The sequence below is a fragment of the Mycobacterium sp. IDUB_21 genome, assembly GCF_055419425.1.
In genome coordinates, this window is sequence record NZ_JBVAXQ010000010.1 from 55621 (window position 1) to 111091 (window position 55471).

Below are 55471 nucleotides of genomic sequence, written 5' to 3' on the forward strand. Positions count from 1 at the left end.
GGTCGCGACCAGCTGAGCGTTCGAGCCCAGCAGAGGCGGCCGCTTGAAGCCGTAGCGGCGCACACCCAGCAAGAACAGCGCCGCCCCACCGATGGCTAGGCGCAGCACGTCGGTGTTGCGGACATCAGCCGACCGCGGGGTGCGCGCGGGAATCAGCTCGGCGGCAACATGCTCGGCGTCGTGGATCCCCGCCAGGATCGCCGCACGGTCACAGCGCTTCGGTGAATACCACACCACCACCGACCCGGTGAGCGGATATGCATGCACCACCCGCACCCCGGCCCGGCGGCCCACCGACTCTTCGACCGCCACCGCACGACGCGAATCCGACCGCACCCACGACACCTGCACCCGCATCCGCCCGGCCGCATCCGAAACCACCACCAGGTCAGAATCACCCGGCGCAGGATCGGCGGCACCCGTATCCGACACCACCACCAGGGCAGCACGATTTGCCACAGTCACGTCAGGCGCGATCAGTGGTCGTGGTCGTGAACGTCCGCGGCGGCCGGCATCGGCGCCTCCTCACCAAGGCGCTCCCGCGCCTCGGCGACCACGTCGCCGACCTTCAACCGCGCCGACTCCGCCACCGTCTCGGCCCGCCGAGTACCACGCAAACCCAACTCCGTCGCGGCCACCGCGGTCCGGCGGACCGGCGCCGAACCGGCCACCTTGCGCAACAGCTCATAGGCGCTCACCCCAACCACCCCGGTAAGAACCATCGTGCCCGCCTTCGCGAACAACGCGTTCGGAATCATCGTCTAACTTCCTTCCAGTCTTGCCCTGCCGGCACCCATTCGGCCGGCCGGCGTGCGATCACGTCAACCAATGACGAGACTAACATAGTGATATTGCTATATCAACATATCAACGTGCCGCACCTGCCTTGAGCGCGTGGCCGGTGGTGGCGCCTCACTGATTTTGAGCGCGTGGCCCGGGAGGCTTGCCTGATGTGGAAGGCGAGATCGACATGGCTGCGAGGCGGCAGGTAACCAACAAACTGCAAGGTTTAGTACCGCAAGGCGCCGAAGGCGGATAAGGGCGAGATTCTGGAGTGGGCGATGTCGACGACCGGGATGGGTCGCTCGACGGCTCGGCGGATGCTGACCGGCCCGAGACTGCCGGACCCGGCCGAGCAGGTCGAACGGTCGCACGCTGCCTTGATGGGCATGCCGTGCGGCAAGTGTGCGCCCTTGCGTGGCTAGCGTTCGGCACAAGACCGCGCCAAGCGTGCGGCGAAATAGCCCCCGCGCCGTGGAACGCCACTACCGCATCGACAAAGTGCGGCGGATCAGCGAAGAGCGGCCCGCCCGGGTGGGCCGAAAACAAGCGGCCCGGCGGATCCACAACGACGGGCCGCCGCCCTTCTGACCGGCCTCGAGGTCCAGCCGGCGCAGCCTGAGCGCGCCGGCCCGACCGTCGATATCTCGCCGACCCCCGCGACGGCGGACGATGCCATGCGACCAAACCAAGTCCCCAGACCTCAGCGACAGTGCAGAATCGGACGGTGACGTTTTGGTCCAGTCGGTTGTCGACCGCGATCACCATCGCCATGCTGACAGCAGCGGCGGGAGTACCGCACGCTGGCGCCGACCCGGACCCCGGGTTTGGCGATAACGGCCAAGACTGCGAAAGTGACCCGGTCGGGACATTGTTCTGCGACGGCCCGGTCGAAGCCGACGGCAGCTGGACTCGCTGTGTGGAACTACCGCCCGTATTTTGGGAAGATCGGCCAATCAACCCGACCCCCATCTGCCAGGACTACGGTCCAGAAAATCCGCCCGGCCCCGGTCAGCCGTCCCGGCACATCGGGGACAGCCGGTGATTCCGGCACTAGGGTCTTGCATCCTGCGTGCGCAGCCCTCGCTGGCCGCTCATCCGCCGGCCGGTGTACGGGCGGTGAGGGATTTGGTGGGGATGCCGTCATTGGTGGGGACCCCGTAACTGGGATGGTCCGCGTAGTCGCCGCCAGCATCTCCGGTTGCGCGGTCACAAAAGACATGACGATCCTCCTCTATGGAGTGGCGACCGCGTATCGAGCCGAATTCGGCTCGAGGTGAAATACACCCGGTGGTGCGATGCGCCAGCGTGTGCGTGAAAAATGACTTCAGGTAAGCTGACTCAGGCTGTTTCGTGGCCGAGGTGGAACGAAACAGTTGTCGGTTCGAATAGGGACTATCGCCACTGCCGACTGAACTGCGTTCTCACCTCCCTCCTTGTTGCCGGGACATGCGGGGATGTCCACCAAGATGTACGCAGGGTGAGGCGCGCGGCGGTCGGCCGCACGCAGCACCCCTCTCGTCTTCGCGCAGTGTCGATCGTCACCTGCACCTCGCTGCCGTCGTCCAGACAAATCCAGGCCGTGTCAGCGGTGCCGCGCAACAGATCCGAGATGGCCCGCCGGGTCCGGCGCAGGGTCAGATCCTGCAGGTACTCACCGATGTTGAGCAACCACAACACGGTCAACGCGACCACGTTCTCGCGCAACAACAGGCTGGCCACGATCGCGGCCGTCACCAAGGTATCGGTGCCGGCGCGCCCAGAGCGCAGCGAGCGCAGCGCCCCGCGGAAGAACGGATAGCCCATGAACACCGTCGCGCCGGTGGCGCGATCAGTGGTCGTGGTCGTGAACGTCCGCGGCGGCCGGCGTCGGCGCCTCCTCACCAAGGCGCTCCCGCGCCTCGGCGACCACGTCGCCGACCTTCAACCGCGCCGACTCCGCGACCGTCTCGGCCCGCCGAGCCCCACGCAAACCCACCTCCGTCGCGGCCACCGCGGTCCAGCGGACCGGCGCCGAACCGGCCACCTTGCGCAACAGCTCATAGGCGCTCACGCCGACCACCCCGGTAAGAACCATCGTGGCCGCCTTCGCGAACAACACGTGCGGAATCATCTGTAACTTCCTTCCAGTCTTGCCCTGCCGGCACCCATTTGGGCCGGCGGGCATCCGATCACGTCAACCAATGACGAGGCTAACATAGTGATATTGCAATATCAACATATACTGATCGGATCAGTGGTGTCAGGCGTTACTTGTTGCGACCCGACAACAGCTCACCTCCCGCGACCGTATGCGACCGCTCAGAAAGAGGATTCATGCAGCAGTTCATCGTCAGCTTCGGGCTTATCGCGGTCTTTGTGCTGATGGTGGCCGAGTCGGCCGGTATCCCGATTTCCTCCGAGGTCACCATGCTGCTCGGTGGGGCGTTGGCCGGCGGCGCCGTGGCGGGCGTACACATGGACCTCCCGCTGGTGATCGCGGCCGGCACCGTCGGCAACCTGGTCGGCAGCTATCTGGGCTGGGCGGTGGGCCGCTACGGCGGCCGGGCCGCGCTACGCCGCTGGGGCCACCACTGGTGGCTAAACGAAACTCACCTCGACCGAGCGCAGCGGTGGTTTGCCCAGCACGGTGCCGCGTCGGTATTCTTCGGGCGCCTGCTGCCGGTGATCCGCAGCTTTATTTCGCTGCCGGCCGGGCTCGCCGGCATGCGGCCGGTCCGTTTCGGTGTCTACACCCTGCTCGGGTGCCTGCCCTGGAGCGCGGCACTGGCCGCAACCGGCTATGCCATCGGGGCGAACTGGCGGACCGCGGCTCACGCCTTGCACTCGCCAACCGCCCTCATCATCGCCGGGGCCAGCGCCGTGCTCCTCGCGGTCGCGGCAGTGTTCGTCATCCGCCGCCGCTCTCGCCCACACAGAGAGTGAACGCTCGACACTGCTGGTTGAACCGACCAGCCGTCGCTGCACCAGTGAGTACCGCCCGAGGGACTGTGGAAATAACGGTGTTTCCGGCACTGACACGCTGAGCGATGCTCGGCGAGAAAGGTGCCGTGATGACGACACTGGAAGATGTGCTCAATTGCCTTGACCTCGCCCACCCCGATCAGGAATATCGAGGCATCAGCATCGGCTTCACCGGCAGGACGGAGTAGCCCAGGGCCATCACGTAGTCCCTGGTCGCCACCATTGCTGCCGCCGACCCTCACCGCTGGACCCCTGCCGACCTGCTCGCCCTGGCCGGCGAAAACCTCCGCCGCGGTGGCGGCCGACCCCGGCTGGACTGCTGGTTGTCTGGGGTCAGGTCACCGGCACTGGAACGCGCAAGAGTCGATTCCGGAACGCGCCACTGGGCCGGATGCTGGGTCGAACTGGTTCACAGCATGTGCAATACGGGGTGACCTCATCCGTAATCGCATCAGTCCGTTCCCACGTCTGCCTTGGAATATCACCTCGGTCGGCAGCTGAAAAAGGCGGGGGCAGAGAAGCCGGGCATCGCGATGTAACCGCGGTAGGCCATCCCGAACAGCCGATGGTGGTCAAGGTGCAATAGCTGCCACCGACAACTATGCCGGCCCCGCCGCCGAGCACCATCGTGTTGTCGGCCAATGCGGTGATGTTCAGCAGGCCGGTGAGGGCCAGCAACGTGGCAACACTCGCGGCGATCGTCACACGGGGTCAGGCCCCGAGTTCCCGGGTCGAGCGCACTGGCAAGTGCTTTTCCGAGCCCGGATACCAAGCGCCGCGCGGCCGATACGCTCACAACGATTCTGAACCTGTCGGACCGGTCGTCTCGGTCTGTTGCCCAGAGCCGTTCGGCCATCCACCGAGGCCGCCCCTCACTCACGACCGCGGTCGGGCCAATCGACTGCTGACGACTCGATCCGAACTCGCCAACGTTTGCTGAACAACGTGCGCGGCTACGACGTGCTGGCCTGCCTCGACCACCACACCTCCAACGGACCCACCGAGGCCATCAACGGCCGCCTCGAAGCCCTGCGTCGTAACGTCCGCGGCTTTGCGGCAACCTCACCCAGCGGATCGACACACTCTAAAACCGGAAGAGCCGGATTTCCCGCTTCAGGACTGGTCGATCGTGGTCCGGGTGAGTTTGCGTAGCGGGCCGCCGAAGAACCGCGTCGACTCCGCCGGCGGCTGCGGGAGCATCGTCTGGCCCCGTGCGTTGGCGTGCGTCGAGCTGCGGCCGGCCACTCGGACCAGCATGACGATGCCGCTGCGCTACGGGCATCGGGGCGCCCTACTGAGCTACTCCGGTGGATTGAATCTTTCGAAAGACTGTGCCGTGTATGTCGTTTTGGCGTTGCCGCCTGGCGTGGTTTCGACTTTCATGATGGCCTCGATGCGGATGCGGTCACCGACGGCGAGCCCTTTGATCTGGCCGGAGCCGATGCGGCCGAGTTTGACGGTGATGACCTCGCCGTCATCTTGTTGGATAAGCCAGGATGCGACTGAGCTGACGGTGAGGTACTCGCCGGTGATGGTGACGGGTTGTTCGTCGAGGTTGGCGTGTTCGACGACGGTGGCGATGTAGCCGGCGGTGGCCGCAGTGACCTGGACGTGGCGGGTGGCGTGTGCGGGTTGTTGCCAGTTGATGTCGATGTCGAAGCGTGCGCGATCGAGTGTTCTGGCCAGGTCGCGGATGGCAGCGGCGGCGCGGGGCCCCATGGTGGTGAGTTGGCCGACGAAGTCGGAGTCATCAGGGTTGGGGCCGATCTCGTTGCCGGCGGTGAGGACGTCGATGGTGGTGCCGATAGCGGTGTCGAGCATCTGATTGCCGGTTTCGAGTTCCTCGATCATGCCGGGCTGTCCGACCTCGTCAACGGGGGCGACGGCGGGGGTGACGGTCAGGACGATCGACCCAACGCTCGGGGCGGCGGTCAGCAGCAGATCGGTGCGGCGTGACACGTGGGCGTTGGGCTTCTTGCCGAGGGTTTTGTCGCCTGTGTGTGCGGCGCCGACGGCGGTGGTCAGGCGTTGAAATCCAGTCATGACGTGGGCAACTTCGCTGACCCGCGCTGACGATCCGGTGACGCCGTCGCCGGTGATGCGGATGTTTCCATGCGACGCCAGCCGCCGGCCGAACGGATCGGGGTCCAGTAGCGCTTCGATACCGATGCGGGTGAGGTCCTCGGCGCAAGACCAGTCGGGGATCTGATCGGTGGTGGCCGGGTTGTTCATCGCGGCCAAGATCACCGATTCCAACCGGTCGAGTTCGTCGTCAGGTGTAGTCATCGATGATCACTTCCACGTAGCCGCGTTGCGGCCAGGCATCCGCCCGGGTTGCAACCCCAGTGGTTACGGTGCGCTGCAGCAGGTCGTCCATAGTGCCGCGGTGCTGGGTGTATCGGTCGTAGCGGTCGTCGCGGGCCTTCAGATCGGGTTGGCAGTGCCAGGCGGCCACGTGGGTGTCGACCTTGAGCCCGGTGAGGCGGCGAATGTGACCGGGTACCGCGAAGACGCGCAGGAACCGTGCGGCAGTGGCATCCAGGAAGGCTTTGTCGAGTTCGACGTCTTCGGCCCAGTACAGGCAGTTCACCGTCTGAGGCTGCGCGGCCGTCGACAGGAACGGCCCGTAGAGCCAGGCGGCGTTGAGATGCACGTAGCGGCCCAGCAAATTGGTCGCCGACGTCCAGTCACGCCACAACAGCGCACGCATCGGGTCATGTCCGTCGACGAATCGAGTGTGCAGTTCGTCGCGGGTGGCACGGTAGCGCCCGGGTGGCAGTGTCTCGTCGGGCCCGATCTGCGGTATCACCATCCACCCCCACTGTCGGCTGCTGCGACGTATCGGCTGTCCTCGGCAGCCCCGGCCGGTATCAGGTGGCGGCGAGTGCCGCCGCTGCCACATCGCCCGGCGGCGGCCACAGTTGATCGCTGGTCATCGCATCAGCACCGGTATCAGCGTCTGCGTTGCTGAACAGTGCGGTGGTGGTGTCGTCGATCGCGGTGATCACCGCGCGTGCCGCCTCAAGTAGCGGCCCACTTCGGTCGTCAGCACGATCGAGTGCGGCCGCGAGCTTGTCGCGTGCCGCCAGCAGCGCACCCATGCTTGCCGGTGTAGGCGGTAGCTGTTCGGTGACGAATGCGCGCAGCAGCTCATCCAGAGCGCGACGCTGCCGGGTGCTCATGCGCTGCGCATCGACAGGCAACCGATATTGCTCAGCACCAGGAGGCCGCACACCGGCTGCCGCGAACGCTGCCGTTTCGGGCACCTCCGCCAGGTAGGCGATGGCCCGCAGGGATGCGTCGGTGGGCCGCGACACATAAGCGCCTTGGCGAAGCCGATTAAGGGTCGTGTGCGAGATGTCGTGGCCGGCGCGCTGCGCCAGATCGGCAAGCCTGCGCGCCGATGCGCCGTCGTGGCGTTGCATGGCGACGTCGATCAGATCCACTAGCGATTTGTCGCGGTTACCCATCACCACACCCACCTTGCGTCATCGCCTCGAGGCACGCCCACGTGCTGCCCATTCTTATGGAACATGGAACATGAATCAAGCGTGACTTTTGGCGTGTCGCTGCAATGCAACCCTGTTCCACGGTTCGTATCGTGACACACGTGACACGTTCCAAAATGGGTTTCAGGAAGTCACTCCCTCAGGGCCGGCCCCGGCCACAGCGGGCGGTCCAGGCCGCGATCGAGGCTGGCCAGGGTTCCGATGTCACACAGCACGGTGCCGGCCAGGATGCGGCCGATGGTGGTGTGGGCGAACCCGGTGGCCGTGGCCAGGGCGCGTTGCCCGATCCCGGTCTCGATCATTGCCGCCTGCAGCGCACGCGCCAGGCACTGAGCCGCGAGCGCCGAGGCCGGGGCGTCGGGAAACAACTGCCCATCGGGCCATGCTCCGGCGGCCAGGTATCCGACAGGCGAGCGATCACCGTGACTGCGCGGCATGAGCCGACGATATCGCGCACCGACCACCCGGGCATCGGCAAAACGCAGCCCCCCCACCATTCTGGTGCACGTATGCACCACGATGGAAGGGTCCGCAACGGTGAATCACGTCTCGACGTGGGCAGATTATGAGTACAGCACAGTTGGTGTTGGCGTTGCCGTGGGGTCCGGCCATGGCTGAGAGCAGCCTGGTGAGCGCGGTGGACACCGTGGTGGCGGCGTGGAGCGTCGACGGGGCGATGTCGGATCAGACACTGGACAAGTTCGCGCTGCTGGCGCGCCGCTTCACCCGGTTCGCCGCCGCCTACGACGTCACCACTCTCGCCGGCGCCGACTACGAGCTGGTGACCAAATTCGTTGCCGCCAAGGGGCGCTCCCGCCACGGCACGGTCACCTCGGCTGCGGTGGCCACCATGCACAATCGGCGCGCAGCCCTGCGGGCCTTCTTCCGCACCGCGCGCCGCCTGGGACTGGCCCTCGATGATCCAACCAGCCAGATCGACCTGCCTGAGCGGGAAGCCACCTCGGTGCGGCCGCTGCGCGACGACGAGGCGGCGCTGGTGCGGTTGTTCGCTGAGCACGCCACCCCCACCCGGCACGCTGCAACCGTCGCCCTGCTGCTGGCCGGCGCCCACACCAGCGAGCTGGGCTATATCCGCATCGCCGACGTCGACACCACCGGCAACACCGTGTGGGCACACGGGTCGAGCAAACACCGGCCTCGCCGGCTTGACCTGGACGCCTGGGCACGTCGCGTTGTCTCCCAACGCATCACCTACTTGGCCGAGCAGGGGGCTGGCCCGGATGCGATCGTGTGCACCGGTTCAGAAGGATCCGATGCCCAACGCCAAGCACGGGTCTGCGTCACCGTCCGCGACGTGCTAACCCGCTCCGGGCTGACTGGAACCGCCGGCATCAAACCCTCCTCGCTGACCGCGCATGCAGGACGACAGGTTTTCGACGACACCGGACGCGTCGAAGCCGCTGCCCGCCTTCTCGGATCGAACTCGCTCGACGGTGTGGCCGCCCTCATCGGCCACCAGTGGAACGCTGGCGACTGAACAGTCCCATGTCCAGCACGCACCGTCTCCCGCCTCGGCGCCGGCGTGCCGATGCCCACGGTGCGCACCGCATCAACCAACACAGCGTTCACTCCCGCCCGACCCCTGGTGACGACAACACGCTGCTGGAGATCGACAAGGTCCGCGCCGTCGCCGCCTATAGCGCGTTGTATGCGATCAGCGACCTGATCCCCGATCGACTCGCCAACACCCCCGGGCGTCCGGCCCACTACCCCGGATGGGTGTCAGTCATCCACAAAGTGCTGCACGGGGCGTTCGGCAGCGCCAATTATGCAGCCCGGATCATGGCCAATCCGCAGTACTGGCAGATCATCTGTGAGCACGCCGCCGCGTGCGGCAAAGCCGCGCGCGCCACACCACCGAGACGTCACCACCACACCTACGCTCAACACCGACTCGAGACCCACGTCGATGACCTGCATCGGGGCCTGCTCGACACCGCAGCCACCCTGGCCCGCCAACTCGACTGCCTCAACCCGAACATTCGAGCATCGCGCACTGACCCCGCCCGCGGCCAGTTCATCGTCGGGGACGGCACCGTCGTCGCCGCCCCTGAGCGTAAGTCGACCATCGAACGTAAAACCGCCGCCGGCGGTCGCCGCGTCAATGCGCATCTGGAAGTCCAAAATGGTGACGGCGCACCAGAATTCCGCTACGGCACCAAATTCGCCATCATGAGCACCCGCCCCGACAACACCCGCAACCTACGCGTCGTCCTCGACACCACTCCCGTGCCACCCGGCAAAGGCTACAAAGGCGAAGCCGGCATCGCCCTGGCCATGCTCGACCGCCTCACCAACCGACCCGACGTGCGCGTCGACGGTATCTGCTACGACGGCGCCTTCCGCGGCACCCACATCAACCACGCCATGAAAGCCGGCCTCACCGTCCTGGCCCCACCGCACTCCGGCACCGCCGTACCGACCCCGTTCACCACCATCAACTGCCGCTGCGGCGACACCCACACCCTCTGGACTGCCAGCGGGCGCCTGCACGAGCGGACCATCCTCGACACCGGCGAAACCCACCTCCAACCCCTACCCATCGCCAAGGTCTACTCCCGGCGCAACCCCGCCGGAACCCACCGCTGGTACATCGACTTCGCCACCACCTGCGGCACCGTCCAACACGAACGACTCGACATCACCGACGACGACACCGCCAAGGGCTACAACCGCACCGAACACCTACGTCAGCACACCAAAACCGACACCGGCGACAGCCTCTACGACCGCTGCTATGGCTGGCGCGAAGACGCCGAATCCCTCAACAACACCCTCGACCGCACCCTCTACGGCGGCCGCATGACCGCACACACCGCCACCCGACAGCACGCCGTCATGATCGGATTCGCCCTCGGCCGCAACGCAATCGCCAACTACATCCACCAACGACAAGCCCAACCCGCCACCGTCTGACGCCCACCACACCGGACCAGTCTGCCCGCAGGCCAGTCCCATCCGCCCCGCGAAGCACCGTGGACTCACAGGCATCGCCAGCACCATCGCAACACGCCGCCAAACACTCGGACCGACCGCGCACCATGCGCCCGCGGGCATCCACTAGTGTTTTCAACACCTATTCCTACAGGTCCCCCGCCCCCGTAGCTCAGGGGATAGAGCACGGCTCTCCTAAAGCCGGTGTCGCATGTTCGAATCATGCCGGGGGCACCAAGTCCGAAATTGTTGCGTGCCTCCCGGCGAACCCGGGTTCAGCCCCCGAACAGGTCGCTGAGGTCGAAGCTCGGTGTGGTCGCGATCAGGTCCGCCATGTTCGCCCACTGCTGGGCCGCCTGCTCCCCCAGTTCGGTCGGCCAGGCGTTGGTGGCGGTCAAGATCACCGTCGCCAGGTCGTCACGGGCGTTGAGCAACCCGGACAGGATGCTGGTGTTCGGATCGAACAGCGCCCCGTTGATGGCCGGGATCAGCAGCTGGGGCATCACCACCGACAGCGCGGTCTGGGCCAGCGCCAGCGTGATGGGTAGGTTGATGTCGCTGGCCAGCAGCGGCAGGTTGTTCCACACCGCCGTCAGGCTTTCCATCGGGTGCTGCAACACGCTGTTCATGACGGCGTCCCAGTTCGGACTCAACGCATCGGTGAACCGCAGCGCGATCGGGGTGAACGGCTCACTGCCGAACACCGCGTCGTAATTCTCGTTGCCCATCACGCCCTGCAGCCCGTTCATCAGCAGATGCTGAATCACCCAGTCGGGTTGGGCGCTCATCCGGGACACGTTCAAGGCGTAGTCGTAGGAGAACACCCGCTGGGCCATGTCGGCGGCGAATTCCTCCGGGCTGACGGTGGGCGTGTCGGTCGGCAGGTAGGCGCCCAAATCTTCAATCGGCACCACGTGCGCCGTCACCCCCTGCCCGATCGCGGCGTCGGGGTCGGTGACGTTCTCGAACCGGGCGAAGATCTCACCCCGGGTGAGGCCACCGGTGTCCAGCCAGTTCGCCACACCCGGATTCGTCGCGCTGACAACGTAATAGGTGTAGCCGTCGGCGTCCTGGTAGGTGCTGGTGTGGTTGAGCGTGGTCTGCGCCATCACGTACGGCAGCGCGCCGCCGTAGACGTTCATCAGCTCGATGCCGCTGTAGGCCGCATCCACGGTGGGCACCTTGATGACCAGCGCCTCACCGGGATCCAGATCGAAATTGCCGCCGGTGACGACCGCACTCGCCAAGCCGGCCCCGTAACTCGTCTCCGGACCCAAGTCGTGCATGGTGTTGGCGGGAATGTTCATGCCCACCGACGCCCCGCCCTCGATGCTCCGCTGATTGAACGGGCCGATGATCTGGGCGAAGGCACTGAACAACGTGGTGAGCATCGAATCGACCGAGGTGATGCCGCCGGATCCCCCGACCGCCGCCGCCACCGGGTCGTCGCTGGGGAAGAACCCGCCCTCCGGGATGGCGAAGAACGGCGGGCAGTCGGAGACGCATTGCAGGGAGACGCTGCCGGGTCCCTTCGCCCAGTCACCCATCATGTCCCGGATCAGCAGGGACGCGGCTCCGCCGACGGTGGCGTCGGTGGAATCCATGAAGTTGAGGGCGCCGGCCGGCGCCTCCGGCCCGATATAGATGGTGAACGTGCCGTCGGGATTGAGCACCAGGCCGTGGCCGAGTTCCAGGTCCTCGACGGTCTGCGCGGAGCCGCCGGTGATGGCCTGGGTGCTGACGGTGAAGTGCTCGGTCCCCCCGCCCAGGGTCCCGTGCAGCGCATAGGTCGCGCCGGGAGCCAGGCCCGCGGTCACGTGGTAGTAGATGTCGGGGGTGAAGTAGTCGAAATACTGCCGGGGGTCGGCGGCATTGCCCGCAATCGCCTCGGGCGATTGAAAAAAGACTCCGTTGAACAGTTCGGTGACCCTCGATAACCCGGCGCTGAGCAATTGGTAGTTGGTGTTCTGCAGCATCGTCATCAGGTTGTCTTCGCTGCCGGCCACGGCATACGGCAGTGCCATGTCATAGTCGACGGCCTGCTTCATGGCGGCGATCAGCTCATCGATTGCCGGCTGGAACCCATCCGTCGACGTCAACGCCACCGCGGGCGCGGTTCGAGCGGTGACCGCCGGGGCGCCCACCACGATTGACAGCGCGGTGCCCAGTGCTGCTGCGACGAGCCCGTACCGCCTGACCTGGCCGGAACGGTCGCATTCGACACTCCCGGTCATGCGCACGGCCGCCCCCTTGGTTTGGGTCTCTAATCATTCGCTCATCGAATTAATGGCAAACTCTCATTCGGGACCATACGTCGGGAGCCTGGGGCGTGCAATGACTTCACCTGAATTCCGCTACCCGTGTCGCGAAACCTTTTGCCGACATCGACCGGTGCCGACAGGTAGGTTGCGCTGCATGTCGAAGCGATGGCTCGCTGCGTTCGGCGTGGCGACTGCGGCGTTGACCCTCTCCGGATGTGGGCTGACGGTGACGAAGGCCGGCCCGGACCCACTGGCGCACCAGGCACCACGCAGCACCCCCAACGGCATGGTCTTGGTATCGCCGGACAACTTCGTGCGGGCCGTGACCGACCAGGAATTCACCAACGTCGTCAACGAGAACGGTTTCGGCCGCTTCTTCCACATGCGTGAGCTCACTCCGATCGACCGGCAACTGGTGGTGCGATCCAACCGGGACACCCTGTATTCGGCGGCCGTATTCGACCTGCAGGCGGGTCCGGTGACGATCACGCTGCCGGATCCGGGTGAGCGGTACATGTCGGCGCAGGTGCTCAACCAGGACGAGTACGTCACCGACACGTTCTACGGCAGCGGCGAGCACACCCTCGACCAGCAGCAGGTCGGCACCCGCTACGTCATGGTCGTCGTCCGCGTCCTGGCCGACGCCACGGATCCGGCCGATCTGGCCACCGCACGCCACTTGCAGGACCAGATCACAGCAGCCCAGGAGGACTCCGGCAGCTTCGAGGTGCCCCGGTGGGATCCGGTCAGCCAGAAGAAGGTCAACGACGCGTTGCTGGTCCTGGCCGAGACCATCCCAGACACCCGGGGCATGTTCGGCACCCTGGCGGACACCGACCCGGTTCGGCATCTGATCGGAGCCGCTGCGGCTTGGGGCGGCAACCCGGAGACCGAAGCGCTGTACCTGAATGTCACCCCGGCCCGCAACGACGGCAACACCGTGTATCGGCTGACCGTCAAAGACGTTCCGGTGGACGCTTTCTGGTCGGTCAGTGTCTACAACAAGAACGGCTACTTCACCGAGAACCCGCAACAGGCCTACTCACTCAACGACATCACCGCGACGAAGTCCGACGACGGATCGGTGACCGTGCAGTTCGGCGGATGTTCGGCCACCGCCGTCAACTGCCTGCCGATCACGCCGGGTTGGAACTATCTGGTCCGGCTGTACCGGCCAGAACCGGACATCCTCTCCGGGAAGTGGGTCTTCCCGGCGGCGCAACCGGAGGAGACGGCCGCCGTCGACACCCGCCCGCCTCCGCCGGCCACGTACCCGACGCGTCCGCCGCGCTGAGGAACATCGACGCACAACCCGACCCGACCGCCGTTAGTCTGCTGATTGTGGTGTTCAACTGGCAGACGCCGGGCTAAGTGCCGCTGACACGGCATGCCTACTTCGCGTACGGGTCCAACCTGTGCGCACAGCAGATGGCGCGCCGCTGCCCCGAGGCGTCGGACCCCCGCCCGGCGACGCTGGCCGACCATGACTGGCTGATCAACCAGCGCGGCGTGGCCACCGTCGAGCCCTTCCCTGGTTCGCGCGTGCACGGGGTGCTGTGGCGAGTGTCCGATCGCGACCTGGCCGCATTGGACAGCGCCGAGGGTGTTCCGGTGCGCTATCACCGGGATCGGCTGACGGTGCACACCACCGACGGATCGGCGCCGGCCTGGGTGTATATCGACCACCGGGTACAGCCAGGTGCCCCGCGCAACGGCTACCTGGAGCGCATTGTCGGCGCCGCCGTCCAGCACGGGCTGCCCCAGGCATGGATCGAGTTTCTGCGCCGCTGGGATCCGGTCCAGTGGCCGTTGCGCACACCTCCGGCAAAGGATGCGGTGCCGCAATCGCTTTCGGAATTGCTGGCCGACCCCGACGTCATCGAGGAGATCCGGTTGCGATCGCGGTTCGGCTTCCTGGCCATTCACGGCGGGGGCCTGGAGCAGATGACCGATGTGATCGCCGAACGCGCCGCCGAAGCCGCCGGCGCATCGGTGTATCTGGTGCGGCATGCGGGTAGATGTCCGAGACACCTGCCATCGGCGCGCTACCTCGCAGCGGAGTCGCCGCGGCTTGCCGAATTTCTCGACCACGTCGACGTCGTGGTGTCGCTGCACGGGTACGGCCGGATCGGACGCAGCACCCAACTGCTGGCCGGGGGCCGCAACCGCAGACTTGCCGCGCACCTCTCCCGATGCCTTGATCTGCCGGGCTATCAGGTGATCACCGATCTGGACGCGATCCCGGCGGGTCTGCGGGGCCTGCACCCGGCGAATCCGGTGAATCAGGCCCGCGGCGGCGGGACCCAGCTGGAACTGTCGCCGCGGGTCCGCGGCATCAGCCCTCGCAGTCAGCCGCCCGGCCGGGACGGTCTGTCACCGGCCACAGCGGCACTGGTGCGCGGCCTGGCGGCCGCGGCCCAATCCTGGGATATTTAGGAGGTTGTTGGTGGACAAGCAGTTTCGCTTCGGCGTGGGTCTGCACACGATCGGGTCTGCGGCCCTGCTGGCCGAGACCGCACGGCGGATGGAGGGCTTCGGGTTCGACGTTCTCAACGTGCCCGATCACCTCGGTGCCCCGGCTCCCTTCCCCGCCTTGGTCGCGGCCGCCGCGGCCACTACGACGATCCGGCTGGGCACCTACGTGCTCAACGCCTGCTTCTACAAACCGGCGCTGCTGACCCGCGACATCGCCGACGTGGACCTGCTGTCCGGTGGCCGATTGGAGGTCGGTCTGGGCGCCGGCTATGTCCGCGCGGAATTCGAGGCCGCCGAACTGCCGTTCCCGACCGCCGCCCGCCGCATCGAGTACCTGGAACACCTGACGACGTATGTGGCCACACATCAACCGCGGGTGCCCATCCTGATCGCCGGCAGCGGCGACCGGCTGCTGACAGTGGCGGCCCGGCACGCCGGCATCATCGGACTGACCGGCGCGCTGGTGGCCGGCGCGGATGACCCGCTGGCCGAGCGCGTCGCCTTCGTCCGCGCCGCGGCCGGCGACCGGTTCGAGGATCTGGAACTGAATCTGGCCATCACGGCGGTGCCGACCGATGACTCCGGGATGCCCAACCTGTCGCTGACCCGCCAGTTCGCGCCGACACTGTCGGATCAGGAGTTGCTGGCCATGCCCACCGTGCTGTCCGGATCTCCGCACGAAATAGCCGATACGCTGCGGGAATACCGCCGACGGTACGGATTGAGCTATCTCACCGTCCAGCAGAACCACGCCGAAGCGTTCGCGAAGGTCATTGCCGCGCTGCGGTGATCAGAGCCCACACCGAGCAGACCAGCGCGCCGACCACGCTGACGGCGCCGATGTACAGTCCGTAGCCGGCGGTGATCGGCGCAACGACGTTCAGCCGGTAGTACCAGACGCCCAGCCCGGCGATGCCCGATGACATCACCAGTGCGGCAACCGAGGCCAGCCGGCTGAAGAGTCCGCGACCGATCATCGCGCCGGCCACCAGCAGAGCGGCCGCCAGCAGCGCGATCAACTGGCTGACGCCGAAGCGGGGCGGCAACGCGATGGCACCGACGCTGCCGCCGATGGCACTGGCATGCCCGCCGCCGTTGGCCGAGGTGGTCAGCCACGGCAGCCACACGCTGACCGACAGGATCACGGCGAACAGCGCGACGAGCCAGCCGGGGTGTAGGCGAGTCATGTTGTGACACTAGCTCGCATCGACGAGTTCGCCGCTGCGCGGCATCGTCAACGTCCTGGTCAGGCCGAGCCGGGCCAGGAAGTCGTCGTCGTGACTGACCACGATGAACGCTCCGCGGTAGCTGCTCAGTGCCTCGACGAGCTGACCGACGCTGGCCAGGTCGAGATTATTGGTCGGTTCGTCGAGCAGTAGTAGCTGCGGTGGCGGGTCGGCGAGCAGCAGCTGGGCCAGTGCGACGCGGAACCGCTCACCACCGGACAGGCTGCCGATCGGCCGGGCCACACAATCGGCGTCCAGCAGAAACCGGGCCAGTTGGGCGCGCACCGCCCGCGGTTCGCTGCCGGAGATCGCCGACACGGCGTCGAACGCGGACACCGTGTCGTCGAGATGATCCAGTCGCTGCGGAAGATAGCCAACCCGGTCGGTCAACAGCCGGCCGCCCGCACCGGTCCGCAGCGCTTCGAGCAGTGAGGTCTTGCCGACGCCGTTCGCGCCGTCCAGCGCGATGCGTTCCGGCCCCTGCACGATGATCGGCCCGCCGCTGCCGGGCAGTTCGGCCAGCCGGCGGCCCGACGGTACATCCGGGTCCGGTAGGTCGACGCGGATGTGTTCCTCGTGGCGGACCCGGGCGGATGCGGCGTCGGAGCCGGCTTGCGCGTCACGTACCCGCGCGTCAAGGTGTCCGCGCAGCCGGCCCGCCGAAACCTGTGCGTTGGAAGCGTTCTGGTTCATCACGATTTTCGCGGCGCGCTTGTTCTGATACGAGGTCCGGGCGGCGCTGCTGCGGCGGGCGAGCTTGGTCTCAGCCTCTAAGCGCTGCCGCTTTTCGACCTTGACCACCTGTTCGGCGGCGCGGGCTACCGACCGGGCGGCAGCCTGCTCGACGTCCAGGTGCGCCCGCCACGCGCTGTAGGGACCACTGAAGGTGGCCAGCCGCCCATCGTGCAGTTCGGCGATGCTGTCCATCTGCTCCAGTAACGCGGTGTCATGGCTGGCCACGATGAGCGCCCCCGGCCAGGCTCCGACGAGCTGCGCGAATCGCTCGCGGGCGGTTCGGTCGAGATTGTTGGTCGGTTCGTCGAGCAGGGTGATCGGGGCGGCCTTCAGGCGCAGACCGGTCAGCGCCACCAGCATCGCCTCACCTCCGGACAACTCGCCGGCTCGCCGATCGAGGTCGCTCGACCCCAGCCCGATGGGTCGCAGCACCGCGTCGGCCCGGGATTCGATGTCCCAATCGTCGCCGATCACCTCGAAGTGGGCTTCGTCGGCAGCACCGCTTTCGATCGCGCGCAGCGCGGCGATTTGCCCAGCGACGCCGAGCAATTCGGCGATCGACGCACCGATGTCGAGGGTGAGCAACTGCGGCAGGTAGGCGACCTCGCCGACCGTGGTGATGCACCCGGTTGTGGCAGTCAGTTCACCGGCGATGAGTCGCAGCAGCGTGGATTTTCCAGCGCCGTTGACGCCGACCAGGCCGGTGCGCCCGGCGCCGAACGAGCCGGTGACACCGGCCAGCGCGGTACCGCCGTCGGGCCAGGTCAAACCGGTATCGGTGAGGGTGACAACGGAACTGAGGTCAGAAAAGGGCTTGGACATGAGGTCTCCGGGAAAGTCAGCGGTGCGCTGACAACCGGGACGCGACTATGGCGATTCGTCGGTGATCAGCGCGCGAACAGCGGCGCGAGACCGGCGATGCCTGTCATTCTCCAGACCTCCTGTGAAGGGACTCCGCCACCCTAGCCATGGGTTAGCGTGGCGCGCAACCGGTCAGGACGGTGCGAAAACCGTGACGAACTTGCGCAGCGACTCGTTGATGTCGCTCTTCAGCGCGGCGGCCACCAGCATGCCGATCGGCCCGAACAACGCCGGCCCGCCCAAATGTATGTCGAAACTGACCGTGGAGCCCTCGCCGGCCGGGGTCACCTTGGCGAGCAGCTTGATCTTGACCCCGCCCTTGCCGGCGCCGTTGAGCGTCATGCCGCTGGGCGGCTTGTAGCTCACAATCGTCCAGTTGATCTTGTTGGGCATGCCTTTGACCTCGACGATGGACTCCAGCGTGGTGCCCTTGTCGAGGGTCTCGGGCAGCACGCTGCGCCATACCCGGTGAATGGTCAGCCACTCCTTGTAGCGCGACAGATCCGCGGCATGCTCCCAGGCGTGCTCAGGAGGCAGTGGGACGTCGATGGATCCGGAGATCTTGGCCATGGATTCTCTTCCCCTCACACCCGTTTCTATGCCGTTATCGCTGGACCATTTTGGCCGTTGCCGGTTCCTGCCACAACTTCGGGCGCTCACCGAGCATGGCACCCCGCACCCACCACATCACCTCGAGAGCAACAGCACCCAGGGCCCCGATACCGAGCGCCATGGACGTCAGCGCGACGTTGGAGGGGTCCAGCAGGAATTTTTCCCGCGCCAGCGGTATCGCGAAGATCGCCACATAGGCCAGACCGCAACAGATCACCAGTGTCAGCCGCCACCACTGATAGGGCCGCGCCACCACGGCCAGCACCCAGCACGCGGTGGTCAGCAAGGTGATCAGGGCGGTGGTGGAGGCCTGGATCTGCTGCACCGCGGTGGCGTCGCTGCCGCGGTAGGCCAGCAGGTAGGAGGTAAAGGTGGCAATACCCACCACGAGACCGGCCGGCAACGCCCCGCTCATCACCCGCCGGACGAATCCGGGTTGCGCCCGTTCGTTGTTCGGCGCGAGCGACAGGATGAATGACGGGATGCCGATGGTGAACCAAGCGGCGATCGTGACGTGGATCGGCTGGAACGGGTACAGCAGCGGCTTGGTGCCGAACAGCGCCGAAGCCAACCCGACCAGGCCGACCAGCAGAGCGAGCAGCACCGAGTAGACCGTCTTGGTCAAGAACAGGTTCGCCACCCGTTCGATGTTGCCGATCACCCGGCGACCTTCGCCCACCACATACGGCAGCGTGGCGAACTTGTTGTCCAGCAACACGATCTGCGCTACCGAGCGAGCCGCCGAGCTGCCCGCGCCCATCGCGACACCGATATCGGCGTCCTTGAGCGCCAGCACGTCATTGACGCCGTCGCCGGTCATGGCCACCGTGTGGTCACGCGCTTGCAGAGCCTGCACCATGGCCCGCTTCTGATCCGGGCGCACCCGGCCGAACACGGTGTGGCCCTCCAGTGCATCGGCCAGCTGGTCCGGCTCGGTCGGCAACTCGCGGGCGTCCATCGCGTCCCCGGACAGCCCAAGCGCGCCGGCCACCGCGCCCACCGACACCGCGTTGTCGCCGGAGATCACCTTCACCGAGACATCCTGTGCAGCAAAATAATCCAAGGTATCGCGGGCGTCGGGCCGGATCTTCTGCTCCAGCACCACCAGCGCCACCGGGGTGACCTGCCCGGGTGCGTCCGGGTGGTCGACGGGCCGGTCGCCGGAACCCAGCAGCAGCACGCGCAACCCCTGCGACCCGATCTGCTCGGCCTGTTCGGCCGCCTCCGATGACGGTTCGAGCAGCACATCGGGAGCCCCGATCACCCAGTTGCCGTGCTCGCCGTACGAGACGCCGCTCCACTTGGTAGCCGACTTGAACGGGGCGCACGCGCTCGACGTCCAACCCGGCGACGTCGGGAACGCCTCGACGATGGCCTGAATGCTGGCGTTGGGGCGGGCATCGTCGGCGGCCAACGCGGCCAGCGCCTGGTGTACCGGAAGGCCTTCGGCGCCATCGAGTTCGACGACCTCGGACACTCGCATGCCGTTCTCGGTGAGGGTGCCGGTCTTATCGGCGCAGACGACGTCGACGCGGGCCAGCCCTTCGATCGCGGGCAGTTCCTGCACCAGACACTGCCGCCGCCCCAGCCGCACCACCCCGACCGCGAACGCCAACGACGTCATCAGCACCAGGCCCTCGGGAACCATCGGCACCAGCGCGCCGACCATCGCCAGCACCGATGCCCGCCAGCCCACGTCGGTGGTGAACAACTGCGTGTAGATGATCAGCAGTCCGGCCGGGATGAGCAGGTAGGTGATGAATTTCAGGATCTGGTTGATGCCGTTACGCAGTTCGGATTTCACCAGAGTGAACTTGCTGGCCTCCTCGGCCAGCTTGGCCGCGTACGCCTCGGCGCCGACCCGGGCGGCCCGGTAGGCGCCGCTGCCGGAGATCACGAAACTGCCCGACATCACGTGGTCACCGATGCCTTTGCCGATCGGGTCGGCTTCACCGGTCAGCAGGGACTCGTCGACCTCCAGATCGGACACCTCGACGACATCGCCGTCGACGACGATCTGGTCGCCCGGGCCGAGCTCGATGACGTCGTCGAGAACCACTTCGCGGGCCGCCAGCGCCACTGTCCCGGATTGCCTGCGCACCAAGGGTTTCGCCTGACCGACGATGGCAAGCTTGTCCAGCGTCTGCTTGGCCCGGATCTCCTGCACCATGCCGATGACACTGTTGAACACGATCAGCAGTCCGAACAGCCCGTTGATCAGTGATCCGGTGGTGACAACGATGGCCAGCAGCACGCCCAGGATCGCGTTGATCCGGGTGAACACATTCGCCCGGATGATCTCGCGCACACTGCGCGCGGCACGCACCGGGATGTCGTTCGTCTGGCCCTCGGCGACCCGCTCGGCGACTTCGGCGTCGGTGAGTCCGACGGTCCACACTGTCAACGGGTGAACCTTCCCAGCTTGTCGTGATCGAAATACTCCAGGGTCAAGGTGTCCTTGGCGAACGTGGCCTTGGAGATCGTCCCGTCCGCCGCGTTCTCGCCCTGCAGCCCGAAGGTGAAGGTGTCATCGTCGAAGTGGGTCAACCGGAATCGTTGGTGTTGCGGACCGAGAACCAGCTCCAGTGCACCGTGGTCCTCGGTGACGGTGGCCTCGCCCCAATAGGGGTTCGTGTACTGGCCGATGTAGTCGGGCAACGACCGGGAGGGCGCCGGCTGGGCCGGCGGCGCCGTATCGCGCAGCGTCCCTTCGGGTTGCGACATCGGCGCCAGCGCCTGTCGATACAACCCGGCCCAGTCCTCGCGGATCTCGCCGTACTGGACGAGATCCAGGAATTGGGCGATCAAGGTCTCGGGAACGCCGATCGGAGTGGCGTTGGTCAGCACGATGATCCCGAGATCCAGTGAAGGCAGTGCCGAGAACGCTGTAGCCGCGCCCAACAGGAATGCGCCCGAGTGTCCGTACTGAGTGCGTCCCGACGACCCGATCGACACGTTGAATCCCTCGCCGTAGAGCCCCGGCCGGGCGGCGCCGACATCGGCGGGGGCGCTGATCACCTGCGGTGTGATCGCTGGGAGCAATGCCTCCGGAGCGAGGATCCGGGTGCCTTCGTAGCTGCCGTTGGCCAACACCATGGTCAGCCAGCGCGCTATATCGTTCACCGATGAGCTGACCCCGCCGGCCGGCGACTGGGCGTCGGGATTGCGTTGGTATCGCGGCTGGTAGCTGCCGTCGACCTTGACGTGGGTGTCCGCGCGGTTGGGCCGACCGATGAAATCGGCGTAGCGGGAACTGGTCGCAGTCATACCGAGCGGCCGATATAGCGCATCGGCCGAGAGCTGCTCCCACGAGACGCCGGCGGCGGCAGCGACGGCCTCGGCGGCGGCGGTCACCCCGAAGTTGGTGTAGTCGTAGCTGCTGCGAAAAGGGGCCAGTGGCAGATATTTGAGCCGTTGCAACACTTCCCGGCGGCTGTAGCCGAGGTCTTCGAGCCGATCGCCGGCGTGGTCGGGCAACCCGGATCGGTGCGCGTACAGGTCAGCGATGGTGACGTGCTCGGTGACGTACGGGTCGGACAGGGCGAACCACGGCAGCTGCTTCACCACCGGGGTGTCCCAGGCGATGGTGCCCGCGCCGACCTGATGGGCGACCACGGTGGCTCCGACCGATTTGGACACCGAGGCCAGCTGAAACACCGTCTCGGCGTTCACCGCGTTATCAGAGCCGTCGCCATCCCGTGTGCTTCGAACACCGAAGCCTTTGGCGTACAGCGTTCTCCCGCCGTGTACGACGGCGACGGCCAAGCCGGGTATTCCGGTGCTGTCCATCAGATCCCGTGCGAGACCATCGAGTCGGGCCACCGCCTCATCGACGCGCCCGGAGGGGACCTCCACCCCGGCCACCTGGTTGGGCGGCGCGTCGGACAGCGCGGGCGGTGAGGGCGGAGACGCCGCCGGAGCACACGCGCTCAACTCGGCGGCCAACAGCGCGGCCGCGGCCATTGCCGCCAGCCTGGTCATGGCGCTAGGGCCTCCACCAGGGTGCTCTGGCGGAGACGCCGGGTTCGACACGGCCACCGGGCTTGTGCACCGCCACCGGCACCCCTGCGGCGTCGGCGGCGACCAGCAGCCGTTCCACCGGTTCGTCCCAGCGGTGCGGCGCCAGCCGGAATGTGCACCAGTGGATCGGCACCAGCATCCCACCGCCGCCATCGTTGAGATCCAGATGCGCCCGGACCGCCTCCTCGGGGTTCATGTGGACGTCCGGCCAGGCGGTGTTGTAGGCGCCGATCGGCAGCAGGCTCGCGTCGAAGGGGCCGTGGTCAGCGCCGATCTGCCCGAAGCTGCCGGTGTATCCGGAGTCACCGCCGAAGTACACCCGGTGGCTGGGCCCGGCGATCACCCACGAGGCCCACAGGGTCGTGTTGCGGGTCAGGAACCGGCCGGAGAAGTGCCGGGCCGGGGTGCAGGTCAACGTGAGCTCGCCGAGCGAGGTCTGTTCGTCCCAGTCGAGTTCGATGACCCGGTCGGCGGGAATGCCCCACGCCCGCAGGTGCGCACCGACCCCCAGCGGGACGACGAACGGCGCCCGCTGGCTGCGGGCCAGCGCAGTGACGCTGTCGATGTCGAGGTGGTCGTAGTGGTCATGGCTGACGACGATCGCGTCGATCGCGGGCAGCGCCGACAGTTCGACCGGCGGCGGGTGCAGCCGCCTGGGGCCGACGGCATCCGACGGCGAGCAGCGCTCGCTCCACAGCGGGTCGGTCAGGACGCGGTAGCCGTCGACTTCGATCAGTGCCGTTGCGTGGCCCAGCCAGGTGACCGACAGCGGTTCGGCGGCGCCGGTGAAATCGGGGACCACCAGCGGGACCGGTGCCGCGGGCCGTCCCGCGCCGCGATCCGCGAACAGCTCACGCAGCATCATGCGCTGTTGTTCGCGGTCCATGTTGACTTTTGCGGCACGCTCGACGTTGTGGAAGATCCCGTCGCGGTAGTGCTCAGACCGGGCAGCCACCGCGTGAATGGCGCCCGGTGCGGCGCCCAGGGCCGCCGGCGTGCCGCGCAGCGCGCGAAGCGTCCAGCTCCCGGCGGCCAGGGAAGCCGTGCCCGCCGTAAGCCGAAGTGCTCCGCGCAACATGCCGCCCAGCTTATGACCCTGACCCGCTGCACCCGGCTCCGCCGCTTTTGCGATCACCGCCGCACCCGCTAAGCGCCCTGGAACTTCGGGGGCCGCTTCTCGATGCGCGCCATCTGGGCCTCGATGACGTCTTGGCTTGCCCAGGCCCGGTCGAACAGTTCCTTGTGCGCCGGTTCCTGCTCCTGGTAGGCGCCGTCGTCGTTGAGCACCCGTTTGGCGTGCTGCAGCGCCAGCGGCGCCAGCCCGGCGATCTCGTGCGCCCAGGCTTGCGCGTCGGCCACCGTACCGATCCGGTTGGCCATGCCGGTCTGCAGCGCGACATCGGCCGGGAGCCTCTCCGCGGTGAGCATCATCGCCCGGGCCCGCCCGTAGCCGACCAGTGAGGTCAGCCGCCGGATGCTCCAGTTGTCGAGCGCTAGACCGTACTTGGCAACCGGGAACTGGAAGAATGCCTCGGGAGCCACCACCCGCAGATCGCAGACCATCGCCAATTGCAGGCCGGCGCCGATCGCCGCCCCGTTGATCGCGCCGATCACCGGCACCGGCACGTCGGCGATGCTGCGGTGCAGGGCGACCAGCTTGTCGGGGTAGTCGGCGGCGAACGCGTCGCCGGACAGGTCAGCGCCGGCGCAGAACACCGTGCCCTGCCCGGTCAGCACGATCGCCCGGACGTCGTGGGTGGCAGCGTCCTCGACGGCCGCCCGCAGTTCGGTGACGAGCTGGGAATTCAGTGCGTTGCGCCGCTCCGGGCGCTGCAACTCGATAGTGGTGACGGCTTCGTCGCGGGTAATACCGATCATGACGCTCCAGCCTATTGAAGCCTGTCGAACGACTTTGTTCGGGTGCTCGATGCCGCTGTTCCCACCTCAGGGCTTCGGCCAGCCCGCCAAGGCCAGATCGGCGATCGCGTGCAGTTCCGCACGATCGGCACCGCTGCGGGCCTGGATGGAAATCCCTTGGCAGACGGCGCTGATCCAGCGGGCCAGCAACAAGGTGTCGACGTCGGACAGTTCGCCTGCGGCCACCGCCTGGTCGAACCGGCGTGCCAGCTCACGCGCGGCCGCATCACGAAATTCGGCCAGTCCGGCCGCATTTCCGACCAGCAGGCAGCCGTCCGGGTTGCCGGACGTCGCGTCGACGGCCCCGTGGACCATGGCTTCGGCAACCTCGCGCGCGGTCGTACGAGTGAGCGCCGTCGCCATGTAGCCACCCGGGCCATTGATGTATCGCAGCGTGGCCCGCTCGAAGAGTCCCTCTTTCGAGCCGAACTCGGCGTAGATACCGCGGCGGTTCACCCCCGTTGCGTCGGTCAGATCGCTGATCGACACACCCTCGAAACCACGGTCCCAGAACAGCTTCATCGCGATGTCCTCAACCGTGTCGGGGTCGAACTCCCGCGGTCGCCCGATGGCCATGTTCCGCCTTCCGTGATCCCGGTCACAGCGGGAATCTCCCGCTGGACAATGCGCTTGACCTGATCATACTTTGTAACCAACCGGTTCGAAACGACTCGAGAGGCATGCGACATGAGCACAGCACCCCTGGCCGGACGCCGAGCACTGGTTACCGGAGGTTCGCGCGGAATCGGCGCGGGAATCGTGCGCCGGCTTGCCGCCGACGGCGCCGCGGTGGCGTTCACCTACGCGTCATCGGCCGCCGAGGCCGACAAGCTGGTCGCCGAGCTGACCGCCGACGGGGCCAAGGTGGTGGCCATCCAGGCCGACAGCGTCGATCCGGCACAGGTGGGCGCAGCGGTCGAGCAGGCAGTCGCCGGCCTCGGCGGATTGGACATCCTGGTCAACAACGCCGGGACCGCGCACATCGCGCCGATCGACGAATACCCACAGGAGCAGTTCGACCGTGTGGTGGCGATCAACATCGGCGGCGTGTACTCGGCGATCCGCAGCGCGATCAGTCACCTCGGCGAGGGTTCGCGGATCATCAACATCGGCAGCATCAACGCCGACCGCGTCCCGGTCGCCGGGTTGGCCGTGTACGCGATGACCAAGGGTGCGGTCGCATCCCTGACTCGTGGTCTGGCCCGCGAACTCGGCCCACGCGGAATCACCGTCAACAACGTGCAGCCAGGCCCGATCGACACCGACATGAATCCCGCCGGGGGCGAATTCGCCGACGCCATGCGGCAAGTCATGGCGTTGGACCACTACGGGCACACCGGTGACATCGCTGCCGTGGTGAGTTTCCTGGCCGGCCCGGAGTCGGGATTCGTGACGGGAGCCAATTGGAACGTCGACGGCGGATACACCGCCTGACGGTTTAGCCTCGTGCTGTGAGCCGGACCGGGGCCGACGAACTACGCGACGCGGTATTGGACGGCGGCTCGTTCATCAGCTGGGATGACGAGCCGCTGGCCGTGCCGGTCAGTGCCGACTATGCCGCCGAGCTGGACGCCGCACGGGCCGCCACCGGACGCGATGAGGCGGTCAGCACCGGCGAGGGCCGGATCAACGGGCGGCGAGTGGCGCTGATCGCGAGCGACTTCGACTTCCTGGCCGGCTCGATCGGGGTGGCGGCCGCCGAGCGGATCACCGCCGCGATCCAGCGGGCCACCGCCGAACGGCTGCCGCTGCTGGCCTCACCGAGCTCGGGCGGCACCCGGATGCAGGAGGGCACCGTCGCGTTCCTGCAGATGGTGAAGATCGCCGCCGCCGTCGAGCTGCACAAGCGCGCCCACCTGCCCTACCTGGTCTACCTGCGCCACCCCACCACCGGCGGGGTGTTCGCCTCCTGGGGTTCGCTGGGCCACGTCACGCTGGCCGAACCCGGTGCGCTGGTGGGCTTCCTGGGCCCGCGGGTCTACGAGCAGCTCTACGGCTCACCGTTCCCACCGGGCGTTCAGACCGCCGAGAACCTGCAGGCCCACGGCGTGATCGACGGTGTGATCCCGGTGAAGTGGCTGCGGCGCACCTGCGCCCGGGCGCTCAAAGTGATGCTCGACGACCCCGGGCCCCCACCTCCGAAACCGGCCCCTGCGCCGGTTCCCGACATTCCGGCGTGGGACTCGGTGTGCGCGTCCCGCCGTCCGGATCGGCCGGGCGTGGGCTTTCTGCTGCGGCACGGCGCCACCGAGCGGGTCTTCCTGGCGGGCACCGGGAGCCCCGAACGGGGTGCCACCATGTTGCTGGCGCTGGCCCGCTTTGGTGGCCAGCCAGCCGTGGTGTTGGGGCAGCTGCGCGGGCCGGATCGCCTCACCGACCCGGTTGCCTTGCGGGACGCCCGCCGCGGCATGGCGCTGGCCGCGGGCCTGCGACTGCCGCTGGTGCTGGCCATCGACACCCCGGGGCCCGCGCTGTCGGTGGAGGCCGAGCAGGGCGGTCTGGCGGGGCAGATCGCGGCATGCCTGGCGGAACTGGTCACCCTCGAGGTGCCGACGGTGTCGGTGCTGTTAGGTCAGGGCAGCGGCGGTCCCGCATTGGCGATGGTGCCGGCGGATCGGGTGCTGGCGGCGCTGCACGGCTGGCTGGCACCGCTGCCGCCGGAGGGCGCCAGCGCCATCGTGTTCCGCGACACCGAGCACGGCCCCGAACTCTCGGCTGCGCAGGGCGTCCGGTCGGTGGATCTCAAGGCGCACGGCATCGTCGACGTGATCGTGGGCGAGCACCCGGATGCCGCCGAGGAGCCGATCGACTTCGCCAAGCGGATGTCACAGGCGATCGCCGCGGAACTGCACGCCCTGCGCGGCATGCCCGACGAAACGCGACTCGCCGCCAGACTGGACCGCTACCGGCGGATCGGGCTGCCGAGTTGATCACCCAAACCGACGTTTCGCAGCGAAAGTGCGAGTGGCGGCCTGCAAAACGTCGGTTTCGGCGACGAGGTGGACTAGCCGGTGATCATCGCGACCGCCACACACGCCAGCACCATTCCGGCGACCTGTCGGGGCCGCACCCGCTCCCGCAGCACCGCAACCGCCAAGAACACGGTCGCGGCGGGGTACAGCGAGATCAGCACGCTGGCCAGTGACAGCAACGAGAGCTGCAGTGCGAACAGCATCGTGACGTTGGCGGCGGTATCGAGCAGGGCGATCACGAACGCCAGCCGCAACGGTGTACCCGTGGGAGCCCGAAGATTGCCGCTGGCCGCCGCGACCCCGACCACCAGAACCGTGGCGGCCGCGCGGGCGAACAGCAGCGGCCACAGTCCGGCGTCCGGCGGGGTGCGGTCGAGGAAGACGAAGTTCAATCCCAGGGCTATACCGGAAGCGATCGTCAACCAGATCACGCCGCGCGGCAGCCCTTGGCGCTTGACGCCCCTTTCGCCGGTGTGCCAGCTGATCAGCACCACGGCCCCCAACGCCACCGCGATGCCTGCGCTGGCAAGCATGCCGGGCCGCTCCCCCAGCAAGCGCCCGACGCACACCGGCACGGTGGCATCCACCACCGCGGCCAACGGCGACACCACCGAGATCGGGCCCGCGGCCATGGCGGCGTAGAACCACCAGATGCCCAGCGCCTGGCTGAGCCCACCGAGCATGCCGAGTACAACCGCGGCGGTCGTGATCCGCCCACCGCCGACGAGGGCCAGCAATCCCAGCATCACCATCGAGACCGGGGTGGACACCAAGACCACCCGAAGCGCGGCGACCCGCCGCGACGCGACACCGCCCACGAAGTCGCTGATCCCGAAGCTGGTGGCAGAGGCCAACGCCAACCCCTGCGCTGCCGGGGAGCCGATCACCCCGGGACCTTGGCGTTCGCCGTGTGTATCACGGCGAGAAGTGTAAGCGGGCAGCGGTGATCGACCCGGACCGGCGGCCGCTACCAACAGCGCGTTTGCACGCTGTTTCATTAGAATTCCGCTGGGTTTAAGCCAGCGAGCGCCGCCAGGCCTCGTGCAGGGCGGCGTAATGCCCCTCGGCGCGGATCAACTCGGCCGGCGGCCCGTCCTCGACGATGGCCCCGCCCTCGATCACCAGTACCCGGTCGGCGATCTCGACCGTCGAGAGTCGGTGGGCGATCACCAGGGCGGTCCGCCGGGCCAGCACGTTGCGCAGCGCCTTCTGGACCATCCGCTCGCCGGGGATGTCCAGCGCTGAGGTCGCCTCGTCGAGGATCAGCACCGCCGGGTCGGCGAGGAACGCTCGGGCGAACGCGACCAACTGGCGCTGGCCCGCCGACAGCCGGCCGCCGCGCTTGGCCACGTCGGTGTCATAGCCGTCCGGCAAGGCGGCGATGAACGCCTCGGCGCCCACGCTCGCCGCCGCGGCGGCCACCTCGGCGTCGGTCGCGGTGGGACGGCCGAAACGGATGTTGTCGGCGAGCGTCCCGGCAAACAGGAAATTCTCCTGGGTGACCATCACCACGTGCCGGCGCAGCTCCGCCTGGGTCAGCGCACGCAGGTCGACACCGTCGAGCGTCACCGACCCCGACGTCGGGTCGTAGAACCGGGCGATCAGCTTGGCGATGGTGCTTTTGCCGGCCCCGGTGCTGCCGACCAGCGCCACCGTCTGGCCGGCCGGGATGCTCAGCGACAGTCCGGCCAGCACCGGCGCATCGGCCCGATATCCGAAACACACGTCGCGCAAGGCGATCTCGCCTCGTACCTCGCCCGGGGTGGCCGGGTTTTCCGGGTCGGCGACCGCGGGTTTTTCGGCGAGCACCCCGGCCAGCTTCTCCAACGCAGAGGCCGCCGACTGGAAAGTGTTGAGGAATTGGGTGATCTCCTGCATCGGTTCGAAGAACATCCGCAGATAGAGCAGAAATGCGGTGAACGTCCCGATCGTCATGTGCCCGTGCAGGACTCGCCAACCGCCGTAGAGCAGCACCATCCCGGTGGTGAGGTTGCCGACCAGTTTGACACCAGGGCTGAAGATGGCGACCAGTTTGAACGCCTTCTCGTTGACGGTGCGGTAGCGGTCGGCGACGTCGGCGAAGATCTCGGCGTTGCGGGCTTCGCGGCGGTAGGCCTGCACCGCCTTGATCCCGGTCATGGTCTCGACGAATTGCACGATCACCCTTGCGGCGTGCTCCCGGACCGCGGTGTAGGTCTTCGACGACTCGGCCCGGAACCAGCGCAGCAACACCACCAGCACCGGGAAGGCGGCCAGGCACATCAGGCCCAGCCGCCAATCCAGCACGATCAGCAGCACCGCCGTGCCGGCCAACGTGAGCGCGGCGCTGACCAGGCTGTCGAACCCGCTCGTCAGCATCTCCTGGATCGCGTCGACATCGTTGGTCAGCCGGCTGACCACCCGGCCCGAGGTGTAGCGGTCGTGAAACCCGATGTCGAGGCGCTGGAAGTGGCGGAACACCCGCCGCCGCAGCTCCAGCAGTGCCTGCTGGCCGATCCGCCCCGACCACTGCAGGAACAGCATTCGGCTGCCGGCCTGGGTGAGCACGACCGCACCCAGCGCGACGATGATCACCGTCAGCACCCGGGTCGAGCCGTCGGCGGCGATCGGCGGGATCCCGCGGTCGATACCGCGCTGCGCCAGCACCGGAACCGCGAGGCGGGCAGCGTTTTCCACCACGACGACCAATGCCAGCAGGATGACCGCGACACGGTAGGGGCGCAGCAGCGACCACAGCAGGGCGCGCGCCGCGGCCCGGCCGGCAACGGCCGTCACCGCCGTACCCAGTCGACGAGGTGTTCGGCGCCGTCATCGAGCTCGTCGTCGGCGGCCAGCAGGTAGCGGTACCGCGGCACCCCGGCCAGCAGTTCGGCATGGGTACCGACCGCTGCGATGGCACCGTCCTCCAGCAGCGCCACCCGGTCGGCCAGCGCCACAGTGGAGGCCCGGCTGGCCACCACGATCCCGGTGATCGGCTCCGGCCCGTCACGCAATACCCGGCGCAGCGCATCGGTCACCGCGGCTTCGGTGTGCACGTCCAGGGCCGACAAGGTGTCGTCGAGCACCAGCACCGTCGGCGCGGCCACCAGGGCCCGGGCCAGCGACAGCCGTTGGCGCTGCCCACCCGACAAGCTCATCCCCTGCTCGCCGATGCGGGTATCGAGCCCGTCGGGCAGGTCATAGACAAAATCAGCCGAAACCGTCGATATGGCGCGGACGAGCTCCGCGTCGCTCGCGTCCGGCCGCCCGAGCCGCAGATTCTCGGCCACCGACATGGAGAACAACGTGGGGTCGTCGAACGCGGTGATCACCGCAGAACGCAGCGCCGCCAGCGTCAGAGACCGGATGTCGCGCCCGCCGATGAGGATCTGCCCCTCGTCGACGTCGTAAAGCCGCGACAGCAGCATCGCCAGCATCGACTTTCCTGACCCGGTGGCCCCCACCAGAGCGACGGTCTCGCCGGGTTCGACGATGAGATCGACCCCGCGCAACACCCACGGGCCATCCGGACCGGCCCGACCGGCAGCGCCGAAACGGAATCCGACGTCACGCAACTCCAGTCGCCCGGACGGCGGCACCGGATCGTCACCGTCGGTGATCTCCAGCGGCGCATCGAAGATCTCAGTGATCCGGTCGGCGGCGGTCATCGCCTCCTGGGTGGCCGACAGCAGAAAACCCAGCGACGACACCGGCCACACCAGCGACAGCATCAAGGTGATGAACGCGACCAGGGTGCCCATCGTGACCTGGTGGTGGCCGGCCGCGTACGCACCGATGGCCAGCACCACGATCAGCGTCAGGTTGGGGATCACCTCCAGCAGCGTCCAGAACCTCGACGACACCACCACCTTGTCGATGCCCAGGTCGCGCAGGGTCTTGGCCTGCGCATCGAAGTGCGCGAACACGTAGTCCTCACGGCCGAACGCCTTGATCGTGCGCAGGCCCAGCGCGGACTCCTCGACTCCGGTGGCCACCTGGCCGGCCTGGTCCTGGGCCCGCCGCGACAGCCGGGTGTACTGGCGCCGGAAATGCTGCACCGCCAGCGTCACCGGCACCATCGACGCACCGGCCACCACGCCCAGTGGCCAGTACAACAGCAGCAGAATGGTCGTCACCGCGACGATCTGCAACATGTTGAGCAGGAGGAACACCAGCACGAACGACAGGAACCGGCGGATGGTGGCCAGGTCGTTCATGATCCGCGACAGCAGCTGCCCGGACTGCCAGCGCCCGTGAAAGGTCATCGGCAGCACCTGCAGCCGGGCGTAGAGATCCTTGCGGAGGTCGGCTTCCACACCCATGGTGGCGTGCGCGACCAGCCAGCGCCGCACCAACCACAGCACGGCCTCGCCGACCCCGAGCGCGGTGGCCGCTGTGCCGAGCATCCACAATCCGTGCTGGTCGCGGTGGGCCACCGGCCCGTCGATGACGGCCTTGGTCATCAGCGGGATCGTCACGGTGGCGCCGAGGCTGACGACGGCCACCGTGATCATGGTGATCCATCTGGCCCGGTATGGCCGCAGGTACGGCAGCAGGCTGCGCAGTGCAGAGGCCGGATTCACCCAATCGACCCTAGATTGACGGCGGCGACCCGCGGCGCCATCGCCGCAAGAACCCAGCACCGTCCCGCGGCACGTCCCGCGTTAGCGGCAATATTCAGGCAAAATGGCGGCCATGAACAACCCCGCCAACGCCGCCCCCGCTCCCCGGGTATTGGTCGTCGACGACGACTCCGATGTGCTCGCCTCGCTGGAACGTGGACTGCGCCTGTCCGGTTTCGAGGTGGCCACGGCGGCCGACGGCGCCGAGGCGTTACGCAGCGCCAAGGAGTCCCGCCCGGACGCGATCGTGCTGGACATCAACATGCCGGTGTTGGACGGCGTGAGCGTGGTGACGGCGCTGCGGGCCATGGGCGACGACGTGCCGGTCTGCGTGCTGTCCGCGCGCAGTTCGGTCGATGATCGGGTCGCGGGGCTGGAGGCCGGCGCCGACGACTACCTGGTCAAGCCGTTCGTGCTCGCCGAACTGGTGGCCCGGGTGCGGGCGATGCTGCGGCGGCGCGGGTCCTCGGCCAGCTCTTCCTCGGAGACCATCACGGTGGGCCCGCTGGAGGTCGACATCCCGGGCCGGCGTGCCCGGGTCAAGGGTGTCGACGTGGACCTGACCAAGCGGGAGTTCGACCTGTTGGCCGTGCTCGCCGAGCACAAGACCGCGGTGTTGTCGCGCGCCCAGCTCCTCGAGCTGGTCTGGGGCTACGACTTCGCCGCCGACACCAACGTCGTCGACGTGTTCATCGGCTATCTGCGACGCAAGCTGGAAGCCGGTGGCGCGCCCCGGCTGCTGCACACCGTCCGCGGAGTCGGATTCGTTCTGCGCACGCAGTGAGGACCACCATGAACGTCATGCACATGCTGCGGCGCGTCTTCGCCCGCACGCCGTCGCTGCGCGCCAGGGTGGTGCTGGCCACCGCGATCGGTACCGCGATCGTGACGGTCATCATCGGCGCCATCGTGTGGGTCGGGGTCACCAACGACCGCAAGTACTGGCTGGACCGCCGACTCGATGAGGCGGCCGGGCTGACCGTCCCGCTGATCGGCCTGGGCGAGCTACCCCGGTCGGCCGGCGCCACCGACGCGGTGATCACGCTGCGCCGGCCCAACGAGGTGACGTCGAACGCCGCGGTGGTGCTGCCGGAGCTGCCGCCGGGCTACGCCGACACCGAGATCGACGGGGAGCTCTACCGGGTGCGCACCGTCGACATCCCGGGGCCGGGTCCGCGGTCGCTGGCGGTCGGCGCCACCTATGAGGCCACCTTCGCCGACATCAACAACCTGCACCGGCGGGTGATCCTGCTCTGCGCGTTCGCGATCGGCGCGGCCGCGGTGCTGGGCTGGCTGCTGGCGGCGTTCGCGGTGCGGCCTTTGCGTCGGCTGGCGCAGCAGGCCCGGTCGATCGACGCCGGCGACGAACGTCCCGACATCGAGGTGCGCGGCGCCAGCGAGGCCGTGGAGATCGCCGAGGCGATGCGCGGCATGCTGCAGCGGATCTGGACCGAGCAGGACCGCACCAAAGAGGCTCTGGCGTCCGCGCGCGACTTCGCCGCGGTGTCCTCGCACGAGCTGCGTACGCCGCTGACCGCGATGCGCACCAATCTCGAGGTGCTGACCACCCTGGACCTGCCCGACGAGGGGCGCAAGGAGGTTCTGGGCGACATGGTCCGCACCCAGTCCAGGATCGAGGCGACGTTGAGTGCCCTGGAGCGGTTGGCCCAGGGCGAGTTGTCGACGGCCGACGACCATGTCCCGGTGGACATCACCGATCTGCTCGACCGGGCGGCCCACGACGCGATGCGGGTCTTCCCCGACCTGAACGTCTCGCTGGTGCCGTCGCCGACCTGCATCATCCTCGGAATGCCGGCCGGGCTGCGGCTGACGGTGGATAACGCGATCGCCAACGCGGTCAAGCACGGCGGCGCGACCCAGGTGCAGTTGTCGGCGGTCACCTCGCGAGACGGGGTCGAGATCGCCATCGACGACAACGGCGGCGGGCTGCCCGAGGATGAGCGCCGGATGGTGTTCGAACGGTTCTCCCGAGGGTCGACGGCATCGCATTCCGGCTCCGGCCTCGGGCTGGCCCTGGTGGCTCAACAGGCCGAACTGCACGGCGGCACGGCGTCGCTGGAAGACAGTCCGATGGGCGGGGTACGCCTGCTGCTGCAGCTGCCGCCGCCGCGCTGAGCTCGCCCCGCCCCAGGCGTCATTTCTCCTTGGTCGCGCTGTCCCAGCGGGCGCCGTAGGGCGCGCCGTCGCTCAAGGCTGCCGAAACCGGCACCTCGCGTTTGACTCGCCGGATGGCGAAGGCGAACGTCAGCAGTAGCCCCAACAGAAATGACAAGCCCATCAACCAACAATCGGCGCCGTGCATCAGGTGGCTCCTATCTCACGCGAGTCGGGCAGGGCCGCAATGGCCTCCTCCTCGCGCGTGCGGCGAATCGACACAATTGTGAGTAACCAGGCGATCGCCGAACCCACTAGGAATGCCAGCAGGTACCACAGCCAGTGAATGACGAAATCCATTGGAGGTTCTCCTTAGCTGACGGTGATCGCGACACGACGGTTTTGGGCACGGCCGTCCGCAGTCGCGTTGCCGGCGACCGGTTCGGCGGACCCGAATCCCTTGGCGGTGACGCTGTTTGCGGGTACACCCTGTGCCACCAGGAAGTCCGCGACCGACTTGGCCCGGCTGGCGCTCAACGGCACGTTGATGCCGTCGTTGCCGGTGCTGTCGGTGTAGCCGCTGACCGCCACATGGACGCTGTGACAACCCTTCAGCTTCTCCGCAACCCGGCCCAGTTGCTCCCTCGTGCCCTGCGACAAGGTGTGGCCGTTGGTCACGAAGGTGACCGGCTTGCTCATCAATGCGGTGATGTCGGCTTGCAGGTTGCCGCAAGGCTGCGGCACGATCGGCGCCTTCGGCGCATCTGGCAGGATCAGAATGTTGTTGGACAGCTCCAGGTTTGGCCAGGCCGCCTTCGCGGCCGCCTCGACGGCGGACTTGACCGCGCCCGAGCCAGCGGTGCCGGTCAGCGTGACGGTGTCACCGCTGATCTTGAATTTGAAGTCCGGCATGGTCACCGCGGCCTTGAACACCGATCCCAATGCCGCGGAGTCGGGCACCGCGACACCCGGTTTGATGTTGAGGTTGTCGACCAGCTGCACCCCGCTGCCGTACAACCCCTTGAGCATATCGAGAAGCCCTGTCCGCGTGGCGATGTCGGGCAGGTCACCGTTGAGGGTGATGACGTTGCCGTTGCGCAGAATCGATAACCTGGCAAATGACAATCCCGGCCCCTTCACGCCCGGCACAGTCGCCTCCGGCGCATTCACGTCCGGCACGGTAAGCGACGGTGCGGCGAGATCGGGTCCGGTCATGTCGGGTGCGGTGGTGTCGAGTTTCGAACGATCCGCCATTCCGAGGCCGATCAACGCGATTAGCAACGGAATTGCCGCCAGGGCCAACAGCCAGCCGAAGCCTGGAGACCGCCGGTAAAAACGCGATGCCTTTCGCCAGCCGGTCACGGTCCGGCTTTCGGAGCCTGGCATGGATCCTCCTTGACGACCGAAAAGCACCTACGTGTCCAGGACACCGCGAGTGTAGGAGCTTCAGTTGGTCAATGGAGGTAGTCAGTCGCTTTTGGTGACCCTAGTGCGCCACAGGCGAGCTGATCACCAACTCAGGCAGGCGCGCACTCAGCGGGTGCCGAGCAGATCGATCACGAAGACCAGGGTCTTGCCGGCTAATTGATGCCCGGTGCCGGCTGGACCGTAAGCCAGTTCGGGTGGGATCACCAATTGGCGCCGGCCGCCCACTTTCATCCCCGGGATGCCGTCCTGCCAGCCCGCGATGAGCCCGTCCAGCGGAAACTCCAGGGACTCGCCGCGGTTCCACGAGCTGTCGAACTCCGCGCCGCTGTCGTAGTCGACGCCCAGGTAGTGCACGTTGACGAGCGCACCGGGTGCGGCTTGGGCGCCGTCCCCGACGACGATGTCCTCGATGACCAGTTCGGTCGGGGCCGGGCCCGTCGGAACGGTGATCTGCGGCTTGGCCGGGTTCGTCACAGCGGTTACCGCCCGCCGAGGCTGGTGTAGTCGCGTTCGGTGTAGCCGGTGTAGACCTGACGGGGCCGACCGATCTTGCTGTCGCCCTCGTCATGCATCTCGCGCCAGTGCGCGATCCAGCCCGGCAGCCGGCCCAGCGCGAACAACACCGTGAACATCTGGGCCGGGAAGCCGATCGCCCGGTAGATCAGGCCGGTGTAGAAGTCGACGTTCGGGTATAGCTTGCGCTCGATGAAGTAGTCGTCGGTCAGCGCGGCCTCTTCGAGGTCTTTGGCGATGTTGAGCAGTTCGTCGTCGCCGCCGAGCTTGCCGAGGATCTTGTCGGCCTGCTCCTTGACGATCCGCGCCCGCGGGTCGTAATTCTTGTAGACCCGGTGGCCGAAGCCCATCAGTTTGACGCCGTCCTCGCGGTCCTTGACCTTGCGGACGAAGTCGCTGACGTTGCCGTGCTCGTCGCGGATCTTCTCCAGCATCTCCAGCACCGCCTGGTTGGCGCCACCGTGCAGCGGACCCCACAGCGCGTTGATCCCGCCGGAGATCGAGGTGAACAAGTTGGCCCGCGAGGAGCCCACCAGCCGCACCGTCGATGTCGAACAGTTCTGCTCGTGGTCGGCGTGCAGGATGAACAACATGTCCAGTGCCCGGACCACTTCGGGGTCGGCCTCGTAGGGCTCGGCCGGCAGGCCGAACGTCATCCGCAGGAAGTTCTCCACCAGACTCAGTGAGTTGTCCGGGTACAGGAACGGCTGGCCCGACGACTTCTTGTAGGCGTAGGCGGCGATGGTGGGCAGCTTGCCCAGCAGCCGGATGGTGGACAGCTCGACCTGGTCGTTGTCGGCCGGGTCCAGTGAGTCCTGGTAGTAGGCGCTCAGCGCGTTGACCACGCTGGACAGCACCGGCATCGGGTGGGCGTTGCGGGGGAAGCCGTCGAAGAACCGTTTCAGGTCCTCGTGCAGCATGGTGTGCCGCTGGATCCGGCCGGTGAACGCGGCCAGCTGCTCGGTGGTGGGCAGCTCGCCGTAGATCAGCAGGTAGCTGACCTCGATGAAGGTCGACTTCTCGGCCAGCTGCTCGATCGGGTAGCCGCGGTAGCGCAGGATGCCGGCGTCGCCGTCGATGTAGGTGATGGCGCTCTTGACCGGCGAGGTGTTGGCGTAGCCGTTGTCGAAGGTGGTGTATCCGGTCTTGGCGAGCAGCGACCCGATGGCCAGAGCGTCGGACCCCTCGGTGGCTTTGACGATCGGCAGCTCGAGCTCGCCGCCCGGATACCGGAGAGTGGCGGTGTCGTCGGTTGCGGCCACAAGGAACCCCTTTGCGCTATTCGGCTAACCAGATTGGGTGTGTACAGGAAAAGGTAGTCGGTTCCAGGCCGACGCGCCCGCCCGGGGCCGGGTATCGCCGGACGGTCATCGCGCCACCGTCGGTCCCGGCCGACGATAGCCGATGAAAGCGGGCGCCACGAGCGCAGCTAGCAGCACTCCGACGATCACCAGTACCCCACCGCCGGCCGCTGTGGCGGCCGTACCCACCATTGCGCCGGCCGCGCCGTGCACGGCATCGGCGAGCCGGGGGCCACCGGCGACGACGACGGTGAACACCCCCTGCAGCCGGCCGCGGACCTCGTCGGAGGCGACTTGCTGCAGCATCGTCGACCGGAACGCCGCCGACACCATGTCCGCGGCGCCGCCGACCGCCAGGAACCCGAGCGCCACCCACAGCGTCGGACCGGGGTGGCCGTTTGCGCGCGCGACCGCCAGCCCGAAGCCGGCCATCGCGGCGCCCCACACCACGATCGAGACGACGATGGCCAGACCCTGGCGGGTGATCCGCGGGAGCCAGCCCGAGAACACCCCGCCGGCCACCGCCCCAACCGCCATCGCCGCGGCCAGCAGCGCCATCGTGGTGCCGCCGTCGACCGGTCCGCCGAAGTCCGCGGCGGCGATCTGCGGGAACAGCGCCCGCGGCATCCCCAGCACCATCGCGATCAGGTCCACCACGAACGACATCAGCACCACGGTGTTGCCGGCCAGGTAACGAAACCCGTCCAGCACCGCCGCCACTCCGAAGCGAGAGCTCTCGGTTGATCCGGTGGGCGGCATCGGGGTCAGCCGAAACGTCGCCCAGATCGGGAAGATGCAAGTCGCGGCGTCGATCAGGTAGAGCGTGGGCAGATCCACCCAGCCGAGCAGCAGGCCCGCCAGCAGCGGCCCGACGATCGCCCCGAACTGCATCACGGTCATGTTCAGCGAGTTGGCGGCCGGCAGGTCACCACCGGCGACCATCCGCGGAATCGCCGCGGATCTGGTGGGGGCGTTGATCGCGTAGAAGCTCTGTTGCACGGCCAGCAGGCAGAGCACCGTCCAGACCCCGCCGCCGAGGACCGCCTGCACCCACAGCAGCAGCGAGGCCAGCCCCAACCCGCACGAGGCGATGATCAGCAATGTGCGGCGGTCCATCGCGTCGGCCCAGGCACCGCCCAATAGCCCGAAGACCACCAGCGGAACCAGTGCGAACAGGCCCGCCAGCCCGACATAGGCCGAGCTGCCGGTCAGCGCGTAGATCTGGACCGGGACCGCGAAAATGGTCAGGTTCGCGCCGATGACGGTCGGTATCCCGGCCACCCACAGCCGCCGGAAGTCCGGGCTGCGCAGCGGGGTGGTGTCGGCGAACAGCCTCACCCCAGGGGACCCGGGATCATGGCTGCAAACGCTCGACGCGCCCGCCGCTCACCCGAATCCGATTGTGCAGCCTGCCTTCTCGGCCCTGCCAGAACTCCACCACCTCGGGGGCGATGACATACCCGGCCCAGGTCGGTGCGACAGGAACCTGGTCGGTGTCGGCGAATCGCTCGGTCACCTCGACGAGCTGATCGAGCAGCGCGGCGCGCGAGGCGATCGGCTGCGACTGCTGCGACGCCCAGAAGCCCAGCTGCGACGCCCTCGGCCGGTGCGCCCAGTATTCGGCGGGGATCGCGGCGTCGGTCTTGGTGACCCGGCCGCGGATGTGGACCTGACGGCCCAGCAGATACCAGGGAAACGTCGCCGATGCGTACGGTGTCGCCGCCAGTTGGGCGGACTTGTCCGAGCCGTCATCGGTGAAGAAGGTGATGCCGTTCTCGTCGAGGTTCTTGCACAGCACCGAGCGACTGACCGGCCGGCCGTCTTCGACGGTGGCCAGCACCATGGCATTGGGTTCGGCGATCCCGGCACGTTCGGCGTCGCCGATCCAGTTGCGCAGCAACACCTCCCAGCCCTCCTCGAGCCAGTCGACGTCGAGGTCGCCGCTGTTGTCCTTCTCCCGGTATTCCACTCGCATCGCCGCCAGGTGCTCGTTGTCTGGGCCTGTCCAGTGCACCGCCCAACGCTACGCCCCGGCGCAGCCCAGCCGGTGTTACCGGCCGGTAGTAACGGCGGGGCGTCCGGGTGGAAGAATCCGACGCATGACTGCAGCAGTCCCGGAGAATTTCGTTGCCGGCTTGGAGGGCACGGTGGCGTTCACCACCGAGATCGCCGAGCCGGACAAGGACGGCGGCGCACTGCGCTACCGCGGTGTCGACATCGAGGACCTGGCCGGAAAGGTCAGCTTCGGTGACGTGTGGGCCCTGCTGGTCGACGGTGACTTCAACCGTCCGCTGGCGCCCGCCGAGGCGCAGGAATTGTCGGTGCGCACCGGCGACGTCCGGGTCGACGCCCAGGCAGCGGTGGCGATGCTGGCGCCGCAGTGGGGATTTGAGCCACTGCTGGACACCGATGACGCCACTGCACGTGACCAGCTGGCCCGCGCGGCGGTGATGGTGCTGTCCTACGTCGCCCAATCGGCTCGCGGCTCGCAGGCACCGGTGGCGCAATCGGCCATCGACGGCTGCGCCACCATCACCGAGCGGTTCATGACCCGGTGGCGCGGCGAGCCCGACCCGGCCCACGTCGAGGCGATCGATGCCTACTGGGTGTCGGCGGCCGAGCACGGGATGAACGCCTCGACGTTCACCGCCCGGGTGATCGCCTCCACCGGCGCCGACGTCGGCGCGGCGCTGTCCGGCGCGATCGGCGCGATGAGCGGCCCGCTGCACGGTGGCGCCCCGGCCCGGGTGATCCCGATGATCGCCGAGGTGGAACGCTCCGGTGATGCCCGCGCCGTGGTCAAGGGCATCTTGGATCGCCGCGAGAAGCTGATGGGCTTCGGGCATCGGGTGTATCGCGCCGAGGACCCACGCGCCCGGGTGCTGCGGGCCACCGCCAAGCGGCTGGCCGCTCCCCGCTACGAGGTGGCGGCCGCGCTGGAGCAGGCGGCGCTGGCCGAGCTTCGGGAGCGCCGGCCGGACCGGCCGATCGAGACCAATGTGGAGTTCTGGGCGGCGGTGATCCTGGACTTTGCCGAGGTGCCCCCGGCGATGATGCCGGCGATGTTCACCTGTGGCCGTACCGCGGGCTGGTGCGCGCACATCATGGAGCAGAAGCGGCTGGGCAAGCTGGTGCGCCCGTCGGCGATCTACGTCGGGCCGGCGCCGCGCAGCGCGGCGTCGGTGGCCGGCTGGGAGCACGTCGCCCAGGTCTAGAACCGCGCCAAACGGGTAGCCACTGCGCGATTTTTTTCGCGGTGCGTGCACGTTCGACGGGACGTCAGGTTCAGGTCTGTCGATTCAGCGTCGCCGCAGGGCGCTGAGCAGGTTCTGCAGCAACGGCACATCGGAGTGGTCCGCCACCTCGTCGAGCATGTCGGGCACCCGGGTGAACTTCACCCGCGGCCGGCCCTGTGCGTCGCCGCTGGCGATCTCGGCTTTGTCGATGGCTTTCCAGCCGGCGGCGTCGATCACCTCGGGCTGATGGGCGTGCACCATCCGCGCCACCGCGCGCGGCCCGCCGATCGGCTCGCTCAGCTGTCCCGCGTTGTAATCGGCGACCAAGCAGTGGATGGTCTTGAGCGAGTCGGACTTGTTGGTGCCGATGAAGCCGTTGGTGCCGCGCTTGATCCACCCGGATACGTACGCTCCCGGAACCGGCTGCCCGCTGGCCGGGTCGACGACACGACCGCCCTCGTTCGGAACGACGCCGGCGGCGTCGTCGAACGGCAGATCGGCGATCGGGGTGCCGTGGTAGCCGATCGAGCTCAGCACCAGACCGGCCTCGAGCCGGCGGACTTCATCGGTGCCGGTCACGGTTAATTCCACTGCGGCAGCACGTTTCTCACCGGTGATCCGGCCCGGGGTCAGCTCGTAGGCGAACCGGATGCGCGGCCGGGTGAGCGGCGCTGAAGCATCACCCAATTTGGCCAGGATCTCCAGCTTCTGCCGGGTGAACGTGTCCCGCACCGTGGCCAGGTCGTTGCGCACCCGAGCGTGATCTTCGGAATCCAGCACCACCTCGGCGGCCTGGGTCAGCCCAACGAGTTCCGGCAGGGTGAACGCCGACGAGATCGGGCCGCGCCGGGCGACGATCACCACTTCCTGCACGCGGGAGCCGCGCAGCGTCGCCAGTGCGTGATCGGCGATGTCGGTGCCGGCCAGCTGGTCGGGGTCGGAGGTGAGGATGCGGGCCACGTCGAGGGCGACGTTGCCGTTGCCGACGATCACCACCCGCTCGTGGCTGAGGTCGACCGGCAGATCGGTGAACTCCGGGTGCCCGTTGTACCAACCGACGATCTCGGTGGCCGTGCCCGTCCCGGGCAGTCCCATGCCGTCGATCTCCAACCGCCGGTCATGCAGCGCACCGGAGGCATAGAGCACGGCGTGGTGGTACTGCAGCAGGTCGGCGTGGCGCAGGTGTTTGCCCACCTCGACGTTGAGGAAGAAGTTGAAGCCCCGCTGCCAGGAGATCTCGTCGAACAGCTTGGTGGCCAGCTTGGTGTGCTGGTGATCCGGGGCAACACCGGCACGCACCAAACCATAAGGCGTGGGCAGCTTCTCGAAGACGTTGACCAGAACACCGGGCTGGGTCAGCAGTTCGTCGGCGGCGTACATTGCCGCCGGCCCGGAGCCGACGATGGCCACCGTCAGCGGATGCCTGCCGCGCTTGTGCACTTCGGCGGCCGGCAGGATCGGCGCCAGCTTGGACGTCGGCGGCAGCTTCACGCCCTCGGGGCGCTTGGGGTAGTACGCCTTGTTGATCTCGACGAACGGCAGCTGCCGCTGCGGCAGTTGGGTGTCGGGGTAGATGGCGTCGACCGGGCAGGCCCGGACGCAGGCGCCGCAGTCCACGCAGGCGTCCGGGTCGATGTAGAGCATCTCCGTGGTGGCGAAGTCCGGTTCGTCCGGGCTGGGGTGGATGCAGTAGACCGGGCAGGCGAAGACGCAGGATGCGTCGTTACAGCATGCCTGGCTGATGACGTGCGGCATGAGGCGGAGGGCTCGCTGGCTTTACGCGACGCGCGACAGGTGCGCGCGCTGCGGCTGGGCGCGGAAGCGCGACGGCGCCCCGCTGATCCGGCACATCCGCCACACCAGCTTGGCGAGCGGGTTCATCAGGCCGGTGTCGTGGCAGAGCATCCGCACGTCGGCGAACATGTCGGACAGCATCCGCCGGGCATCGGCCGACCCGAAGAAGACGTCCTTGCGCACCGAACGGGGGATGTCGAACTCCGCCCAGAATGCCTTCGGCGGAACGACGATCGCCGAACACAGAATCCGCATGGTGATCGGCACGAACAGCGAAAGCCAGAACCGCTTGCGGCGCGGCAGGTGCGGGATGCGCTTGTTGAGGTATTCGTGCGCGAAGGAGATGTGCCGCGCCTCCTCGGCGACGTGGATCGCCATCACCTTCTCCATGATCGGGTGCAGCGTCTTGCCCTCGCGCAGGATGTCCTTCTGAATGTGGTCGATGGGCTCTTCGCCGGCGAGGATGCCGAACCAGAACGGGATCGGCAGCGGCCCGGCGACCAGCGGAATGAAGGCCGCCACCCACTTGAGGAACCGCGGCATGCCGGGCACGTCGGCGCCGATGTGGTTCACCATCTCCTGGAACATCAGGGTGTGGTTGCACTCCTCGACCGACTCGTGCAGGCAGTACCGGTATTCCGGTGAGCCGTTGGGCACCCAGAACGCGTAGTTGAGCAGGCCGCGGATCAGGATGGACTCGAAGTGCAGGCCGACCTTGGCGACGTTGGCCTGACGCCACATGCCGATCTTGATCTGGACGTCCTCGGGCTGCGCCTGGTACCAGGCGTGCTTGCCCAGCGGGTCGGTGGCCGGCAGGATCCACCGCGGGTCATTCTCGGTGACCTTGAACTCCGGGCTGTCCCAGTCGATGTCGAGATACGGGTTGAAGTGCCGCCGCACCGAGCCTTCCGACAAGGTGTTGAGCATGTCGACGTACGCAGTGTCGTCGGACACTTCCATGTTGGCCCGCCACCGCCGCACGATGCCGGTTCGGGCCGGCTTCTGAGCCATCTTCTGAGCCATCGAGAACACCCCCACTAACGTTTTACATTTGGGCTTGTTATGTATAACGGTACCGCAGGTATCGACTACCCGTCCAGACCTCCGGGCAACCTTGTGGCCGTGACAAGTGTCAAGAGGTCGATGTGATCTACGTCACGATAAACCTGCCGTACGGACGACCGTGGGCCGCTGTCTACGCTAGAGGCCATGGCGCAGCAGCTCACGATCCCGGACAACATCAAGCCCGCCGACGGGCGGTTTGGCTGCGGGCCGTCCAAGGTCCGGCCGGAGCAGCTGAACGCGCTGGTCACCACGGCGGCGCCGCTGTTCGGCACCTCGCACCGGCAGGCGCCGGTCAAAAACCTGGTCGGCCGGGTCCGCAGCGGTTTGCGCGAGCTGTTCTCGGTACCCGAGGGCTACGAGGTGGTCCTGGGCAACGGCGGCTCGACCGCGTTCTGGGACGCCGCGGCGTTCGGGCTGGTCGACCAGCGCTCCCTGCACCTGACCTACGGCGAGTTCAGTGCGAAGTTCGCCTCGGCGGTGGCCAAGAACCCCTTCGTCGGCGACCCGATCATCATCAAGGCCGATCCCGGCAGCGCCCCCGAGCCGACATCCGATCCGTCGGTCGACGTCATCGCCTGGGCGCACAACGAGACATCGACCGGGGTGGCGGTGCCGGTGCACCGGCCCAGCGGCGCGGGTGACGCGCTGGTCGTGATCGATGCGACGTCGGGCGCCGGCGGACTGCCGGTCGACATCACCGAGACCGACGCCTACTACTTCGCGCCGCAGAAGAATTTCGCCTCCGACGGGGGGCTGTGGCTGGCGATCATGAGCCCGGCGGCGCTGGCCCGCATCGAGGCGATCGCCGCCTCGGGCCGCTGGGTGCCGGAGTTCTTGTCGCTGCCGATCGCGGTGGACAACAGCACCAAGAACCAGACCTACAACACCCCGGCGATCGCCACCCTGGCGCTGATGGCCGAGCAGGTGGACTGGCTGCTGGGCAACGGCGGGCTGGACTGGGCGGTCAAGCGCACCGCGGATTCGGCACAGCGGCTGTACTCCTGGGCCGAGGAGCGCTCCTTCACCACGCCGTTCGTCGCCGACCCGGCGCTGCGGTCACAGGTGGTGGGCACCATCGACTTCACCGACGACGTCGATGCGGCGGCGGTTGCGGCAGCTTTGCGGGCCAACGGCATCGTCGACACCGAGCCCTACCGCAAGCTGGGCCGCAACCAGCTGCGGGTGGCGATGTTCCCGGCGGTGGAACCCGACGACGTCAGCGCACTCACACAGTGCGTGGACTTCGTCGTCGAGCGCCTGTGACCATGCGGCGGTCCCAGCTTCGCCTCTCCTCCGTCGAGCCTCGCTGAACCGCCGTAACCATGCGGCGGTCCCAGCTTCGCCTCTCCTCCGTCGAGCCTCGCTGAACCGCCGTAACCATGCGGCGGTCCCAGCTTCGCCTCTCCTCCGTCGAGCCTCGCTGAACCGCCGTAATCAAGTCGTTATAACCCCAGCGTGTCACCCCGGCCCGGTTCGTTCACTGCACTAAAGTGCGCAGCTAACCGGCCTTCGCAAGGAGAAGTCATGCGGGAACTGAGAGCCATAGGCCTCGACGCCGACGGCAAACACATCATCTGTGAGAGCGTCGGCGACGACGATGACCGCACCGACATGTTCCGCGTGCGGATCGACGACCGGCTGCGCGGCGCGGTGCGCGGTGAGGGCAGCCGCGTCGGACAGACCGCGATCGAGCTGGGCACCACCATGTTGCGCCCGAAGGACATCCAGGCCCGTATCCGTGCCGGGGCGTCGGTCGAGCAGGTGGCCGCAGCGGCCGGCGTGGATGTCTCCCGGGTTGAGCGGTTCGCGCACCCGGTGCTGCTGGAGCGCTCCCGTGCCGCGGAGCTGGCGACCGCGGCCCACCCGGTGCTGGCCGATGGGCCCGCGGTGCCGACGCTGCTCGAAGTGATCAGCAGCGCGCTGATGAGCCGCGGCCTCAATCCCGATCAGAGCAGCTGGGACGCCTGGCGTACCGATGGCGGACGCTGGACGGTACAGCTGGCCTGGAAGGCGGGGCGCTCCGACAACGTCGCCCATTTCTGGTTCGTCCCGGGCGCGCACGGCGGAACGGTGACCGCCGTCGACGACTCGGCGATGGAGCTGATCGACCCCGCCTTCGACCGTCCGCTGCGGCCGGTTGCCGTGGTCGCCGAACTGGACTTCGACGAGCCCGCCGCGCCGCCTGTGGTGGAAGAGGAGCCGGTCCACCAGCGCTCTACGACCCGCTCCCGCCGCAGCAAGCCGCCGGTTCCGGGTTGGGAGGACGTGCTGCTCGGGGTGCGCTCAACCGGTCAGCGCTGAGCAACCAGCGCCAGCAGCACCAGCCACGCCCCCGCCACGCCGAGTCCGGCGCCCAGCGCGAGCCACCGCAGCACCGGCAGGCGTCGCCAGCCCCACACCGTGGGCGCCAGTCCGCCCACCGCGATCAGGTTGAGGGCGACCGTCACGGCGGGGTGCAGCCGGGTCAACCCCAGACTCAGCACTGCGATTGCGATCCCCGACACCGCCGCAACGAACGCCGCCACGGTCAAACCCGTTGCCCAGGGCGTGGTTTGGCTGGGCGTCATTCCGGCAGCCTAATGCGCTCGTAGAATGCCAGCGCGGCCGCCGTCGCGACGTTGAGCGAATCGGTGCCCCGCGACATCGGGATGCGGACCCGCATGTCGCTGGCCCGCATCGCCCTCTCCGACAGCCCCGGCCCTTCCGCGCCGACCAGCACCGCCACCGGCTCATCGCGCACCTTCGCCATGGCCGTCGACAAAGGATCGGCCCCTGGGTCCGGCGTCATGGCCAGTAGCCGGAACCCACGCTCGCGCAGCATCGCCAGGTCCGCCGGCCAGTCCACCGAACGGGCGAACGGGACCAGCAGGGCGTGCCCCATCGAGACCCGCACCGCGCGCCGGTACAGCGGGTCGGCGCAGCCACTACCGAACACCACCGCGTCGACTCCCAAGCCGGCGCCGTTGCGGAAGATCGAGCCCAGGTTCTCGTGGTCGTTGACGCCCTCGAGCACCGCGATGGTCCGGGCACCGGCGACCAGATCGGCCACCGTCGGTTCCGGCACCCGCGACGCGGCGGCCAGCACCCCGCGGTTGAGGTGAAAGCCGACCACCTCGGCCATCACCTCGGCCGACACCCGGTAGTAGGGCACGTCGGGTACGCCGGCCAGATCGTCGACGAGTTCGGTCAGTCGGCGGTCGGTGCCCAGCAGCGCCCGGGGCGTGAAACGCGAGGCCAGCATCCGCTGCACCACCAGCACCCCTTCGGCGATCACCAGCCCTTTGCCGGTGGGCAGATCCGGGCGGCGGTCGATGCTGTTCAGGTCGCGGAAATCGTCCAGCCGGGAATCGCGCGGGTCCGCAACATCGACGACCTCGATGACCCTGGCCACTGGCCGAACACTACCGGCGACGCGCTAACGTCAACGGCGATGACCCCCCAGTCGCCGTCTGAGCCCTCCCCCGAGCCGCCATCGCTGCCGGACGCCCTGCTGCGGGCGTGGCCGGTGATCGGCGCGGGGGCCGCCGGCTTCTGCTGCGCGACCATCGCGGCGTTCGCGGTACCGGCGTTGGAGTCGTGGCGGCCGGTGAGCGTGGCCGGCCTCGGGGTCGGGGTGCTGGGCACCACGATATTTCTGGTGCAGCGCACAGCGGCACGGCGCGGTGCGCGCGGCGCCCAAACCGGACTGGAACACGAATAGAGTTACGGCCGATTCAAGGAGGAACGAGATGGCAGCCCCGCTGTTGCAGACCCAGATCGACGTCAAAGCGCCGGTCACCGAGGTCTGGAACCTGATCTCCGACTTCCGGCGGATGCCGGAGTGGAGCCCGCAGTGCCGGTGGATGAAACCACTGGGTGCGGTGCGCCCGGGTACTCGCACCGTCAACGTCAACCGGCGCGGCCGGATGTTCTGGCCCACCAGCTCCGTCATCACCGAGTACGTCCCGGATCGCAAGCTGGCCTTCCGGGTCACTGAGAACCACAGCGTGTGGAGCTATGAACTGGAGCCGACCGCCGAGGGCACTCGGATCACCGAGAGCCGACGCGCCGACGAGGGAATCACCGGGGTCTCGACGTTTGTGACGAAGCTCTTCATGGGCGGAGTGGAGAGCTTCGACAACGAGTTGCTCGCGGGCATGAACGCCTCATTGGCGAGGATCAAGGCAGCCGCCGAAAACCGCTGAAGCGTCCCGCAAGTGGGGTAACGTCCATCGTCATCGGCGAAACTGGAGGGAGCCCCGGGCATGGTGGAAACCGCGACATCCAGCCCCCGAATGCTGAGTGGTATCGCAGCAATCGCAGTACTGCTGGCCGCCGGCCTGGCCCCGGTGGCGGCGACACCCGACATCAGCACCCGCGCCGTCGCCGTGGTGTCCGCCGAGGTGGCGCTGACGGCCGACACGATCTTCGACGGCCTGGCCGACCCCACGGTTTTCGACACCCCCGGTGTGGCAGAGGCTTTCGATATCAGCGGCCTGCTCAACGCCGAATTCGCTGCCGCCCAAGGATTGTTCAACAGCCTGTTCAGTCTGCCCGGCACGCTGTTCAATGACATCCAAGGCGTGATCACCAGCCTCGCCGACCTCAACTTCGGGTTGGCCTTCAGTGAGTTGTTCGCCATCCCGCAAGACATCATCAACTACGTACTCGGCTTACCCGGACTAGTGGTCAACACTGTTTACGAGATGGCCGTGGTGATTCCGGGCGAGTTCCTGTTCAACTTCGGTTAGGGAGTGTCCGACTCCCCCGGTTCGGCGGGGGCTTCGACAGATGTATCGGCGGAAGCTTCAACGGCGACGACGTCGGTTTCGGTTTCGATTTCGGGTTCGGCCGGTTCCGGCGCCGGTTCCGCCTCGACGGGAGCTTCGGCGACTACCTCGGCCGGTTCGGCCGGTGCTTCAGCCGGCTCGGCTACCGCTTCAGCCGATTCGGCCGCTTCAGCCGGTGCTTCAGCCGGCTCGACAGCCGCTTCGGCCGGTGCTTCAGCCGGCTCGACAGCGACGATCTCAGCGTCGGCATCGCTCTCCAGGATCTCCAGCACACCGTCGTCGTAGGGTTCGTAGGCCGGCGAACCGGTGCCCGCCGGTGCCGGCGTGTCACTGTGGGCGCCGCAGCCGTACCCGATGTCGACGACCTGGCCGTCCGCGGACAGCTCATTGCCGCAGACCCCGAACATCGTGCCCAACTCACCGGACAGCGGCAGGTAGAAGCCGCAGTCTCGGCAGACCCGCTTGGTGGACCGCGCCATCGCCGAATCCGGACCGTGATCGCCGTCATGCCACCGCTGCGCCGCCTCGGCGCGGCCCAGCGGGCTCATCAGCCAGCGCCGGCCCAGGCCGATCTCGCCGGCCACCTCGTCGAGTTGCGGATCGCCGGTCGAGGTGTAGCCCGGGACCAGTCGCGGATCGTCGGCGGTTGGCGCCAGCAGATCTCCCGGGCCCAGGTCACCGGGCCGGACCCGCTGATCCCACGGCACCCATTCCGGTGCCAACAAAGCGGTGGGTCCGGGAACCAGGACGACCTCGCTGACCGTGGAGTGCGCTCCGCCCGGGACGGCGGCGACGACGACGGCCCACTGCCAGCCCTGATAGCCGGGCAGCAGCGCACCGAACCGGTGGGTGGCGGCGGTCGCCTCCTCGTAGTCGACGCCCAGGTGCTCGCCGACGGTATCGGCGCCGCTGAACTCGGCGACGGCCGCGCGGGCCTGATCGACGGCCGCGGCCAACACCGTGGGCACGGCGATGGTCGCAGTGGTTGATTCTGCGCTGGGTCGCATCACGCGGGTCCCTTCCATTCAATGACGTCCCTCATACTGCCGCAGCGCGGCCCACTCAGCCACATCGCAGCCACGATCGCGGCCTGCGCGGCCGGGCGGCGATCGTAGGGAAGAATTGACCCGTGTCTGCACGGCGGCGTGACCTCCCCGACCCTGGCCGGCGTCGCCGTCCGCCTGCGGCCACCGGCCCCGGGCCCCGAAACGGCTCGGCCGGAGAACATCCCGGCATGGCCAACTACCCCAGCGACAGCGAAGGTGACCAGCGGCAGCGCAAGCCGATGCCCAGCGCCAATCGCTACCTGCCACCGCTGCGCGAACACACCGACGCACCCCGCCGGCCAAGCCCGCCCGGCGACCCGGGAACCGACGACCGCTTCACGGTCACCCGGGCCGCCGCGGCCCGCAGCCGCGAAATGGGCTCACGGATGTATGGGCTGGTGCAGCGGGCCGCCACCGCCGACGGCGCAGACAAATCCGGGCTGACCGCGTTGACCTGGCCGGTGGTGGCCAACTTCGCGGTGGACGCGGCGATGGCCGTGGCGTTGGCCAACACCTTGTTCTTCGCCGCGGCCAGCGGGGAGAGCAAGGGCCGGGTCGCGCTGTACCTGTTGGTCACGATCGCGCCGTTCGCGGTGGTCGCGCCGCTGATCGGTCCCGCGTTGGACCGCATCCAGCACGGCCGGCGCGCCGCGCTCGCTTTGTCGTTCGTGCTGCGCACCGTGCTGGCCCTGGTGCTGATCTCCAACTACGACGGCGCCGCGGGCACCTTCGGATCCTGGGTGCTCTATCCGTGTGCGCTGGCCATGATGGTGCTGTCGAAGTCCTTCACGGTGCTGCGCAGCGCGGTGACGCCGCGGGTGATGCCGCCGTCCATCGATCTGGTGCGGGTCAATTCTCGATTGACGATGTTCGGTCTGCTGGGCGGGACGATTGTCGGCGGTGGCGTTGCCGCGGGCGCCGAGTACGTCTTCATCCGGCTACTCGAACTGCCCGGCGCGCTGTTCGTGGTCGTCGCGGTCTCGGTGGCCGGGGCCGGCCTGGCGATGCGCATTCCGCGATGGGTGGAGGTGACCACCGGAGAAGTGCCGACCACGCTGAGTTACCGCTCCAACGAGCGCCGCAGCTGGCCCGAGCAGGTAAGGCGGGCCGGCGGGGCGTTGAGCCAACCGCTGCGCCAGCCGTTGGGCCGCAATATCATCGCCGCGCTGTGGGGCAACTGCACCATCAAGGCGATGGTCGGCTTCCTGTTCTTGTACCCGGCGTTCGTGGCCAAACAGCACGACGCCAACGGCTGGGTGCAGCTGGGCATCCTCGGGCTGATCGGCGTGGCCGCCGGGGTGGGAAACTTCGCCGGCAACTTCGCCAGCGCCCGACTGCAACTGGGCAGGCCCGCGGTGCTGGTGGTGCGCTGCACCATGGCGGTGACCGCCGTCGCGCTGGCGGCGGCGGTGGCCGGAACCCTGGTGATGGCGGCCATCGCCGCCCTGGTCACCTCCGGTTCCAGCGCGATAGCGAAGGCATCGCTGGACGCCGCGTTGCAGGACGACCTGCCCGAGGAGTCGCGGGCCTCGGCGTTCGGCCGCACCGAATCCACCTTGCAGCTGGCCTGGGTGCTCGGCGGTGCGCTGGGCGTGCTGGTATACACCGACCTGTGGGTGGGCTTCACCGCGATCACCGCGCTGCTGATCCCGGGGCTGGCCCAGACCATCCTGTCGTTCCACGGCGACTCGTTGATCCCCGGCCTGGGGGGCAACCGTCCGGTGCTGATCGAGCAGGACGGTGCCCGCCTCGATCCGATGAGACAGAGGGGATGAACAGGTGAAACGGTCGACGGCCGTGCTGTTGACGGTGCTGGTGGTGGCGGCGTCGGCGCTCGCCGGGTTCGGTACCTGGTGGTTCAGCCGCGACGGCGAGCCGTCGCCGCCGCAGGTCAGCGCGTACTCCAACGGGCACCTCACCCATGCCGGGCCCTACATGTACTGCGAGGTGCTCGACCTCAACGCGTGTGTGCTGGCCGAAGAGCAGGGCAAGCTGGCGGTAGACGAGCGCAACCCGGTGCAACTATCGGTGGACGCCGTCATCGGCCGGGCGCCGTGGCGGCTGTTGCGGCTCTACGACGACCCTGTCGACACCACCGGCAAGCTGTATCAGCCGGGCAGCACCCTGGCGGTCACCGTCCCCACCGTTGACCCGCAACGTGGCCCGCTGCGCGGTCTGGTGGTGCAGTTGCTCACCCTGGTCATCGATCAGAGCACCGGTGAGAAGTTCGCGGTACCGCACGCCGAGTGGGCGGTGGGCCTGCAGTGGAGCCGTCACCGGTCTGCCGGTTGAGCTCCGTGCCCGGCCGTCACCCGTTCGCCTGACCGCACCGGCCCCGGCGGGGTTCCGTCCCCGAATGGCCTGCCGCCCAGCGCTTCTCGACCGTGCGGTAAGAGCCAATTCGACAGGTCCGGCCCGTCGGGAACGATCCGGGACGGATTGATGTCGGCGTGCACGACGTAGTAGTGCTGTTTGATCTGGACGAAGTCGACCGTGTCACCGAACCCCGGCGTTGCGAACAGATCCCGGGCGTAGGCCCACAGCACCGGCAGCTCGGACAGCTTCTGCCGGTTGCACTTGAAATGCCCGTGGTAGACCGCATCAAAGCGCGCCAGGGTGGTGAACAGTCGCACGTCGGCCTCGGTGATGGTGTCACCCACCAGATAACGCTGCTGCCCCAGACGTTCATTGACCCAGTCCAGCGCGGTGAACAATCGGTCGTAGGCGGCGCTGTAGGCGTCCTGACTGCCGGCGAAACCGCATCGGTAGACGCCGTTGTTGATCTCGGTATAGATCCGTCGGGCCACCTCGTCGATCTCGGCGCGTAGCGGTTCGGGATACAGCTGCGGGGCGCCGTCGCGGTGGTGGGCCGTCCACTGTGTGGAGAAATCCAGGGTCATCTGGGCGAAGTCGTTGGTGACCACCTCTCCGGTGGGCACATCGACGATCGCCGGCACGGTGATGCCCTTGGGGTAGTCCGGGAAGCGCTTGAAATACGCGTCTGCCAGCCGCGGGATCTTCAAAACCGGGTCGATGCCGCCCGGGTCCAGGTCGAAAGTCCAGCTGCGCTGATCGTGCGTGGGACCGCAAAACCCTATGGAGATAACATCTTCCAGCCCGAGCAGCCGTCGCACGATGATGGCGCGATTGGCCCATGGGCAGGCCCGCGCGACGACCAGTCGGTACCGACCGGACTCGACCGGATACCCGTCGCGGCCATCGGCGGTGATTCGGGTGGTGATGTAGTCGGTGTCTCGATTGAATTCACCGCCGGTGGCCACGTAAGCGTTCATGACTCAAGCATGCGATACGAACCGCCGGGCCAGATCCGTTTCCGTGGAGGCACCCGGTTCCCAGTGTGCGATCCACGGACCGGTGCCCTCGGATTGGTCGAGGATGCCGCCCTCCAGCCAGGTGTAGCGGTCCCCCAACACGTCGCGGGCCAGTTTCGCGTCAGTGTCGTCGGTGTTGGCCCACAACGCCTCGAACAGCGCCTCGACCCGCAGCCTGGCCTGCGCGCAGAATGCACCGGCGAGTTCACCGGCCGCCCCGCCTTCGACCGGATCCGCCTCCCGCTGCGATTCGGCCCGCACACACGCGGCCGACATCGCGAACAGTTCCGCGCCGATATCGACCACGCGGCCCAGGAATCCCTGCTTGCGTTCCATGCCGGCCTGCCAGCGCGCCATCCCGTAGAACGTCTGGCGCGCCAGCTTGCGCGAGCTGCGTTCGACGAACCGCAGATGCGTTGCCAGCGGGCCGAATTCACGATACGACGTGGGACGCTGGCCTTCGCCGAACACCAACTGCGGCAGCCATTTCGCATAGAATCCGCTGGCACCGGCGGCCGCTTCGGCCTTCTGACGCAGGCCGGCTTTGGGGTCGGCGAGGGCGCCCGCGGCACTGAGATGGGCATCGACGGCCTCACGCGCGATGAGCAACCGCATGATCTCCGAGGATCCTTCGAAGATGCGGTTGATCCGCAGATCCCGGACCAGCTGCTCCACCGGCACCGCGCGTTCCCCGCGCGCGGCAAGGGATTCGGCGGTCTCATAACCGCGACCGCCGCGGATCTGCAAAAGCTCGTCGGCGATCACGCACGCCATCTCGCTGGACCACAACTTGGCCAGCGCCGCCTCGATCCGGATGTCGTTGCGGCCCTCGTCGGCCATCTGTCCCGACAGCTCCAGCACCGCTTCCAGCGCGTAACCGGTTGCGGCGATGAACGCGATCTTCTTGGACACCGCCTCGTGCTCTCCGACGGGCCTGCCCCACTGCACCCGTTCTCGCGACCACTCCCGGGCGATCTTCAGCGACCATTTCGCCGCCCCGGCCGCCATCGCCGGGATGGCCAGTCGGCCGGCATTGAGGGTGGTCAGCGCGATCTTCAGCCCGTCCCCTTCCCGCCCGATGAGGTTTTCGGCGGGCACCCGGACCCGATGCAACCGGGTCAGCCCGTTCTCGATCCCGCGCAGGCCCATAAACGCGTTGCGGCGTTCCACGGTGATCCCGGGAGAGCCGGCTTCCACCACAAACGCGCTGATCCCGCCGCGATGCCCGTCGCCTTTGGGCACCCGAGCCATCACCACCAACAGGTCGGCGACCACGCCGTTGGTGGTCCACAACTTCACCCCGTCCAGTTCGTAGGCGGCACCATCCTCGATAGGGGTCGCGGTTGAGGCCAGCCGAGCCGGATCCGAGCCGACGTCCGGTTCGGTCAGCAGAAACGCCGAGACCGCCCCGGCGGCGCACCGCGGCAGGAACGTGCGCTTCTGCTGTTCGGTGCCAGCCAGTTTCAGCGGTTCGGGCACACCGATCGACTGGTGGGCGCTCAGCAGTGCGCCCAGACTGGCATGCACGCTGGACACCATCACCAAGCCGCGGTTGTAGGCGACCTGAGACAACCCCAGCCCGCCGTAGTCCGCCGGGATCTTCAGCCCGAAACAGCCCAGCTCGGCAAGGCCTTTCACGCACTCGTCCGGAATCCGGGCATCACGTTCGATCGTCGCACCGTCGACGCCGGCGAGGAATTGCCGCAGCTCGCCCAGGAACGCCTCGGTGCGGGCGGCTTCGTCAGCGGACGGCCGGGGAAACGGGTGGATCAGCTCCATCGGGAAACGGCCGAGAAACAGCCCCTTGGCGAACGACGGCTTATCCCACCCGCTTTCGCGAGATTCCTCGGCGACCGCCCTGGCTTGCTCCTCGGTCACCTGCACCTGTTGTGTCATCGGGGCACCTCCTGGCCTGACAGCGCTCATTGAGCATGCTGTCGTCCAGTGTTCCCCGATCAGGCCGACCGGTAACCTTGCCGGGCTCAGCCCGTCTACGCGTCGAGTTCGCGGGCCACAGCCTTGACCACCTCGGAGATCTGCCGAGCGGTCTTGCGGTCGGGGTATTTGCCCTTGCGCAGTTCCGGCTGCACCGTGCCTTCCAGCAAGGTGATCATGTCCTCGACCATGCCGTGCAGCTCGTCGGGGCTGTGCTTGTGCTCGGTCGGAGGTGCTGCCTCACGACGGGTGCGCGACAGGCTCGGCGGCGGGTCGATCAGCGTGACTGTCAGCGCCTGCGGTCCACGGCGTCCGGCTGCCACGCCGAACTCCACCCGTTGGCCCGCCTTGAGACCTTCCACACCGTCCGGCAGGGCCGAGGCGCGGACGTAGACGTCCTCGCCCTCTTCCTGGGACAGGAAGCCGAAGCCCTTCGCGACGTCGTACCACTTCACCTTGCCGGTCGGCACTGGTCTCACCTGCTTGTCTTGCTTGATCACGTAGTGGACGGACATAAAGGAAGCGCCCCGCCTTCGCAGGACGCGTCGCCAGCTGATCTTACTCGGACGGCGGCCCGCGGAGCACGCCGGATTCCTCGGTAAGCTGGTGGAGCCGCTGGAGGAGATACGCGCCGGATCCCGAATGCGATCCGGTCGCTTTCCGGCCGACCGAATCGGATACGCACATGACGTTGAGGCAACGGGGTCCGCAGACCCCAGCACCGCAGGTGGACGCTGCCGGCGCGGATGACAAGAAGGCCGCCCGGCAGGCCTTCCATGACTCGGTGGAGCGAGCCATCGCCGAACAGATGCCGACCACCGGACCACTGGTCGACACGTTCGGCCGAGTGCACACCGACCTGCGGATATCCCTGACCGACCGGTGCAACCTGCGCTGCACCTACTGCATGCCGGCCGAAGGCCTGGACTGGATTCCCAGCCAGCACCTCCTGCAGGACGATGAGCTGATCCGGCTGTTGGGCATCGGCGTCACCCGGCTGGGCATCACCGACATCCGGTTCACCGGTGGCGAGCCGCTGCTGGCCCGCC

General features: G+C 67.7%; 55 protein-coding genes, 1 tRNA gene and 3 pseudogenes (2 of these 59 running past the window's edge). 23 read left to right on the plus strand and 36 right to left on the minus strand.

From position 1 onward, the window contains the following. Both ctpC and ACZYY4_RS15570 read right to left on the minus strand, forming a co-directional pair. Positions 1-357, minus strand: the beginning of a protein-coding gene (ctpC, locus tag ACZYY4_RS15565; RefSeq protein ID WP_463811029.1) for a manganese-exporting P-type ATPase CtpC. It extends 1779 nt beyond the left edge of the window; only the first 357 of its 2136 coding nucleotides appear in the window; its start codon is at positions 355-357; the stop codon falls past the left edge of the window. A 119-nt stretch (positions 358-476) separates the two neighbouring features. After that, on the minus strand, positions 477-758 hold the full coding sequence (locus ACZYY4_RS15570) for a DUF1490 family protein (RefSeq protein ID WP_463810901.1): 282 nt from the start codon (positions 756-758) through the stop codon (positions 477-479). A 303-nt stretch (positions 759-1061) separates the two neighbouring features. On the opposite strand from ACZYY4_RS15570, the pseudogene ACZYY4_RS15575 reads away from it, so the two are divergent. Next, positions 1062-1184 (plus strand): annotated as a pseudogene (locus ACZYY4_RS15575) (hypothetical protein); the annotation flags it as partial. Positions 1185-1552: 368 nt separating this feature from the next. Further along, positions 1553-1825: a CDGP domain-containing protein gene (locus tag ACZYY4_RS15580; RefSeq protein WP_463811030.1), complete on the plus strand. Its 273-nt coding sequence runs from the start codon at positions 1553-1555 to the stop codon at positions 1823-1825. A gap of 479 nt (positions 1826-2304) precedes the next feature. Here the strand turns inward: ACZYY4_RS15580 and ACZYY4_RS15585 are convergent. Beyond that, positions 2305-2646, minus strand: a pseudogene (locus ACZYY4_RS15585) (copper-transporting ATPase); the annotation flags it as partial. Continuing rightward, positions 2612-2893, minus strand: coding sequence for a DUF1490 family protein (locus ACZYY4_RS15590; RefSeq protein WP_463810902.1), 282 nt, complete (start codon positions 2891-2893; stop codon positions 2612-2614). The gene ACZYY4_RS15590 and the pseudogene ACZYY4_RS15585, both read right to left, overlap by 35 nt. Before the next feature lie 203 nt (positions 2894-3096). Between ACZYY4_RS15590 and ACZYY4_RS15595 the strand changes: the two genes are divergently transcribed. Together ACZYY4_RS15595 and ACZYY4_RS15600 are read left to right on the plus strand one after the other, a co-directional pair. Further along, positions 3097-3705 (plus strand): DedA family protein, encoded by a 609-nt coding sequence (locus tag ACZYY4_RS15595; protein WP_463810903.1) that lies wholly within the window; start codon positions 3097-3099, stop codon positions 3703-3705. Between the two features lie 987 nt (positions 3706-4692). After that, a pseudogene (locus ACZYY4_RS15600) lies at positions 4693-4896 on the plus strand (transposase); the annotation flags it as partial. Here ACZYY4_RS15600 and ACZYY4_RS15605 read toward each other — a convergent pair. From ACZYY4_RS15605 to ACZYY4_RS15625, 5 genes are all read right to left on the minus strand, one after another. Continuing rightward, the gene (locus ACZYY4_RS15605) at positions 4858-4989 is read right to left on the minus strand and encodes a hypothetical protein (RefSeq protein ID WP_463811043.1); all 132 of its coding nucleotides are present in this window, start codon (positions 4987-4989) and stop codon (positions 4858-4860) included. The pseudogene ACZYY4_RS15600 and the gene ACZYY4_RS15605 sit on opposite strands and share 39 nt — an antisense overlap. Positions 4990-5043: 54 nt before the next feature. Continuing rightward, complete coding sequence (locus ACZYY4_RS15610) at positions 5044-6030, minus strand: hypothetical protein (RefSeq protein WP_463810904.1); 987 nt, start codon at positions 6028-6030, stop codon at positions 5044-5046. Continuing rightward, on the minus strand, positions 6017-6556 hold the full coding sequence (locus ACZYY4_RS15615; protein ID WP_463810905.1) for a DUF6932 family protein: 540 nt from the start codon (positions 6554-6556) through the stop codon (positions 6017-6019). Before ACZYY4_RS15615 ends, ACZYY4_RS15610 begins: the two co-directional genes overlap by 14 nt. Before the next feature lie 58 nt (positions 6557-6614). Next, positions 6615-7214 carry a hypothetical protein gene (locus tag ACZYY4_RS15620; RefSeq protein ID WP_463810906.1) on the minus strand — a complete coding sequence of 200 codons (600 nt, stop codon included), beginning with the start codon at positions 7212-7214 and terminating at the stop codon, positions 6615-6617. Between the two features lie 170 nt (positions 7215-7384). Then, positions 7385-7690, minus strand: a complete 306-nt coding sequence (locus tag ACZYY4_RS15625; RefSeq protein WP_463810907.1) for a helix-turn-helix domain-containing protein — start codon at positions 7688-7690, stop codon at positions 7385-7387. Positions 7691-7818: 128 nt separating this feature from the next. On the opposite strand from ACZYY4_RS15625, the gene ACZYY4_RS15630 reads away from it, so the two are divergent. The 3 genes from ACZYY4_RS15630 to ACZYY4_RS15640 all read left to right on the plus strand — a co-directional run bounded on the left by ACZYY4_RS15630 (position 7819) and on the right by ACZYY4_RS15640 (position 10445). Continuing rightward, positions 7819-8751 carry a tyrosine-type recombinase/integrase gene (locus tag ACZYY4_RS15630; RefSeq protein ID WP_463810908.1) on the plus strand — a complete coding sequence of 311 codons (933 nt, stop codon included), beginning with the start codon at positions 7819-7821 and terminating at the stop codon, positions 8749-8751. Between the two features lie 8 nt (positions 8752-8759). Continuing rightward, the gene (locus ACZYY4_RS15635) at positions 8760-10190 is read left to right on the plus strand and encodes a hypothetical protein (RefSeq protein WP_463810909.1); all 1431 of its coding nucleotides are present in this window, start codon (positions 8760-8762) and stop codon (positions 10188-10190) included. 179 nt (positions 10191-10369) lie between these two features. Then, positions 10370-10445: transfer RNA gene (locus ACZYY4_RS15640), tRNA-Arg, on the plus strand. Between the two features lie 38 nt (positions 10446-10483). Here ACZYY4_RS15640 and ACZYY4_RS15645 read toward each other — a convergent pair. Next, entirely contained in the window at positions 10484-12442 is a 1959-nt protein-coding gene (locus ACZYY4_RS15645; RefSeq protein WP_463811031.1) for a hypothetical protein, read from the minus strand. 313 nt (positions 12443-12755) lie between these two features. On the opposite strand from ACZYY4_RS15645, the gene ACZYY4_RS15650 reads away from it, so the two are divergent. The 3 genes from ACZYY4_RS15650 to ACZYY4_RS15660 all read left to right on the plus strand — a co-directional run bounded on the left by ACZYY4_RS15650 (position 12756) and on the right by ACZYY4_RS15660 (position 15734). Continuing rightward, a complete protein-coding gene (locus tag ACZYY4_RS15650) occupies positions 12756-13763 on the plus strand; it encodes a DUF1254 domain-containing protein (RefSeq protein WP_463811032.1) in 1008 nt (335 codons plus the stop codon). 77 nt (positions 13764-13840) lie between these two features. Next, positions 13841-14905: a poly-gamma-glutamate hydrolase family protein gene (locus ACZYY4_RS15655; RefSeq protein WP_463810910.1), complete on the plus strand. Its 1065-nt coding sequence runs from the start codon at positions 13841-13843 to the stop codon at positions 14903-14905. Between the two features lie 4 nt (positions 14906-14909). Continuing rightward, a complete protein-coding gene (locus ACZYY4_RS15660) occupies positions 14910-15734 on the plus strand; it encodes a TIGR03621 family F420-dependent LLM class oxidoreductase (protein WP_463810911.1) in 825 nt (274 codons plus the stop codon). Here ACZYY4_RS15660 and ACZYY4_RS15665 read toward each other — a convergent pair. The 8 genes from ACZYY4_RS15665 to ACZYY4_RS15700 all read right to left on the minus strand — a co-directional run bounded on the left by ACZYY4_RS15665 (position 15715) and on the right by ACZYY4_RS15700 (position 24891). Further along, entirely contained in the window at positions 15715-16131 is a 417-nt protein-coding gene (locus tag ACZYY4_RS15665; RefSeq protein WP_463810912.1) for a hypothetical protein, read from the minus strand. The genes ACZYY4_RS15660 and ACZYY4_RS15665 overlap by 20 nt on opposite strands. 9 nt (positions 16132-16140) lie before the next feature. After that, positions 16141-17727, minus strand: coding sequence for an ABC-F family ATP-binding cassette domain-containing protein (locus ACZYY4_RS15670; protein WP_463810913.1), 1587 nt, complete (start codon positions 17725-17727; stop codon positions 16141-16143). A 171-nt stretch (positions 17728-17898) separates the two neighbouring features. Further along, positions 17899-18336, minus strand: a complete 438-nt coding sequence (locus tag ACZYY4_RS15675; protein ID WP_463810914.1) for a type II toxin-antitoxin system Rv0910 family toxin — start codon at positions 18334-18336, stop codon at positions 17899-17901. A 34-nt stretch (positions 18337-18370) separates the two neighbouring features. After that, complete coding sequence (locus ACZYY4_RS15680) at positions 18371-20782, minus strand: cation-translocating P-type ATPase (protein ID WP_463810915.1); 2412 nt, start codon at positions 20780-20782, stop codon at positions 18371-18373. Next, a complete protein-coding gene (locus ACZYY4_RS15685) occupies positions 20779-22359 on the minus strand; it encodes a serine hydrolase (protein ID WP_463810916.1) in 1581 nt (526 codons plus the stop codon). Before ACZYY4_RS15685 ends, ACZYY4_RS15680 begins: the two co-directional genes overlap by 4 nt. Before the next feature lie 4 nt (positions 22360-22363). Then, positions 22364-23476, minus strand: coding sequence for an MBL fold metallo-hydrolase (locus ACZYY4_RS15690; protein ID WP_463810917.1), 1113 nt, complete (start codon positions 23474-23476; stop codon positions 22364-22366). A 68-nt stretch (positions 23477-23544) separates the two neighbouring features. Next, positions 23545-24276, minus strand: a complete 732-nt coding sequence (locus ACZYY4_RS15695) for an enoyl-CoA hydratase (RefSeq protein ID WP_463810918.1) — start codon at positions 24274-24276, stop codon at positions 23545-23547. A 66-nt stretch (positions 24277-24342) separates the two neighbouring features. Next, entirely contained in the window at positions 24343-24891 is a 549-nt protein-coding gene (locus ACZYY4_RS15700; protein WP_463810919.1) for a TetR/AcrR family transcriptional regulator, read from the minus strand. 111 nt (positions 24892-25002) lie between these two features. Here ACZYY4_RS15700 and ACZYY4_RS15705 point away from each other — a divergent pair, with 111 nt between their 5' ends. Beyond that, entirely contained in the window at positions 25003-25749 is a 747-nt protein-coding gene (locus ACZYY4_RS15705) for a 3-oxoacyl-ACP reductase family protein (protein WP_463810920.1), read from the plus strand. 17 nt (positions 25750-25766) lie between these two features. Further along, positions 25767-27245 carry a carboxyl transferase domain-containing protein gene (locus ACZYY4_RS15710; protein ID WP_463810921.1) on the plus strand — a complete coding sequence of 493 codons (1479 nt, stop codon included), beginning with the start codon at positions 25767-25769 and terminating at the stop codon, positions 27243-27245. A 74-nt stretch (positions 27246-27319) separates the two neighbouring features. Here ACZYY4_RS15710 and ACZYY4_RS15715 read toward each other — a convergent pair whose 3' ends face one another. The 3 genes from ACZYY4_RS15715 to ACZYY4_RS15725 form a co-directional block, all read right to left on the minus strand. Further along, complete coding sequence (locus ACZYY4_RS15715) at positions 27320-28174, minus strand: EamA family transporter (protein ID WP_463810922.1); 855 nt, start codon at positions 28172-28174, stop codon at positions 27320-27322. A gap of 127 nt (positions 28175-28301) precedes the next feature. After that, positions 28302-30062, minus strand: coding sequence for an ABC transporter ATP-binding protein (locus ACZYY4_RS15720; protein WP_463810923.1), 1761 nt, complete (start codon positions 30060-30062; stop codon positions 28302-28304). Continuing rightward, a complete protein-coding gene (locus ACZYY4_RS15725; RefSeq protein WP_463811033.1) occupies positions 30059-31780 on the minus strand; it encodes an ABC transporter ATP-binding protein in 1722 nt (573 codons plus the stop codon). Before ACZYY4_RS15725 ends, ACZYY4_RS15720 begins: the two co-directional genes overlap by 4 nt. A gap of 181 nt (positions 31781-31961) precedes the next feature. Here ACZYY4_RS15725 and prrA point away from each other — a divergent pair, with 181 nt between their 5' ends. Then, on the plus strand, positions 31962-32672 hold the full coding sequence (prrA, locus tag ACZYY4_RS15730) for a two-component system response regulator PrrA (protein ID WP_463810924.1): 711 nt from the start codon (positions 31962-31964) through the stop codon (positions 32670-32672). A 17-nt stretch (positions 32673-32689) separates the two neighbouring features. Then, positions 32690-34024: a sensor histidine kinase gene (locus tag ACZYY4_RS15735; RefSeq protein ID WP_463811034.1), complete on the plus strand. Its 1335-nt coding sequence runs from the start codon at positions 32690-32692 to the stop codon at positions 34022-34024. Positions 34025-34043: 19 nt separating this feature from the next. Here ACZYY4_RS15735 and arfC read toward each other — a convergent pair whose 3' ends face one another. The 7 genes from arfC to pdxH all read right to left on the minus strand — a co-directional run bounded on the left by arfC (position 34044) and on the right by pdxH (position 39259). Next, positions 34044-34211: a channel accessory protein ArfC gene (arfC, locus tag ACZYY4_RS15740; protein ID WP_463810925.1), complete on the minus strand. Its 168-nt coding sequence runs from the start codon at positions 34209-34211 to the stop codon at positions 34044-34046. Next, positions 34211-34363: a channel accessory protein ArfB gene (gene arfB / locus ACZYY4_RS15745; protein ID WP_463810926.1), complete on the minus strand. Its 153-nt coding sequence runs from the start codon at positions 34361-34363 to the stop codon at positions 34211-34213. Before arfB ends, arfC begins: the two co-directional genes overlap by 1 nt. A 12-nt stretch (positions 34364-34375) precedes the next feature. Further along, entirely contained in the window at positions 34376-35389 is a 1014-nt protein-coding gene (gene arfA, locus ACZYY4_RS15750; protein ID WP_463810927.1) for a channel-forming protein ArfA/OmpATb, read from the minus strand. A 147-nt stretch (positions 35390-35536) separates the two neighbouring features. Beyond that, positions 35537-35905: an FKBP-type peptidyl-prolyl cis-trans isomerase gene (locus tag ACZYY4_RS15755; RefSeq protein ID WP_463810928.1), complete on the minus strand. Its 369-nt coding sequence runs from the start codon at positions 35903-35905 to the stop codon at positions 35537-35539. A 5-nt stretch (positions 35906-35910) separates the two neighbouring features. Further along, positions 35911-37206, minus strand: a complete 1296-nt coding sequence (locus ACZYY4_RS15760; protein WP_463810929.1) for a citrate synthase — start codon at positions 37204-37206, stop codon at positions 35911-35913. A 105-nt stretch (positions 37207-37311) separates the two neighbouring features. Continuing rightward, positions 37312-38583 carry an MFS transporter gene (locus ACZYY4_RS15765; RefSeq protein WP_463810930.1) on the minus strand — a complete coding sequence of 424 codons (1272 nt, stop codon included), beginning with the start codon at positions 38581-38583 and terminating at the stop codon, positions 37312-37314. A gap of 16 nt (positions 38584-38599) precedes the next feature. Beyond that, complete coding sequence (gene pdxH / locus ACZYY4_RS15770) at positions 38600-39259, minus strand: pyridoxamine 5'-phosphate oxidase (RefSeq protein WP_463810931.1); 660 nt, start codon at positions 39257-39259, stop codon at positions 38600-38602. 85 nt (positions 39260-39344) lie between these two features. Here pdxH and ACZYY4_RS15775 point away from each other — a divergent pair, with 85 nt between their 5' ends. Further along, on the plus strand, positions 39345-40460 hold the full coding sequence (locus ACZYY4_RS15775) for a citrate synthase 2 (protein ID WP_463810932.1): 1116 nt from the start codon (positions 39345-39347) through the stop codon (positions 40458-40460). 84 nt (positions 40461-40544) lie between these two features. Here the strand turns inward: ACZYY4_RS15775 and ACZYY4_RS15780 are convergent, their stop codons facing one another. Continuing rightward, the gene (locus ACZYY4_RS15780; RefSeq protein ID WP_463810933.1) at positions 40545-42236 is read right to left on the minus strand and encodes an FAD-dependent oxidoreductase; all 1692 of its coding nucleotides are present in this window, start codon (positions 42234-42236) and stop codon (positions 40545-40547) included. Positions 42237-42257: 21 nt separating this feature from the next. Continuing rightward, positions 42258-43286: an AurF N-oxygenase family protein gene (locus ACZYY4_RS15785; protein ID WP_463811035.1), complete on the minus strand. Its 1029-nt coding sequence runs from the start codon at positions 43284-43286 to the stop codon at positions 42258-42260. Between the two features lie 198 nt (positions 43287-43484). Between ACZYY4_RS15785 and serC the strand changes: the two genes are divergently transcribed. Next, entirely contained in the window at positions 43485-44603 is a 1119-nt protein-coding gene (gene serC, locus ACZYY4_RS15790) for a phosphoserine transaminase (RefSeq protein ID WP_463810934.1), read from the plus strand. A 261-nt stretch (positions 44604-44864) separates the two neighbouring features. Further along, positions 44865-45641: a septation protein SepH gene (gene sepH / locus ACZYY4_RS15795; RefSeq protein ID WP_463810935.1), complete on the plus strand. Its 777-nt coding sequence runs from the start codon at positions 44865-44867 to the stop codon at positions 45639-45641. Here the strand turns inward: sepH and ACZYY4_RS15800 are convergent. Both ACZYY4_RS15800 and ACZYY4_RS15805 read right to left on the minus strand, forming a co-directional pair. Continuing rightward, complete coding sequence (locus tag ACZYY4_RS15800; protein ID WP_463810936.1) at positions 45632-45907, minus strand: DUF2537 domain-containing protein; 276 nt, start codon at positions 45905-45907, stop codon at positions 45632-45634. The genes sepH and ACZYY4_RS15800 overlap by 10 nt on opposite strands. Next, positions 45904-46731, minus strand: coding sequence for a TrmH family RNA methyltransferase (locus tag ACZYY4_RS15805; RefSeq protein ID WP_463810937.1), 828 nt, complete (start codon positions 46729-46731; stop codon positions 45904-45906). The genes ACZYY4_RS15800 and ACZYY4_RS15805 overlap by 4 nt, the downstream gene beginning before the upstream one ends. A 39-nt stretch (positions 46732-46770) precedes the next feature. Between ACZYY4_RS15805 and ACZYY4_RS15810 the strand changes: the two genes are divergently transcribed. Genes ACZYY4_RS15810 through ACZYY4_RS15820 form a run of 3 tightly spaced genes read left to right on the plus strand, consistent with a single transcriptional unit; the run spans position 46771 to position 48070 of the window. Further along, the gene (locus tag ACZYY4_RS15810) at positions 46771-47040 is read left to right on the plus strand and encodes a DUF2530 domain-containing protein (protein WP_463810938.1); all 270 of its coding nucleotides are present in this window, start codon (positions 46771-46773) and stop codon (positions 47038-47040) included. 28 nt (positions 47041-47068) lie between these two features. Next, complete coding sequence (locus ACZYY4_RS15815) at positions 47069-47524, plus strand: SRPBCC family protein (RefSeq protein WP_463810939.1); 456 nt, start codon at positions 47069-47071, stop codon at positions 47522-47524. Between the two features lie 60 nt (positions 47525-47584). Beyond that, complete coding sequence (locus tag ACZYY4_RS15820; RefSeq protein ID WP_463810940.1) at positions 47585-48070, plus strand: hypothetical protein; 486 nt, start codon at positions 47585-47587, stop codon at positions 48068-48070. On the opposite strand, the gene ACZYY4_RS15825 is transcribed toward ACZYY4_RS15820, so the two are convergent. Next, entirely contained in the window at positions 48067-49134 is a 1068-nt protein-coding gene (locus ACZYY4_RS15825) for a DUF3027 domain-containing protein (RefSeq protein WP_463810941.1), read from the minus strand. The genes ACZYY4_RS15820 and ACZYY4_RS15825 overlap by 4 nt on opposite strands. Before the next feature lie 104 nt (positions 49135-49238). Between ACZYY4_RS15825 and ACZYY4_RS15830 the strand changes: the two genes are divergently transcribed. Together ACZYY4_RS15830 and ACZYY4_RS15835 are read left to right on the plus strand one after the other, a co-directional pair. Beyond that, entirely contained in the window at positions 49239-50930 is a 1692-nt protein-coding gene (locus tag ACZYY4_RS15830; RefSeq protein ID WP_463810942.1) for an MFS transporter, read from the plus strand. A 4-nt stretch (positions 50931-50934) separates the two neighbouring features. After that, complete coding sequence (locus ACZYY4_RS15835; RefSeq protein WP_463810943.1) at positions 50935-51447, plus strand: DUF2771 domain-containing protein; 513 nt, start codon at positions 50935-50937, stop codon at positions 51445-51447. On the opposite strand, the gene ACZYY4_RS15840 is transcribed toward ACZYY4_RS15835, so the two are convergent. From ACZYY4_RS15840 to ACZYY4_RS15850, 3 genes are all read right to left on the minus strand, one after another. After that, positions 51429-52448, minus strand: a complete 1020-nt coding sequence (locus ACZYY4_RS15840; protein WP_463810944.1) for a glutathione S-transferase family protein — start codon at positions 52446-52448, stop codon at positions 51429-51431. The genes ACZYY4_RS15835 and ACZYY4_RS15840 overlap by 19 nt on opposite strands. A 3-nt stretch (positions 52449-52451) precedes the next feature. Further along, positions 52452-54383, minus strand: coding sequence for an acyl-CoA dehydrogenase family protein (locus ACZYY4_RS15845; protein WP_463810945.1), 1932 nt, complete (start codon positions 54381-54383; stop codon positions 52452-52454). Between the two features lie 95 nt (positions 54384-54478). Then, positions 54479-54892, minus strand: coding sequence for a cold-shock protein (locus ACZYY4_RS15850; RefSeq protein WP_463811036.1), 414 nt, complete (start codon positions 54890-54892; stop codon positions 54479-54481). 215 nt (positions 54893-55107) lie between these two features. Between ACZYY4_RS15850 and moaA the strand changes: the two genes are divergently transcribed. Next, positions 55108-55471: the 5' portion of a GTP 3',8-cyclase MoaA gene (gene moaA / locus ACZYY4_RS15855; protein ID WP_463810946.1), read on the plus strand. Its footprint extends 773 nt past the window's final position; only the first 364 of its 1137 coding nucleotides appear in the window; its start codon is at positions 55108-55110; the stop codon falls past the right edge of the window.

What these genes read in the sequence shown, in the direction of transcription:
- ACZYY4_RS15610 (WP_463810904.1), bottom strand. Translation starts at nt 6,030, where the DNA reads ATGACTACACCTGACGACGAACTCGACCGGTTGGAATCGGTGATCTTG.
- ACZYY4_RS15815 (WP_463810939.1), top strand. Translation starts at nt 47,069, where the DNA reads ATGGCAGCCCCGCTGTTGCAGACCCAGATCGACGTCAAAGCGCCGGTC.
- ACZYY4_RS15780 (WP_463810933.1), bottom strand. Translation starts at nt 42,236, where the DNA reads ATGCCGCACGTCATCAGCCAGGCATGCTGTAACGACGCATCCTGCGTC.
- arfB (WP_463810926.1), bottom strand. Translation starts at nt 34,363, where the DNA reads ATGGATTTCGTCATTCACTGGCTGTGGTACCTGCTGGCATTCCTAGTG.
- ACZYY4_RS15825 (WP_463810941.1), bottom strand. Translation starts at nt 49,134, where the DNA reads ATGGAAGGGACCCGCGTGATGCGACCCAGCGCAGAATCAACCACTGCG.
- ACZYY4_RS15705 (WP_463810920.1), top strand. Translation starts at nt 25,003, where the DNA reads ATGAGCACAGCACCCCTGGCCGGACGCCGAGCACTGGTTACCGGAGGT.
- ACZYY4_RS15785 (WP_463811035.1), bottom strand. Translation starts at nt 43,286, where the DNA reads ATGGCTCAGAAGCCGGCCCGAACCGGCATCGTGCGGCGGTGGCGGGCC.
- ACZYY4_RS15735 (WP_463811034.1), top strand. Translation starts at nt 32,690, where the DNA reads ATGCACATGCTGCGGCGCGTCTTCGCCCGCACGCCGTCGCTGCGCGCC.
- arfA (WP_463810927.1), bottom strand. Translation starts at nt 35,389, where the DNA reads ATGCCAGGCTCCGAAAGCCGGACCGTGACCGGCTGGCGAAAGGCATCG.
- ACZYY4_RS15615 (WP_463810905.1), bottom strand. Translation starts at nt 6,556, where the DNA reads ATGGTGATACCGCAGATCGGGCCCGACGAGACACTGCCACCCGGGCGC.
- ACZYY4_RS15695 (WP_463810918.1), bottom strand. Translation starts at nt 24,276, where the DNA reads ATGATCGGTATTACCCGCGACGAAGCCGTCACCACTATCGAGTTGCAG.
- ACZYY4_RS15775 (WP_463810932.1), top strand. Translation starts at nt 39,345, where the DNA reads ATGACTGCAGCAGTCCCGGAGAATTTCGTTGCCGGCTTGGAGGGCACG.
- ACZYY4_RS15580 (WP_463811030.1), top strand. Translation starts at nt 1,553, where the DNA reads ATGCTGACAGCAGCGGCGGGAGTACCGCACGCTGGCGCCGACCCGGAC.
- ACZYY4_RS15650 (WP_463811032.1), top strand. Translation starts at nt 12,756, where the DNA reads ATGGTCTTGGTATCGCCGGACAACTTCGTGCGGGCCGTGACCGACCAG.
- ACZYY4_RS15725 (WP_463811033.1), bottom strand. Translation starts at nt 31,780, where the DNA reads ATGATCACGGTGGCCGTCGTCAGCCTCGGCGCCACCGTGACGATCCCG.
- ACZYY4_RS15810 (WP_463810938.1), top strand. Translation starts at nt 46,771, where the DNA reads ATGACCCCCCAGTCGCCGTCTGAGCCCTCCCCCGAGCCGCCATCGCTG.
- ACZYY4_RS15675 (WP_463810914.1), bottom strand. Translation starts at nt 18,336, where the DNA reads ATGGCCAAGATCTCCGGATCCATCGACGTCCCACTGCCTCCTGAGCAC.
- ACZYY4_RS15625 (WP_463810907.1), bottom strand. Translation starts at nt 7,690, where the DNA reads ATGCCGCGCAGTCACGGTGATCGCTCGCCTGTCGGATACCTGGCCGCC.
- ACZYY4_RS15800 (WP_463810936.1), bottom strand. Translation starts at nt 45,907, where the DNA reads ATGACGCCCAGCCAAACCACGCCCTGGGCAACGGGTTTGACCGTGGCG.
- ACZYY4_RS15620 (WP_463810906.1), bottom strand. Translation starts at nt 7,214, where the DNA reads ATGGGTAACCGCGACAAATCGCTAGTGGATCTGATCGACGTCGCCATG.
- ACZYY4_RS15630 (WP_463810908.1), top strand. Translation starts at nt 7,819, where the DNA reads ATGAGTACAGCACAGTTGGTGTTGGCGTTGCCGTGGGGTCCGGCCATG.
- ACZYY4_RS15820 (WP_463810940.1), top strand. Translation starts at nt 47,585, where the DNA reads ATGGTGGAAACCGCGACATCCAGCCCCCGAATGCTGAGTGGTATCGCA.
- ACZYY4_RS15845 (WP_463810945.1), bottom strand. Translation starts at nt 54,383, where the DNA reads ATGACACAACAGGTGCAGGTGACCGAGGAGCAAGCCAGGGCGGTCGCC.
- prrA (WP_463810924.1), top strand. Translation starts at nt 31,962, where the DNA reads ATGAACAACCCCGCCAACGCCGCCCCCGCTCCCCGGGTATTGGTCGTC.
- ACZYY4_RS15570 (WP_463810901.1), bottom strand. Translation starts at nt 758, where the DNA reads ATGATTCCGAACGCGTTGTTCGCGAAGGCGGGCACGATGGTTCTTACC.
- ACZYY4_RS15670 (WP_463810913.1), bottom strand. Translation starts at nt 17,727, where the DNA reads ATGTCCAAGCCCTTTTCTGACCTCAGTTCCGTTGTCACCCTCACCGAT.
- ACZYY4_RS15645 (WP_463811031.1), bottom strand. Translation starts at nt 12,442, where the DNA reads ATGACCGGGAGTGTCGAATGCGACCGTTCCGGCCAGGTCAGGCGGTAC.
- ACZYY4_RS15840 (WP_463810944.1), bottom strand. Translation starts at nt 52,448, where the DNA reads ATGAACGCTTACGTGGCCACCGGCGGTGAATTCAATCGAGACACCGAC.
- serC (WP_463810934.1), top strand. Translation starts at nt 43,485, where the DNA reads ATGGCGCAGCAGCTCACGATCCCGGACAACATCAAGCCCGCCGACGGG.
- ACZYY4_RS15590 (WP_463810902.1), bottom strand. Translation starts at nt 2,893, where the DNA reads ATGATTCCGCACGTGTTGTTCGCGAAGGCGGCCACGATGGTTCTTACC.
- ACZYY4_RS15685 (WP_463810916.1), bottom strand. Translation starts at nt 22,359, where the DNA reads ATGACCAGGCTGGCGGCAATGGCCGCGGCCGCGCTGTTGGCCGCCGAG.
- ACZYY4_RS15690 (WP_463810917.1), bottom strand. Translation starts at nt 23,476, where the DNA reads ATGTTGCGCGGAGCACTTCGGCTTACGGCGGGCACGGCTTCCCTGGCC.
- sepH (WP_463810935.1), top strand. Translation starts at nt 44,865, where the DNA reads ATGCGGGAACTGAGAGCCATAGGCCTCGACGCCGACGGCAAACACATC.
- ACZYY4_RS15595 (WP_463810903.1), top strand. Translation starts at nt 3,097, where the DNA reads ATGCAGCAGTTCATCGTCAGCTTCGGGCTTATCGCGGTCTTTGTGCTG.
- ACZYY4_RS15700 (WP_463810919.1), bottom strand. Translation starts at nt 24,891, where the DNA reads ATGGCCATCGGGCGACCGCGGGAGTTCGACCCCGACACGGTTGAGGAC.
- arfC (WP_463810925.1), bottom strand. Translation starts at nt 34,211, where the DNA reads ATGCACGGCGCCGATTGTTGGTTGATGGGCTTGTCATTTCTGTTGGGG.
- ACZYY4_RS15635 (WP_463810909.1), top strand. Translation starts at nt 8,760, where the DNA reads ATGTCCAGCACGCACCGTCTCCCGCCTCGGCGCCGGCGTGCCGATGCC.
- ACZYY4_RS15665 (WP_463810912.1), bottom strand. Translation starts at nt 16,131, where the DNA reads ATGACTCGCCTACACCCCGGCTGGCTCGTCGCGCTGTTCGCCGTGATC.